The organism is Staphylococcus sp. GDY8P94P, from assembly GCF_017892255.1.
In the GTDB taxonomy this organism is placed as follows: Bacteria; Bacillota; Bacilli; order Staphylococcales; family Staphylococcaceae; genus Staphylococcus; species Staphylococcus cohnii.
The window spans coordinates 600,520-658,190 of the sequence record NZ_JAESKU010000001.1 but is presented as its reverse complement, the minus strand read 5'-3'; the positions used below and the strand labels follow the sequence as shown (position 1 = coordinate 658,190).

Annotated in this window: 56 protein-coding genes and 1 other annotated feature (2 of these 57 only partly in view); of the genes, 53 read left to right on the top strand and 3 right to left on the bottom strand. The window is 32.6% G+C overall.

The features are described 5' to 3' along the window. The 23 genes from KA926_RS03295 to tuf all read left to right on the top strand — a co-directional run. Window positions 1-668, top strand: the 3' portion of a protein-coding gene (locus KA926_RS03295) for a PIN/TRAM domain-containing protein (protein WP_119535529.1). 421 nt of this gene lie to the left of the window's left edge; only the last 668 of its 1,089 coding nucleotides appear in the window; its start codon lies beyond the left edge, outside the window; it ends in the stop codon at window positions 666-668. A gap of 409 nt (window positions 669-1,077) precedes the next feature. Next, on the top strand, window positions 1,078-2,532 hold the full coding sequence (gene gltX / locus KA926_RS03290) for a glutamate--tRNA ligase (protein ID WP_210143609.1): 1,455 nt from the start codon (window positions 1,078-1,080) through the stop codon (window positions 2,530-2,532). A 322-nt stretch (window positions 2,533-2,854) separates the two neighbouring features. Then, a complete protein-coding gene (gene cysE, locus KA926_RS03285; RefSeq protein WP_037539884.1) occupies window positions 2,855-3,496 on the top strand; it encodes a serine O-acetyltransferase in 642 nt (213 codons plus the stop codon). Beyond that, a complete protein-coding gene (gene cysS / locus KA926_RS03280) occupies window positions 3,480-4,880 on the top strand; it encodes a cysteine--tRNA ligase (RefSeq protein WP_210143608.1) in 1,401 nt (466 codons plus the stop codon). Before cysE ends, cysS begins: the two co-directional genes overlap by 17 nt. Window position 4,881: 1 nt before the next feature. After that, entirely contained in the window at window positions 4,882-5,268 is a 387-nt protein-coding gene (locus KA926_RS03275) for a Mini-ribonuclease 3 (protein WP_037539882.1), read from the top strand. 7 nt (window positions 5,269-5,275) lie between these two features. Further along, window positions 5,276-6,025, top strand: a complete 750-nt coding sequence (rlmB, locus tag KA926_RS03270; protein WP_210143607.1) for a 23S rRNA (guanosine(2251)-2'-O)-methyltransferase RlmB — start codon at window positions 5,276-5,278, stop codon at window positions 6,023-6,025. Further along, the gene (locus KA926_RS03265) at window positions 6,022-6,546 is read left to right on the top strand and encodes an NYN domain-containing protein (protein WP_019468577.1); all 525 of its coding nucleotides are present in this window, start codon (window positions 6,022-6,024) and stop codon (window positions 6,544-6,546) included. The genes rlmB and KA926_RS03265 overlap by 4 nt, the downstream gene beginning before the upstream one ends. A 72-nt stretch (window positions 6,547-6,618) precedes the next feature. Then, entirely contained in the window at window positions 6,619-7,200 is a 582-nt protein-coding gene (locus KA926_RS03260) for a sigma-70 family RNA polymerase sigma factor (RefSeq protein WP_210143606.1), read from the top strand. A gap of 122 nt (window positions 7,201-7,322) precedes the next feature. Next, entirely contained in the window at window positions 7,323-7,466 is a 144-nt protein-coding gene (rpmG, locus tag KA926_RS03255; protein ID WP_071560108.1) for a 50S ribosomal protein L33, read from the top strand. 127 nt (window positions 7,467-7,593) lie between these two features. Continuing rightward, window positions 7,594-7,773: a preprotein translocase subunit SecE gene (gene secE / locus KA926_RS03250; protein WP_019468575.1), complete on the top strand. Its 180-nt coding sequence runs from the start codon at window positions 7,594-7,596 to the stop codon at window positions 7,771-7,773. 14 nt (window positions 7,774-7,787) lie between these two features. Further along, on the top strand, window positions 7,788-8,336 hold the full coding sequence (gene nusG / locus KA926_RS03245) for a transcription termination/antitermination protein NusG (RefSeq protein WP_107384250.1): 549 nt from the start codon (window positions 7,788-7,790) through the stop codon (window positions 8,334-8,336). Window positions 8,337-8,726: 390 nt separating this feature from the next. Next, window positions 8,727-9,149, top strand: a complete 423-nt coding sequence (gene rplK / locus KA926_RS03240) for a 50S ribosomal protein L11 (RefSeq protein WP_019468573.1) — start codon at window positions 8,727-8,729, stop codon at window positions 9,147-9,149. A 227-nt stretch (window positions 9,150-9,376) separates the two neighbouring features. Continuing rightward, complete coding sequence (rplA, locus tag KA926_RS03235) at window positions 9,377-10,072, top strand: 50S ribosomal protein L1 (RefSeq protein ID WP_019468572.1); 696 nt, start codon at window positions 9,377-9,379, stop codon at window positions 10,070-10,072. A 90-nt stretch (window positions 10,073-10,162) separates the two neighbouring features. Then, window positions 10,163-10,310: a sequence feature (ribosomal protein L10 leader region), on the top strand. Window positions 10,311-10,386: 76 nt separating this feature from the next. Next, complete coding sequence (gene rplJ / locus KA926_RS03230; RefSeq protein WP_019468571.1) at window positions 10,387-10,896, top strand: 50S ribosomal protein L10; 510 nt, start codon at window positions 10,387-10,389, stop codon at window positions 10,894-10,896. A 43-nt stretch (window positions 10,897-10,939) separates the two neighbouring features. Further along, window positions 10,940-11,308: a 50S ribosomal protein L7/L12 gene (rplL, locus tag KA926_RS03225; RefSeq protein WP_046207683.1), complete on the top strand. Its 369-nt coding sequence runs from the start codon at window positions 10,940-10,942 to the stop codon at window positions 11,306-11,308. Between the two features lie 251 nt (window positions 11,309-11,559). Further along, window positions 11,560-12,168 (top strand): class I SAM-dependent methyltransferase, encoded by a 609-nt coding sequence (locus tag KA926_RS03220; protein ID WP_107384248.1) that lies wholly within the window; start codon window positions 11,560-11,562, stop codon window positions 12,166-12,168. A gap of 199 nt (window positions 12,169-12,367) precedes the next feature. Then, window positions 12,368-15,919: a DNA-directed RNA polymerase subunit beta gene (gene rpoB / locus KA926_RS03215; protein ID WP_119517576.1), complete on the top strand. Its 3,552-nt coding sequence runs from the start codon at window positions 12,368-12,370 to the stop codon at window positions 15,917-15,919. Window positions 15,920-16,089: 170 nt separating this feature from the next. Further along, complete coding sequence (gene rpoC / locus KA926_RS03210; RefSeq protein WP_210140452.1) at window positions 16,090-19,683, top strand: DNA-directed RNA polymerase subunit beta'; 3,594 nt, start codon at window positions 16,090-16,092, stop codon at window positions 19,681-19,683. Window positions 19,684-19,967: 284 nt separating this feature from the next. Beyond that, window positions 19,968-20,222 (top strand): ribosomal L7Ae/L30e/S12e/Gadd45 family protein, encoded by a 255-nt coding sequence (locus KA926_RS03205; protein ID WP_107384245.1) that lies wholly within the window; start codon window positions 19,968-19,970, stop codon window positions 20,220-20,222. 95 nt (window positions 20,223-20,317) lie between these two features. Further along, window positions 20,318-20,731: a 30S ribosomal protein S12 gene (gene rpsL / locus KA926_RS03200; RefSeq protein WP_019468565.1), complete on the top strand. Its 414-nt coding sequence runs from the start codon at window positions 20,318-20,320 to the stop codon at window positions 20,729-20,731. A 71-nt stretch (window positions 20,732-20,802) separates the two neighbouring features. After that, a complete protein-coding gene (rpsG, locus tag KA926_RS03195; RefSeq protein ID WP_019468564.1) occupies window positions 20,803-21,273 on the top strand; it encodes a 30S ribosomal protein S7 in 471 nt (156 codons plus the stop codon). Between the two features lie 117 nt (window positions 21,274-21,390). Continuing rightward, window positions 21,391-23,484: an elongation factor G gene (gene fusA / locus KA926_RS03190; protein ID WP_210143605.1), complete on the top strand. Its 2,094-nt coding sequence runs from the start codon at window positions 21,391-21,393 to the stop codon at window positions 23,482-23,484. A 215-nt stretch (window positions 23,485-23,699) separates the two neighbouring features. After that, on the top strand, window positions 23,700-24,887 hold the full coding sequence (gene tuf / locus KA926_RS03185) for an elongation factor Tu (protein ID WP_064264070.1): 1,188 nt from the start codon (window positions 23,700-23,702) through the stop codon (window positions 24,885-24,887). A gap of 158 nt (window positions 24,888-25,045) precedes the next feature. On the opposite strand, the gene KA926_RS03180 is transcribed toward tuf, so the two are convergent. After that, the gene (locus tag KA926_RS03180; protein WP_210143604.1) at window positions 25,046-26,218 is read right to left on the bottom strand and encodes a M20 family metallopeptidase; all 1,173 of its coding nucleotides are present in this window, start codon (window positions 26,216-26,218) and stop codon (window positions 25,046-25,048) included. Between the two features lie 190 nt (window positions 26,219-26,408). On the opposite strand from KA926_RS03180, the gene KA926_RS03175 reads away from it, so the two are divergent. The 28 genes from KA926_RS03175 to KA926_RS03045 all read left to right on the top strand — a co-directional run bounded on the left by KA926_RS03175 (window position 26,409) and on the right by KA926_RS03045 (window position 54,120). Beyond that, window positions 26,409-27,596 (top strand): glycine C-acetyltransferase, encoded by a 1,188-nt coding sequence (locus KA926_RS03175; protein WP_210143603.1) that lies wholly within the window; start codon window positions 26,409-26,411, stop codon window positions 27,594-27,596. Between the two features lie 236 nt (window positions 27,597-27,832). Further along, entirely contained in the window at window positions 27,833-28,147 is a 315-nt protein-coding gene (locus tag KA926_RS14105) for a P-loop NTPase family protein (protein WP_348634172.1), read from the top strand. Next, window positions 28,056-28,277, top strand: coding sequence for a P-loop NTPase family protein (locus KA926_RS14100; RefSeq protein WP_348634170.1), 222 nt, complete (start codon window positions 28,056-28,058; stop codon window positions 28,275-28,277). Before KA926_RS14105 ends, KA926_RS14100 begins: the two co-directional genes overlap by 92 nt. Before the next feature lie 108 nt (window positions 28,278-28,385). Next, a complete protein-coding gene (locus tag KA926_RS03165) occupies window positions 28,386-28,955 on the top strand; it encodes a GNAT family N-acetyltransferase (protein WP_210143602.1) in 570 nt (189 codons plus the stop codon). Window positions 28,956-28,979: 24 nt separating this feature from the next. Next, on the top strand, window positions 28,980-29,486 hold the full coding sequence (locus KA926_RS03160) for a GNAT family N-acetyltransferase (protein WP_210143601.1): 507 nt from the start codon (window positions 28,980-28,982) through the stop codon (window positions 29,484-29,486). 291 nt (window positions 29,487-29,777) lie between these two features. Then, the gene (locus KA926_RS03155) at window positions 29,778-30,443 is read left to right on the top strand and encodes a YveK family protein (protein ID WP_210143600.1); all 666 of its coding nucleotides are present in this window, start codon (window positions 29,778-29,780) and stop codon (window positions 30,441-30,443) included. A gap of 15 nt (window positions 30,444-30,458) precedes the next feature. After that, window positions 30,459-31,145, top strand: a complete 687-nt coding sequence (locus KA926_RS03150; RefSeq protein ID WP_210143599.1) for a polysaccharide biosynthesis tyrosine autokinase — start codon at window positions 30,459-30,461, stop codon at window positions 31,143-31,145. Between the two features lie 2 nt (window positions 31,146-31,147). Continuing rightward, the gene (locus KA926_RS03145) at window positions 31,148-31,915 is read left to right on the top strand and encodes a tyrosine-protein phosphatase (RefSeq protein WP_210143598.1); all 768 of its coding nucleotides are present in this window, start codon (window positions 31,148-31,150) and stop codon (window positions 31,913-31,915) included. 24 nt (window positions 31,916-31,939) lie between these two features. Continuing rightward, entirely contained in the window at window positions 31,940-33,739 is a 1,800-nt protein-coding gene (locus KA926_RS03140) for a polysaccharide biosynthesis protein (RefSeq protein WP_210143597.1), read from the top strand. A 5-nt stretch (window positions 33,740-33,744) separates the two neighbouring features. Continuing rightward, window positions 33,745-34,950, top strand: a complete 1,206-nt coding sequence (locus KA926_RS03135; protein WP_210143596.1) for an asparagine synthase-related protein — start codon at window positions 33,745-33,747, stop codon at window positions 34,948-34,950. Window positions 34,951-34,952: 2 nt separating this feature from the next. Continuing rightward, window positions 34,953-36,170 carry a lipopolysaccharide biosynthesis protein gene (locus tag KA926_RS03130; protein ID WP_210143595.1) on the top strand — a complete coding sequence of 406 codons (1,218 nt, stop codon included), beginning with the start codon at window positions 34,953-34,955 and terminating at the stop codon, window positions 36,168-36,170. A 15-nt stretch (window positions 36,171-36,185) separates the two neighbouring features. Next, window positions 36,186-37,526: an O-antigen polymerase gene (locus KA926_RS03125; RefSeq protein ID WP_210143594.1), complete on the top strand. Its 1,341-nt coding sequence runs from the start codon at window positions 36,186-36,188 to the stop codon at window positions 37,524-37,526. Between the two features lie 4 nt (window positions 37,527-37,530). Continuing rightward, window positions 37,531-38,631: a glycosyltransferase family 4 protein gene (locus tag KA926_RS03120; protein WP_210143593.1), complete on the top strand. Its 1,101-nt coding sequence runs from the start codon at window positions 37,531-37,533 to the stop codon at window positions 38,629-38,631. Beyond that, window positions 38,609-39,208: an acyltransferase gene (locus KA926_RS14095; protein ID WP_245335817.1), complete on the top strand. Its 600-nt coding sequence runs from the start codon at window positions 38,609-38,611 to the stop codon at window positions 39,206-39,208. Before KA926_RS03120 ends, KA926_RS14095 begins: the two co-directional genes overlap by 23 nt. 16 nt (window positions 39,209-39,224) lie before the next feature. Next, window positions 39,225-40,241: an NAD-dependent epimerase gene (locus KA926_RS03110; protein ID WP_210143592.1), complete on the top strand. Its 1,017-nt coding sequence runs from the start codon at window positions 39,225-39,227 to the stop codon at window positions 40,239-40,241. Next, entirely contained in the window at window positions 40,238-41,386 is a 1,149-nt protein-coding gene (locus KA926_RS03105) for a glycosyltransferase (protein ID WP_210143591.1), read from the top strand. The genes KA926_RS03110 and KA926_RS03105 overlap by 4 nt, the downstream gene beginning before the upstream one ends. Continuing rightward, window positions 41,379-42,653, top strand: a complete 1,275-nt coding sequence (locus KA926_RS03100) for a nucleotide sugar dehydrogenase (RefSeq protein WP_210143590.1) — start codon at window positions 41,379-41,381, stop codon at window positions 42,651-42,653. Before KA926_RS03105 ends, KA926_RS03100 begins: the two co-directional genes overlap by 8 nt. After that, window positions 42,653-43,804 (top strand): glycosyltransferase family 4 protein, encoded by a 1,152-nt coding sequence (locus tag KA926_RS03095; protein ID WP_210143589.1) that lies wholly within the window; start codon window positions 42,653-42,655, stop codon window positions 43,802-43,804. The genes KA926_RS03100 and KA926_RS03095 overlap by 1 nt, the downstream gene beginning before the upstream one ends. A 20-nt stretch (window positions 43,805-43,824) precedes the next feature. Further along, the gene (locus KA926_RS03090; RefSeq protein ID WP_210143588.1) at window positions 43,825-44,418 is read left to right on the top strand and encodes a sugar transferase; all 594 of its coding nucleotides are present in this window, start codon (window positions 43,825-43,827) and stop codon (window positions 44,416-44,418) included. After that, window positions 44,418-45,035 (top strand): acetyltransferase, encoded by a 618-nt coding sequence (locus tag KA926_RS03085; protein ID WP_210143587.1) that lies wholly within the window; start codon window positions 44,418-44,420, stop codon window positions 45,033-45,035. The genes KA926_RS03090 and KA926_RS03085 overlap by 1 nt, the downstream gene beginning before the upstream one ends. Before the next feature lie 6 nt (window positions 45,036-45,041). Continuing rightward, complete coding sequence (locus KA926_RS03080) at window positions 45,042-46,172, top strand: aminotransferase class I/II-fold pyridoxal phosphate-dependent enzyme (protein WP_280953908.1); 1,131 nt, start codon at window positions 45,042-45,044, stop codon at window positions 46,170-46,172. A gap of 24 nt (window positions 46,173-46,196) precedes the next feature. Continuing rightward, window positions 46,197-47,135 carry an LCP family protein gene (locus KA926_RS03075; RefSeq protein ID WP_210143586.1) on the top strand — a complete coding sequence of 313 codons (939 nt, stop codon included), beginning with the start codon at window positions 46,197-46,199 and terminating at the stop codon, window positions 47,133-47,135. A gap of 164 nt (window positions 47,136-47,299) precedes the next feature. Further along, window positions 47,300-47,995, top strand: coding sequence for a CoA transferase subunit A (locus tag KA926_RS03070; RefSeq protein WP_107385851.1), 696 nt, complete (start codon window positions 47,300-47,302; stop codon window positions 47,993-47,995). Between the two features lies 1 nt (window position 47,996). Continuing rightward, a complete protein-coding gene (locus KA926_RS03065; RefSeq protein ID WP_210143585.1) occupies window positions 47,997-48,647 on the top strand; it encodes a 3-oxoacid CoA-transferase subunit B in 651 nt (216 codons plus the stop codon). A 146-nt stretch (window positions 48,648-48,793) separates the two neighbouring features. Beyond that, on the top strand, window positions 48,794-49,204 hold the full coding sequence (locus KA926_RS03060) for a hypothetical protein (protein WP_210143584.1): 411 nt from the start codon (window positions 48,794-48,796) through the stop codon (window positions 49,202-49,204). 9 nt (window positions 49,205-49,213) lie between these two features. After that, entirely contained in the window at window positions 49,214-50,179 is a 966-nt protein-coding gene (locus tag KA926_RS03055) for an ornithine cyclodeaminase family protein (RefSeq protein ID WP_210143583.1), read from the top strand. Window positions 50,180-50,650: 471 nt separating this feature from the next. Next, on the top strand, window positions 50,651-51,592 hold the full coding sequence (locus tag KA926_RS03050) for an NAD-dependent epimerase/dehydratase family protein (RefSeq protein ID WP_210143582.1): 942 nt from the start codon (window positions 50,651-50,653) through the stop codon (window positions 51,590-51,592). An 11-nt stretch (window positions 51,593-51,603) separates the two neighbouring features. Further along, window positions 51,604-54,120: a glycosyltransferase gene (locus KA926_RS03045; protein ID WP_210143581.1), complete on the top strand. Its 2,517-nt coding sequence runs from the start codon at window positions 51,604-51,606 to the stop codon at window positions 54,118-54,120. A 156-nt stretch (window positions 54,121-54,276) separates the two neighbouring features. On the opposite strand, the gene KA926_RS03040 is transcribed toward KA926_RS03045, so the two are convergent. Further along, complete coding sequence (locus KA926_RS03040; RefSeq protein ID WP_210143580.1) at window positions 54,277-55,344, bottom strand: acyltransferase family protein; 1,068 nt, start codon at window positions 55,342-55,344, stop codon at window positions 54,277-54,279. A 203-nt stretch (window positions 55,345-55,547) separates the two neighbouring features. On the opposite strand from KA926_RS03040, the gene KA926_RS03035 reads away from it, so the two are divergent. Continuing rightward, window positions 55,548-56,387, top strand: coding sequence for a sialate O-acetylesterase (locus tag KA926_RS03035; protein WP_210143579.1), 840 nt, complete (start codon window positions 55,548-55,550; stop codon window positions 56,385-56,387). 132 nt (window positions 56,388-56,519) lie between these two features. Here KA926_RS03035 and KA926_RS03030 read toward each other — a convergent pair whose 3' ends face one another. Next, window positions 56,520-56,825 (bottom strand): monooxygenase, encoded by a 306-nt coding sequence (locus KA926_RS03030; RefSeq protein WP_154409580.1) that lies wholly within the window; start codon window positions 56,823-56,825, stop codon window positions 56,520-56,522. A gap of 271 nt (window positions 56,826-57,096) precedes the next feature. On the opposite strand from KA926_RS03030, the gene isaB reads away from it, so the two are divergent. Beyond that, on the top strand, window positions 57,097-57,671 hold the 5' portion of the coding sequence (gene isaB / locus KA926_RS03025) for an immunodominant staphylococcal antigen IsaB family protein (RefSeq protein ID WP_210143578.1). It continues 13 nt past the right edge of the window; 575 of the gene's 588 nt are visible here — the first part of the coding sequence; its start codon is at window positions 57,097-57,099; its stop codon lies beyond the right edge, outside the window.

The following is a 57,671-nucleotide window of genomic DNA, read 5'->3' as shown; positions in this document are numbered from 1 at the left end:
TGTTTTTGCCAGAAAACATGACGCGTTCTATGGCTATGAACACACGTAATGCGATGCCAAAAGTGATTGATACGAGTGCAATTATAGATGGACGTATTCTAGATGTTTTAGAATGTGGTTTTGTAGATGGAGAAATCCTAATTCCGCAAGGTGTGATTAATGAACTGCAAGTCATTGCAGATGCGAACGATAGTGTGAAGAGAGAAAAAGGGCAAAGAGGCTTAGACATGCTAAATGCATTACATGATGCACAACACCCTACACGTATCATACAACCTACAAAATCACACAGTGATATAGATGCAATGTTAATTAAACTAGCGCTCCATTATAGAGCTCAAATTATAACTACAGATTTTAATTTAAATAAAGTTTGTCATATACAGGGGATTCAAGTACTAAATGTCAATGATTTATCAGAAGCCATTAAGCCAACGGTTCATCAAGGTGATCGACTTAACTTATTGTTAACTAAGATGGGCAAAGAAGCCGGACAAGCAGTGGGTTACTTAGAGGATGGTACAATGGTTGTCGTAGATAATGCTAAAAAACATATTGGTGAACACGTTGATTTAGAAGTTGTCAGTTTATTACAAACATCTTCTGGACGCATTATTTTTGCGAAAAAATATATTGAAATTGAAGTGAAGGTTTCATTTGAAATGTAGCAACAACAGTTACAGTTTCACATGAAACCTTTTTTAGCGTAAAACACTAAATAGAGAAGATGTAAAAGAATTCTTATATAAACAGTTAAATTTAAGCGCGGTAATATCATAATCAGCTTTAAAGTGCTACAATAGATAGCGAAATTGTATTACTATATTTAGAATTATACTGTTGAATTTAAAAACAAAGAAATGTTTGATTTTAATATAGTAATGCTTTAAAAAATGATGAGCTATGATATTATAAGTAAGCGAACAAGCAATATACTTTAAATGCTGAAACATTATTTTTTAATATGAACTTCATTGGAGTCGTGTTGACATAAGCGTTGTGTATTTTATGGGTAAACACAGTTAAGATGAAAAAAATAAAATTAAATCGTAAAAATTTTAAACAGGAGTGAACATAATGAGTAATCGTGTAAGAGTTAGATATGCACCAAGTCCAACAGGTTATTTGCATATTGGTAATGCAAGAACTGCATTATTTAACTATTTATTTGCTAAACATTATGATGGAGATTTTGTAATACGTATAGAAGATACGGATAGCAAACGTAATTTAGAAGACGGAGAATCATCACAATTCGATAACCTAAAATGGTTAGGCATTGATTGGGACGAATCAGTAGATAAGGATAAAGGCTATGGTCCTTACCGTCAGTCAGAACGCGCTGAAATATATAATCCACTTATCCAACAATTATTAGATGAAGATAAAGCATATAAATGTTATATGACAGAAGAAGAGTTAGAAACAGAACGTGAACAACAAATTGCGCGTGGTGAAATGCCACGTTATGGCGGTAAACATGCACATTTAACTGAAGAAGAACGCCAACAATTTGAAGCGGAAGGACGTAAACCATCTATTCGTTTTCGTGTTCCAAAAGATACAACTTATAAATTCGATGATATGGTTAAAGGTGAAATTTCATTTGACTCAAACAATATGGGAGATTGGGTGATTGTTAAAAAAGACGGTATACCAACATATAACTTTGCCGTAGCTGTTGATGATCATTACATGGAAATTTCAGACGTTATACGTGGTGACGACCATATCTCTAATACACCAAAACAATTAATGATTTATGACACATTTGGTTGGGAACCACCAAGATTTGCACATATGTCACTGATTGTAAATGAAGAACGCAAAAAATTAAGTAAACGTGATGGCCAAATACTTCAATTTATTGAACAGTATAGAGATTTAGGCTACTTACCCGAGGCATTATTTAACTTTATTACGTTGTTAGGTTGGTCTCCTGAAGGTGAAGATGAAATCTATTCTAAAGAAGAGTTCATCAAAATCTTCGACGAAAAACGTTTATCTAAATCACCTGCATTTTTTGATAAACAAAAATTAGCTTGGATTAACAACCAATATATGAAGCAAAAAGATACTGAAACAGTATTTGAACTTGCTTTCCCACATTTAGTTAAAGCGGAATTATTACCTGAAAACCCTTCTGAAGAAGATAAAGCATGGGGTCGTAAACTTATTGCACTTTATCAGAAAGAAATGAGTTATGCTGGCGAAATTGTTCCGTTATCTGAAATTTTCTTCAGAGATGAACAAACATTAGGTGTAGATGAACAAGAAGTTATTGATGGTGAACAAGTTCCTGAACTCATGAACCATTTATATGGCAAATTAGAAGCTTTAGAACCTTTTGAAGCTGCTGAAATTAAAAAAACAATTAAAGAAGTTCAAAAAGAAACAGGCATCAAAGGTAAACAATTGTTTATGCCAATACGTGTAGCTGTAACTGGACAAATGCATGGACCAGAGCTACCAAATACAATTGAAGTTTTAGGTAAAGACAAAGTGTTGAACCGCTTAAAAAAATACGTTTAATGCATAGTGTGAATAAAAAGGCTTAAAGGTATAACACTTGAAAAATTACAATTTACCAACTATTATAATATGTGAATTGGCTAAAGGATTAGTATGCAATGGTATGTGTCAAGAGAGTGTGCGGTCGCTGTGAGCACAACACAAACATTGTTGAATGCACCTTTAGTTTGAAGAATTAAATAATGTAAATGAGTCAATATAAGTTGTATTACTACGTGATTGAGGAATCAGCTTATTAAAAAGAGTGGAACCGTGCAAAGCACCTCTAACAATATGATGTTGGAGGTGCTTTTTTAATAAGGAGGTCGCAACCTTGTTTGAAATTTTGAAAAGAATCAAAGATGATGTAAATATGGTGTTTGAGCAAGACCCAGCAGCACGTACGACATTAGAAGTGGTTACATCTTATGCCGGAGTACATGCAGTGTGGAGTCATTTAATTGCACATGCTTTATATAAAAAGAAAAAATATGTATTAGCAAGATTGATTTCTCAAATTACACGCTTCTTTACAGGGATAGAAATACATCCAGGCGCTCAAATTGGCAAGCGTTTATTTATTGATCACGGTATGGGCGTAGTGATAGGTGAAACATGTAGGATTGGTGATAATGTCACAATTTATCAAGGCGTTACTTTAGGTGGAACAGGTAAAGAAAAAGGAAAGCGTCATCCTGATATTGGAGACAATGTACTAATTGCAGCTGGAGCAAAAGTACTTGGTAATATTAAAATTAATTCAAACGTTAATATTGGCGCGAATTCCGTAGTGTTGAACTCGGTACCTAGCTATTCTACAGTAGTCGGCATACCAGGACATATCGTAAAACAAGACGGAAGAAGAATCGGTAAAACATTTGATCATCGTAATTTACCTGACCCTATTTATGAGCAATTAAAACAATTAGAGAAACAACTTGAGAAAACAAGAAATGGAGAGATTCAAGATGATTACATTATATAATACACTTACACGTCAAAAAGAAACGTTTAAGTCAATAGAACCAGGTAAGGTTAAGATGTATGTTTGTGGACCAACTGTATATAATTACATTCATATTGGGAACGCAAGACCTGCAATTAACTATGATGTTGTTAGAAGATATCTTGAGTACCAAGGCTATGAAGTGATTTATGTTTCAAATTTTACAGACGTAGATGATAAATTAATAAAACGCTCCAAAGAATTAAATGAGCCAGTAAATACAATAGCTAACCGCTATATCGATGCATTTTATGAAGATGTGGGCGCATTAAATGTCAAAAAAGCGACTTCAAATCCAAGAGTCATGAATCATATGGACGATATTATTAAGTTTATAGAAGAACTTATAGAAGAAGGATACGCTTATGAAAGTGGTGGCGACGTTTATTTCAGAACACGTAAATTTGAAGATTATGGTAAATTAAGCCATCAATCGCTGAATGATTTAAAAGTAGGTGCACGTATTGAGCAAGGGGAACAAAAAGAAGATGCACTCGATTTTACATTATGGAAACAGGCGAAACCAGATGAAATTAGTTGGGATAGTCCATTTGGCAAAGGTAGACCAGGCTGGCATATTGAATGTTCAGTGATGGCTTATCACGAGCTAGGTGCAACAATTGATATTCATGCGGGTGGTACAGACTTACAATTTCCACACCATGAAAATGAAATTGCTCAATCAGAAGCACATAACCATGCGCCATTCGCAAATTATTGGATGCATAATGGTTTCATCAACATTGATAATGAAAAAATGAGTAAGTCATTGGGCAATTTTGTCTTAGTGCATGACATTATTAAAGAAATCGATCCAGATGTCTTACGCTTTTTCATGATTAGTGTACATTATAGAAGCCCGATTAACTATAACATGGAGCTTGTTGGGGCAGCTAAAAGTGGATTAGAACGTATTCGTAATAGTTATCAATCCCTTGAAGAGCGAGAAGCAATTGCAACTAATATTGAAGCGCAAGACCAATATATTGATGAAATCAATCAAATATTAGATCAGTTTGAAACAGTCATGAATGATGATTTCAATACTGCTAATGCCATCACAGCTTGGTATGATTTATCAAAACTAGCGAATAAATATGTCTTGGAAAATACGACATCTACCAAAGTGATTGCACGCTTTAAAGAAGTTTATCAAATATTCAGTGATGTTTTAGGTGTTCCTTTAAAAGCATCAAACAGTGATGAATTATTAGACGAAGATATCGAAGCGCTCATTGAAGAACGAAATCATGCGCGAAAAAATAAAGATTTCGCACGTGCAGACGAAATTCGTGACCAGTTAAAAGAACAAAATATTATTTTAGAAGATACGCCACAAGGTGTGAGATTCAAACGTGGGTAACATGAATAATAAGTTATTAAATCCATTAACTTTAGCATATATGGGTGACGCCGTTTTAGATCAATTTGTAAGAGAATACATTATATTGAAGTTAAAAGCGAAACCCAATCGTCTACATCAAGAGGCTAAGCGTTATGTTTCTGCAAAAAGTCAGGCACAATCACTTGAGTACTTATTTGAAAATAACTGGTTTACAGATGAAGAATTAGATATCGTGCGTCGAGGCAGAAATGCTAAGAGTTATACTAAGGCCAAAAACACAGATATTCAAACCTATCGAAAAAGTTCAGGTTTAGAAGCAATCCTAGGGTTTTTATATCTAGAAAAAAATCAAGAACGACTCACCTCGTTACTTGAATGCATTGTAAAAAATGTAGATGAAAGGTAGTGAGACTTTGGAAGAGATTGTAATCGTAGGTCGTCATGCCGTAAAAGAAGCGATTGTTTCTGGGCATACAATTAATAAGGTTTTAATTCAGGATACAGTAAAAAAAGGACAAATCAATGATATTTTAAAAAAGGCAAATAGTAACAAAATCATTGTACAAGCAGTGCCAAAATCGAAATTAGATGGTTTGTCTGATGCGCCTCACCAAGGTGTCGCTGCATACATTGCACCATACGAATATGCAGATTTTGATGCGTTTTTAGCACAACAAAAAGATAACGAAAAATTATCTACTGTTCTAATTTTGGATGGCTTAGAAGATCCTCATAATTTAGGATCGATTTTAAGAACTGCGGACGCTTCAGGTGTGGATGGCATCATTATTCCTAAAAGGCGGTCGGTTGCACTCACACAGACAGTTGCAAAAGCATCTACAGGTGCGATTGAACATGTACCTGTCATGCGTGTTACAAACTTAGCGAATACTATTGAAGCATTAAAAGATCATGGTTACTGGGTAGTTGGTACTGAAGCGGAAAATTCAACGGATTATCGTGAAATGGATGCCGGTATGCCATTAGCAATCGTTATCGGAAGTGAAGGGCAAGGTATGAGCCGACTTACAAAAGATAAATGCGACTTTTATATAAATATTCCGATGGTAGGGCATGTAAATAGTTTGAATGCCTCTGTTGCGGCAAGTTTAATGATGTATGAAGTCTACCGTAAACGTAATCAGATTGGAGAAAAACCATGAAGGATCGTTTCTTGATTATTGACGGTTATAATATGATTGGTCAATCACAAGATTTAAGTCAAATAGCCCAAGAAAATTTGGAAGAAGCACGTGATCAGCTACTAACTGCGATTGCAAATTATAATGCAGTCATAGCTGATGAGGTGGTTTGTGTGTTTGACGCTTACGAACAATCGGGCATGTCGTCAGAATATATGTATCATGGTGTGAAGATTGTATTTACTAAAGAAAAAGAAACAGCAGATAGTTTTATAGAAAAATATGTGTATGATTTATATGACAAACATACAAGACACATCACAGTGGTAACAAGTGATATGAGTGAACAACATGCCATATTTGGTGCGGGTGCTTATCGTATCTCTTCAAGAGAGATGTGGAGAGACTTGAGAGAAAATGAAGTTTCGGTTTCAAAAAAGCTTGAAGGGTTCAATGAGCAGAAGCCACGGACGCGTATAGAGCTGTCCAATGAAATTTTGGAAGAATTTGAAAAAATCAGAAGGGGTAACAATCATAAATAAGAAGATTGTCCCCTTGCTTTTTTTACAGAGTACTTTGTATGCTAACTTTAACCTAATGAAAGGATTTAAAGTATGCTACAAAGAACAAACCATCAAGAACCAACATCAGTCTCAAAAAGCAAATGGCAAGATATTCATTTCTTAATCGATTTACTAGAGAAATTACAACCACATATATTGAAATGTTTGAATCATTTTTCAATACATCCAGATGACAAAGAAGATCTACAACAAGAAATACTTTTTAAATTATTCAAAGCGTTAAGACAATTTGATTTTTCTAAAGAAATCCCATTGGTACATTATGTAAATCGCACTATCAAAAATGCCAAAAATGATTATATAAGAAAAAAATTAGCAGATTTAAGACGGCAAAGATTGTTAGAAAACGAAATGTTAATTTGTGTCCAAATGTTAAGGCAAGCCCGACAAACGGATGAAATTATTTTAAGAAAAGAAACACTGACGATGCTGCATCAAAGAATTGAAAAATTAACAGAGTTAGAGCAAGGCATTATAAATTATATTTTAAAAGACTATAAACCATCTGAAATTGCCTGCATTTTAAATCTAAATGTTAAAATAGTTTACAATACGATACATAGATGTAAACTTAAATTGAAGCGTGCATTTAACCCAAAGCGTCCGAATTAAAATCAGTGATTGATAGGTATTAATTGATTTTTGGGTTAATAGAAAGCAATGGTGGAAGATTGACAATTGACAGAGATGTTATGTATAGTAGATTGGTATTATAATGAGTAAGGTGAAGTAAAATGAAAAAAGTGCCATTAAGCTGTGAAACGTGTGGAAATAGAAATTATAATGTTCCTAAGCAAAGTAACCTTACATCAAGATTGACATTGAAGAAGTATTGTCCAAGATGTAACGCACATACAGTTCATAAAGAAGCAAAATAATGTCGGTATATTAGATTAAGTAATTGAGTAAATATAACCTTCCAATTTAGTTGTGAGTATTGTATTTGCTTAATTTGTCGTATGTATAAGCAAATGAGAAAATCGAATTAATACGGAGGTATTGCTAATGGCTAAAAAAGAAAATTTCTTTCAAGGCGTAAAGTCAGAAATGGAAAAGACAAGTTGGCCAACGAAAGAAGAATTATTTAAATATACTGTAATCGTTGTGGCAACGGTAGTATTTTTCTTAGCCTTCTTCTATGTCTTAGATTTAGGTATTGGTAGAGTTATAGAGTTAATTAAATAGATAGGAGTGACGACATGTCTGAGGAAGTTGGCGCAAAGCGTTGGTATGCTGTGCATACTTATTCTGGTTATGAGAACAAAGTTAAAAAGAATTTAGAAAAACGTGTGGAATCTATGAATATGACTGAACTGATATTCAGAGTGGTTATACCTGAAGAGGAAGAAACACAAGTTAAAGATGGCAAAGCTAAAACATTAACTAAAAAAACATTTCCTGGCTATGTATTAGTTGAATTAATCATGACTGATGAATCATGGTATATTGTCAGAAACACACCAGGTGTTACAGGATTTGTTGGTTCAGCAGGTGCTGGATCAAAACCGAATCCATTATTACCTGAAGAAGCACGTTTCATCTTGAAACAAATGGGCATGAAAGAAAAAACAATTGATGTTGAATTAGATTTAGGTGAGCAAGTTAAAATCAAATCAGGTCCATTTGCTAATCAAGTTGGTGAAGTTCAAGAAATTGAAGCGGATAAATTTAAATTGACAGTTCTTGTAGACATGTTTGGTAGAGAAACACCTGTTGAAGTAGAATTCGATCAAATAGAAAAATTATAATCATATGATACAGGTTGGATGGTCTATGTGTCATAGACCATTGGGACTGAATGAATGATTTAGTTTGAGGATTATTTGAGTGAATGCAAGTGCACAGGCACTTGCATAAGCAAGAAGTGTTACTTTATATGCATTAAACTCCCTAATCACTAAAGTGATTTAAATTAAAGAGTACCTGAGCTAAAGCTCATGCATTAAGAACCCCTAATCACTAAAGTGATAAGGGGTTCTATAAAAAAAGTTACACTTTACTCTTGCTTTATGATTTAAATAGATGTTATAATACTGTGGTCGCGCTCATAGAGCGTTCATTTCGTCACGAAATGTAGAAGAGTGGGAGGACAAAACTGAGTCCTGTGACCACATCACGATATCAAGGAGGTGCACATCGTGGCTAAAAAAGTAGAAAAAGTTGTTAAATTACAAATTCCTGCAGGTAAAGCAAACCCAGCACCACCAGTTGGTCCAGCATTAGGTCAAGCAGGTGTGAATATTATGGGATTCTGTAAGGAATTCAACGCACGTACACAAGAAGATGCAGGTTTAATTATTCCGGTAGAAATCAGTGTTTATGAAGATCGTTCATTTACATTCATTACAAAAACTCCACCGGCTCCAGTATTACTTAAAAAAGCAGCTGGCGTTGAAAAAGGTTCTGGCGAACCTAATAAAAACAAAGTTGCTACAGTAACTAAAGATCAAGTACGTGAAATTGCAAACCAAAAAATGCAAGATTTAAACGCTGCAGACGAAGAAGCAGCTATGCGTATTATCGAAGGTACTGCACGTAGTATGGGTATCACTGTTCAATAATATTAAAATTAACTGAAAACATAGATTGACGATAAAGCAGATGACAGAAATGACAAACAGGATCAAAGCGTTCAATATTGTCGTAATAAGAGGGAAATTGTCATTTATTTAGGAAGTGTTTCCTGAGATGCAATACGATTAAAACCTCTCTGTTATCTGCTCTTAACTTGCAAAGGCGAGTAAATGTGGGAGGAAATTCCGCTAAAACCACTAAAGGAGGACATGAAATGGCTAAGAAAAGTAAAAGATTTCAAGAAGTAGCTAATAAAATTGATCGCCAAAAACACTATAGTGTTGAAGAAGCAGTTGAATTAGCTAAAGAAACAAGTATCGCTAACTTTGACGCATCAGTTGAAGTAGCATTCCGTTTAGGAATTGATACACGTAAAAATGATCAACAAATCCGTGGTGCAGTTGTACTTCCAAATGGTACAGGTAAATCACAACGTGTATTGGTATTCGCAAAAGGAGACAAAGCAGCTGAAGCAGAAGCAGCAGGTGCTGATTTCGTTGGTGAAAGTGAATATGTTCAACAAATCCAACAAGGTTGGTTTGACTTTGACGTAGTAGTAGCTACACCAGACATGATGGGCGAAGTTGGTAAACTTGGTCGTGTATTAGGACCTAAAGGTTTAATGCCAAACCCTAAAACTGGTACTGTAACAATGGATGTTACAAAAGCAGTTGAAGAAATCAAAGCAGGTAAAGTAGAATATCGTGCTGAAAAAGCTGGTATTGTACATGCTTCAATTGGTAAAGTATCATTCGATACTGACAAACTTGTTGAAAACTTCAAAGCTTTACAAGATGTGTTAACTAAAGCGAAACCATCTTCAGCTAAAGGTACTTACTTCAAATCTGTTGCTGTTACAACAACAATGGGCCCTGGAGTAAAAGTCGATACTTCTAGCTTCAAACTTTAATCTTAAATATAAATGACGATAAGACTGGATGGATTGATTCAGTCTTATCTTTAAAAATATATTGACATACTGCATTTAACCAGTTATATTGGTTAATGTATTATTTTACCTAAGACAGTAGGAGTTAGTGATAACTTAAAAATAATCCTACCGAGGCTAAAATTGACTTGAACGTGAAGATTTTTAGATCTTTCAAGCACTTTTTGCCGCGGGTAGAAAGTGCTTTTTTTATTGAGATAAAGTTGTTAATTCATGTAATTAGCAGTTGTAATCAAGATTAAAAGCACCAAATAAAAAACTATGGAGGTGTCTAAATGTCTGCTATCATCGAAGCTAAAAAACAACAAGTTGATGTAATTGCTGAATCATTGAAAAATTCAGTATCTACTGTAATTGTTGACTATCGTGGTCTAACTGTTTCAGAAGTAACTGAATTACGTTCACAATTACGTGAAGCTGGCGTTGAATTCAAAGTATTAAAAAATACAATGGTTCGTCGTGCTGCTGATCAAGTTGGTTTAGAAGGTTTAAATGAACATTTAGTAGGTCCTACTGCAGTTGCTACTTCAACAGAAGATGTTGTTGCTCCAGCAAAAGTATTAGCAGGATTTGCTAAAGAACATAAAGCTTTAGAAATTAAAGTAGGTGTTATGGAAGGCAGTGTTATCTCTGCTGAAGAAGTTAACACAGTTGGTACATTACCATCACACGACGGTCTTGTTTCTATGCTTTTATCAGTATTACAAGCTCCAGTACGCAATTTCGCTTATGCAGTTAAAGCTGTTGGAGAAGATAAAGAACAAAACGAAGAAAGCGCTGAATAATTGCGCATAATAAACTAATAAAAATTAATGGAGGAATATTAAAATGGCTAATCAAGAACAAATCATTGAAGCAATTAAAGAAATGTCAGTTTTAGAATTAAACGACTTAGTAAAAGCAATTGAAGAAGAATTTGGTGTAACTGCAGCAGCTCCAGTAGCAGCAGCAGGTGCAGCAGGTGGCGGAGACGCTGCTGAAGAAAAAACAGAATTTGATGTTGAATTAACATCAGCTGGATCATCTAAAATCAAAGTCGTTAAAGCTGTTAAAGAAGCTACTGGCTTAGGATTAAAAGATGCTAAAGAATTAGTTGACGGAGCTCCTAAAGTAATCAAAGAAGCTTTACCAACTGAAGAAGCTGAAAAACTTAAAGAAGCATTAGAAGAAGTTGGCGCTACAGTAGAATTAAAATAATTCTAGCTGGCTAACAGTTCATAATTATATATTGAAGGTTGTCCAAGCAGCTTAACACATTAGCTATTTCGATACGCTAATCTTAAATGTAATATGGATTGCCTGAAATCTTTGAGAAATGAAAACCCCGTTATCGATATAACGGGGTTTTATCTTATTTGACCTATCCTGAACGAATTATTTGTTACTACAAAATTTCGTTGAGGGTATAGTATTAATCTAAGACGAATTAGATTAAAAGAGGTGTAGTCATGAGTCATTACTATGATGAAAATCCTGAAGTAGAAAGCGATGAACTTCCCTTTACGTATTCCTACAAAAGCTATGATTTAAAATTAGTTACTGATTCAGGTGTGTTTTCTAAAGGGAAAATAGACTTTGGTTCAGATTTATTAATCAATACATTTTTAAACGAAAATCCCCCGGGTCCTACTAAAAAAATTATAGATGTTGGTTGTGGTTATGGTCCGATTGGTTTGATGATTGCAAAAGTGTCTCCACACCATGAAATTACAATGGTTGATGTAAATCAGCGTGCGCTTTCTTTATCGATTAAAAATAAAAAGAAAAACCATCTAGAGAACGTCGACATCAAGGAAAGTGACGGGTTATCACAAGTAGAGAATGATGCTTTTGATTTTGTGCTAACTAATCCACCGATTAGAGCAGGAAAAAAGGTAGTTCACAGCATCTTAGCTGATGCGTATCATAAATTAAAAGTGAATGGCGCCCTTTATGTTGTGATTCAAAAAAAACAAGGTATGCCATCCGCGAAGAAAAAAATGGAAGAAACATTTGGTAACGTAGAAGTATTAGAAAAGCGCAAAGGCTATTATATATTAAGAAGTGTTAAAGGTTGATTAAAAACCACTGTTCTGATATAGTAATAGAATGTAAAAAATTATGTTCAATAAGTGTGTACTTTTACGTATAAATTAACAAAGTATATAAGGGGAAATAGAAAATGGTGTCATGAGTTATGCTACCGTTTTCTTTTTGTCTAATTATATTTGCTGATTTAGTAAAAGTAAACACGCAATTTTTGAGGGGTGAATCTGTTTGGCAGGTCAATTTGTCCAATATGGAAGACATCGTAAACGTAGAAACTATGCGAGAATTTCAGAGGTATTAGAATTACCGAATTTAATTGAGATTCAAACTAAGTCTTACGAGTGGTTCTTAGAAGAAGGTTTATATGAAATGTTTAGAGACATTTCACCGATTGAAGATTTCACAGGTAATCTGTCTTTAGAGTTTGTTGATTACAGACTTGGAGAATCAAAATATGATTTAGAAGAATCGAAAAACCGTGATACGACGTATTCTGCACCTCTACGTGTAAAAGTACGTCTAATCATTAAAGAAACAGGCGAAGTGAAAGAGCAAGAAGTGTTTATGGGTGATTTCCCATTAATGACAGATACAGGTACATTTGTGATTAATGGTGCTGAACGTGTTATCGTATCACAATTAGTTCGTTCACCATCCGTTTACTTTAATGAAAAATTAGATAAAAATGGTCGCACAAACTATGATGCAACAATTATTCCTAACCGTGGTGCATGGTTAGAGTATGAAACTGATGCTAAAGATGTAGTTTATGTACGTATTGATAGAACAAGAAAATTACCACTAACAGTATTATTAAGAGCTTTAGGCTTCTCAACAGATCAAGAAATTATTGATCTTTTAGGAGATAATGAGTACTTACGTAATACGTTAGAAAAAGATGGTACAGAAAATACTGATCAAGCATTATTAGAAATTTATGAGCGTTTACGCCCAGGTGAACCTCCTACAGTAGAAAATGCGAAAAGCTTATTATACTCTCGTTTCTTTGATCCGAAACGTTATGACTTAGCGAGTGTGGGTCGTTATAAAGCGAATAAAAAACTTCATTTAAAACACCGTTTATTCAATCAAAAATTAGCAGAACCAATTGTTAATGCTGAAACAGGTGAAATTGTAGCTGAAGAAGGTACTGTCTTAGATCGTCGTAATTTAGATGAAATCATGGATGTATTAGAATCTAATGCTAACAGTGAAGTCTTTGAACTTGAAGGTACTGTGATTGATGAACCAGTAGAAATTCAATCTATTAAAGTATATGTTCCTAATGATGAAGAAGGACGCACAACGACAGTTATTGGTAATGCGTTCCCTGATTCAGAAGTGAAATGTATTACACCAGCTGACATCATCGCATCAATGTCATATTTCTTTAATTTACTAAGTGGTATTGGATTCACAGATGATATTGACCATTTAGGTAATCGTCGTCTACGTTCAGTAGGGGAGTTACTACAAAACCAATTCCGTATTGGTTTATCAAGAATGGAACGTGTGGTACGTGAAAGAATGTCTATCCAAGATACAGATTCTATTACACCACAACAATTAATCAATATTCGTCCAGTCATTGCGTCAATTAAAGAATTCTTTGGTAGTTCTCAATTGTCACAATTCATGGACCAAGCCAATCCATTAGCAGAATTGACACATAAACGTCGTCTATCAGCATTAGGACCTGGTGGTTTAACACGTGAACGTGCTCAAATGGAAGTGCGTGACGTTCACTACTCTCACTATGGTCGTATGTGTCCAATCGAAACACCAGAGGGACCAAACATTGGTTTGATTAACTCATTATCAAGTTATGCACGTGTAAATGAATTTGGTTTCATTGAAACGCCATATCGTAAAGTAGATCTTGAAACAAATAGTATCACAGAACAAATTGATTATTTAACAGCTGACGAAGAAGATAGCTATGTTGTAGCACAAGCGAATTCTAAGTTAGATGAAAATGGTCGCTTCTTAGATGATGAAGTTGTTTGTCGTTTCCGTGGTAATAACACAGTTATGGCAAAAGAAAAAATGGACTACATGGATGTATCTCCTAAACAGGTTGTTTCTGCAGCAACAGCATGTATTCCATTCTTAGAAAACGATGACTCTAACCGTGCATTAATGGGTGCGAACATGCAACGTCAAGCAGTTCCATTGATGAATCCAGAATCACCTTTCGTAGGTACTGGTATGGAACACGTAGCAGCTCGTGACTCTGGTGCAGCAATTGTTGCTAAACATAAAGGCCGTGTTGAACACGTTGAATCTAATGAAATCCTTGTACGCCAACTTATCGAAGAAGATGGACAAGAATACGAAGGCGAAATCGATCGCTATCCATTAGCTAAATTCAAACGTTCAAACACAGGTACTTGTTATAACCAAAGACCAATCGTTGCTACAGGTGATGTCGTAACGAAAGGTGAAATTTTAGCCGATGGTCCTTCAATGGAACTTGGTGAAATGGCGTTAGGTAGAAACGTAGTTGTCGGTTTCATGACATGGGACGGTTACAACTATGAAGATGCTGTAATTATGAGCGAACGCCTAGTGAAAGATGACGTATATACTTCTATTCATATTGAGGAATATGAATCAGAAGCACGTGATACAAAACTAGGACCTGAAGAAATTACACGTGATATTCCTAACGTTTCAGATAGTGCGCTTAAAAACTTAGATGACCGTGGTATTGTATACGTAGGTGCTGAAGTTAATGATGGAGACATTTTAGTAGGTAAAGTAACGCCTAAAGGTGTAACAGAATTAACAGCAGAAGAACGCTTATTACATGCAATATTCGGTGAAAAAGCACGTGAAGTACGTGATACATCATTACGTGTTCCTCATGGTGCAGGCGGTATTGTTCTAGACGTTAAAGTCTTCAACCGTGAAGAAGGAGATGACACATTATCTCCAGGTGTAAACCAATTAGTACGTGTTTATATCGTTCAAAAACGTAAAATACATGTTGGTGACAAAATGTGTGGTCGTCACGGTAACAAAGGTGTTATTTCTAAGTTAGTTCCTGAAGAAGATATGCCTTATTTACCAGACGGTACACCAATTGACATCATGTTGAACCCATTAGGTGTTCCATCACGTATGAATATCGGACAAGTATTAGAGTTACATTTAGGTATGGCTGCTAAAAACTTAGGTATTCATGTTGCATCACCAGTATTTGATGGTGCGAGTGATGAAGATGTATGGTCAACGATTGAAGAAGCAGGTATGGCACGTGATGGTAAGACAGTATTATATGATGGACGTACGGGTGAACCATTCGATAACAGAATCTCAGTCGGCGTTATGTATATGCTGAAACTTGCACACATGGTTGACGATAAATTACATGCGCGTTCAACTGGACCATACTCACTTGTTACGCAACAACCACTAGGTGGTAAAGCACAATTTGGTGGACAACGTTTCGGTGAGATGGAGGTATGGGCACTTGAAGCTTATGGTGCTGCCTACACACTTCAAGAGATCTTAACTTATAAATCTGATGACACAGTAGGTCGTGTTAAAACATACGAATCTATTGTCAAAGGTGAAAATATCACTAAACCTGGCGTTCCTGAATCATTCAGAGTATTGATGAAAGAACTTCAAAGTTTAGGATTAGATGTTAAGATTATGGATGAGCATGACAATGAAATTGACATGCAAGATAACGAAGATGAAGATGCAGTAGAACGTAAAGTGGACCTTCAACAAAAAGAAGCGCCACAATCACAAAAAGAAATTACTGACTAATACAGATCGCATTTAAGTTTATAAAGAGATATACCATATTGAGGTGAAGTCGTCGTACTTGCCTCATTATGGGTTTATCTAATATTGATAAAGAGCAATCAATCAATTTGCACAGCTAATCTAAATTGAAGGAGGTAGGCTCCTTGATTGATGTAAATAATTTCCATTATATGAAAATAGGACTTGCTTCACCTGAAAAAATCCGTTCATGGTCTTTTGGTGAGGTTAAAAAGCCAGAAACAATTAACTATCGTACTTTAAAACCAGAAAAAGATGGTCTATTCTGTGAGAGAATTTTCGGACCTACAAAAGACTGGGAATGTAGTTGTGGTAAATACAAACGTGTACGCTATAAAGGTATGGTTTGTGATAGATGTGGAGTAGAAGTAACTAAATCTAAAGTGCGCCGTGAAAGAATGGGACACATTGAATTAGCTGCGCCAGTTTCACATATTTGGTACTTCAAAGGTATTCCAAGCCGCATGGGACTATTATTAGACATGTCACCAAGAGCATTAGAAGAAGTGATTTACTTTGCTTCTTATGTTGTTGTAAATCCAGGACCAACTGGTTTAGAGAAAAAGACATTACTATCTGAAGCAGAATTCAGAGAGTACTATGATAAATTCCCTGGTCAATTTACAGCTAAAATGGGTGCTGAAGGTATCAAAGAATTATTAGATGAAATTGATTTGGATACAGAATTAAAAGAATTACGTGATGAGTTAGAGTCTGCAACAGGACAAAGACTTACACGTGCGATTAAACGTTTAGAAGTAGTTGAATCATTCAGACATTCTGGTAACAATCCAGCTTGGATGGTATTAGACGTACTTCCAATTATTCCACCAGAAATCAGACCAATGGTTCAATTAGACGGTGGACGTTTTGCAACAAGTGATTTAAACGACTTATATCGTCGTGTTATCAACCGTAACAACCGTTTAAAACGTTTATTAGATTTAGGTGCGCCTGGCATCATCGTACAAAACGAAAAACGTATGCTACAAGAAGCAGTTGATGCACTCATCGATAATGGTCGTCGTGGTCGTCCAGTAACTGGACCGGGTAACCGCCCATTAAAATCACTTTCACATATGCTTAAAGGTAAACAAGGTCGTTTCCGTCAAAACTTATTAGGTAAACGTGTTGACTATTCAGGTCGTTCAGTTATCGCTGTTGGACCTAGCTTGAAGATGTATCAATGTGGCTTACCTAAAGAAATGGCTTTAGAACTATTTAAACCATTCATCATGAAAGAATTAGTTCAACGTGAAATTGCGACAAACATTAAAAATGCTAAAAGCAAGATTGAACGTATGGATGATGAAGTATGGGATGTATTAGAAGACGTAATTAAAGAACATCCAGTTCTTTTAAACCGTGCACCAACGCTGCATAGATTAGGTATTCAAGCATTTGAACCTACACTTGTAGAAGGCCGTGCCATTCGTCTACACCCACTTGCTACAACAGCTTATAACGCTGACTTTGATGGTGACCAAATGGCTGTTCACGTACCATTATCTAAAGAAGCACAAGCAGAAGCACGCATGCTTATGCTTGCAGCACAAAACATCTTAAACCCTAAAGATGGTAAACCTGTTGTTACACCATCACAAGATATGGTATTAGGTAACTATTACCTTACTTTAGAACGTAAAGATGCTGTAAATACTGGTACAATTTATAATGATACAAACGAAGTGTTAAAAGCATACGCAAATGGTTATGTACATTTACACACACGTATAGGTGTGCATGCAAGTTCATTCAATAACCCAACATTTACAGAAGAACAAAATCAAAAAATCTTAACAACATCTGTTGGTAAAGTTATCTTTAATGAAATCATTCCTGATTCATTTGCATACATTAACGAACCAACAAAATATAACCTTGAAAACAGTACGCCAGACAAATACTTTGTTTCTGCTACTGAATTAGGTGAGGGTGGATTAAAAGCATATTTTGATGAGCAACCACTTAGCGAGCCATTCAACAAGAATTTCTTAGGAAATATCATTGCAGAAGTCTTCAATCGATTCAGCATCACAGATACATCTATGATGTTAGATAGAATGAAAGACTTAGGCTTCAAATTCTCTTCTAAAGCTGGTATCACTGTTGGTGTATCTGACATTGTGGTTTTACCAGATAAACAACAAATTTTAGATGAACATGAAAAACTAGTTGATAAAGTACAAAAACAATTCAACCGTGGTTTAATTACAGAATTTGAACGTTACAATGCAGTTGTTGAAATTTGGACTGATGCTAAAGACCAAATTCAAAACGAATTAATGGGTTCACTTGAAAAAACAAACCCAATCTTTATGATGAGTGACTCTGGTGCCCGTGGTAACGCATCTAACTTTACACAGTTAGCTGGTATGCGTGGACTTATGGCTGCACCATCAGGTAAGATCATTGAATTACCAATCACTTCATCATTCCGTGAAGGTTTAACAGTGTTAGAATACTTTATCTCTACACATGGTGCGCGTAAAGGTCTTGCCGATACAGCACTTAAAACAGCGGACTCTGGTTATCTTACTCGTCGTCTGGTTGATGTGGCACAAGATGTTATCGTTCGTGAAGAAGACTGTGGTACTGACCGTGGTTTACTAGTATCTGATATTAAAGAAGGTACTGAAATGATCGAACCATTTAGCGAACGTATTGAAGGTCGTTATTCTAAAGAAACGATTCGTCATCCAGAAACAGATGAAGTTATCGTTCGTCCAGATGAGTTAGTAACAGCAGAAATTGCTAAGAAAATCACAGACGCTGGTATAGAAGAAATGTATATCCGTTCAGCATTTACATGTAACACACGTCATGGTGTATGTGAAAAATGTTATGGTAAAAACCTTGCTACTGGTGAAAAAGTTGAAGTTGGTGAAGCAGTTGGTACAATTGCTGCCCAATCAATCGGTGAACCAGGTACACAGCTTACAATGCGTACATTCCACACAGGTGGTGTAGCAGGTAGTGATATCACGCAAGGTCTTCCACGTATCCAAGAGATTTTCGAGGCGCGTAACCCTAAAGGTCAAGCAGTCGTTACCGAAATTGAAGGTGTCGTAGATGACATTAGTGTTGCCAAAGACCGTCAACAAGAAATCGTCATCAAAGGTGCAAATGAAACGAAATCTTACTTGGCTTCAGGTACTTCAAGATTAAAAGTTGAAGTTGGCCAAAGTGTTGAACGTGGTGAAGCACTTACAGAAGGTTCTATTGAACCTAAGAACTTCTTATCTATATCTGGTTTAAATGCTACAGAAAGCTATTTATTAAAAGAAGTTCAAAAAGTTTACCGTATGCAAGGTGTTGAAATTGATGATAAACACGTTGAAGTTATGGTAAGACAAATGTTACGTAAAGTACGTATCATTGAAGCAGGAGATACGAAATTACTTCCAGGTGCACTTGTAGATATTCATAACTTTACAGATGCTAACCGTGAAGCGTTCAAAGAACGTAAACGTCCAGCAACATCTAAACCTGTATTACTAGGTATAACAAAAGCTTCCCTTGAAACAGAAAGCTTCTTATCAGCAGCATCATTCCAAGAAACAACACGTGTTCTTACAGATGCAGCTATCAAAGGTAAACGTGATAACTTACTTGGACTTAAAGAGAATGTTATTATCGGTAAGCTTATCCCAGCTGGTACAGGTATGAGACGTTACAGTGATGTACAGTATGATAAAGCGACACCTGAAGAAGTCGTTGAAGAGATTCAACCAACTGAAATCTAGTATAGCTTTTGAAATGTAAAATGGTTTATCATTCATTTGAAGTTGTATAAATATAGAGACATGTGTTGAGGTTGTAAGGCCCCATCACATGTCATATGTTTTAAGCGACTGACCATTTGATCTCGGGCGAAATAAAAGATTTGATGGAAACATTTAATCTTTATTTCGCTCTCTTATTTTTTTGTATATTTTCTGCAAAAAATGTTAATTAAAGTTGACTCCGCAGTAATTTTGATGTTATTATTATTAAGGTTGATGCAAGCAGAACTTTGGAGGATATTTAGATGTCTAATGAAAAAGTTGCACGCTTTAACAAACAACACTATGTTATTGGTCTTAAACAAACGCTGAAAGCTTTGAATAAAGATCAAGTGACATCATTGATTATCGCTAAAGACGTTGAAGTTCATCTGATGACTCGCGTGTTAAGTCAAATCAATCACAAAAACATATCTATCTCATTTTTCGAGAGCAAACAAGCTTTAGGAAAGTATGTAGGTATAAACGTTAATGCGACTGTTGTTGCATTATTGAAATGAGATTAGTAAGATTTTTTCTTACTAAATTTTATTTACCTTTAAAATGAACCACCTGGATGTGTGGGATTATAAAAGAAGAGAGGAGGACATATTTCATGCCAACTATTAATCAATTAGTACGTAAACCAAGACAAAGCAAATCAAAAAACTATGATTCACCAGCATTGAACAGAAACTACAACAGTAAAAAGAAAAAGTACACTAGCTTAAACTCACCACAAAAACGTGGTGTTTGTACACGTGTAGGTACAATGACACCTAAAAAACCTAACTCTGCGTTACGTAAATATGCTCGTGTGCGTTTGTCTAACAACATCGAAATCAACGCTTATATTCCTGGTATCGGACACAACTTACAAGAACACAGTGTTGTACTTGTACGTGGTGGACGTGTAAAAGACTTACCTGGTGTGCGTTACCACATCGTACGTGGTGCACTTGATACTTCAGGTGTTGACGGTCGTAGACAAGGTCGTTCATTATACGGAACTAAAAAACCTAAAAAATAAGGTTAAGATTGCGTAAATTTTCGTTATAAATAATGGAAATATATTATAATTAGGAAGGGAGGATTTATATTATGCCTCGTAAAGGATCAGTACCAAAAAGAGACGTATTACCAGATCCAATTCATAACTCAAAATTAGTTACTAAATTGATTAACAAAATTATGTTAGATGGTAAACGTGGAACAGCTCAAAAAATTCTTTATTCTGCATTTGAATTAGTTCAAGAACGCAGTGGTCGTGAAGCTATCGAAGTTTTCGAAGAAGCTATCGACAACATCATGCCAGTATTAGAAGTTAAAGCTCGTCGTGTAGGTGGCTCTAACTATCAAGTACCTGTAGAAGTTCGTCCAGAACGTCGTACTACTTTAGGCCTTCGTTGGTTAGTTAACTATTCACGTCTTCGTGGTGAAAAAACGATGGAAGAACGTTTAGCTAACGAAATTTTAGATGCTGCAAACAACACTGGTGGTGCAGTTAAGAAACGTGAAGACGTTCATAAAATGGCTGAAGCTAACAAAGCCTTCGCTCACTATCGTTGGTAGGATAGTAGGTTTTCCCTGAGCATGTTCCACACTGATAGTTTACTATCTAGGTGCATGCTTAGGGCATCGCCATATTTATAGTATTTATTCGCAGTTATACTGGAAGGAGAAAAATACATGGCTAGAGATTTTAGTTTAGAAAGAACTCGTAATATCGGTATCATGGCTCATATCGATGCTGGTAAAACAACTACGACTGAACGTATTCTTTACTATACTGGACGTATCCATAAAATTGGTGAAACTCATGAAGGAGCTTCACAAATGGACTGGATGGAACAGGAGCAAGACCGCGGTATCACAATCACATCAGCTGCAACAACAGCTTCATGGGATGATCACCGTGTAAACATCATTGATACACCAGGACACGTAGACTTCACTGTTGAAGTTGAACGTTCATTACGTGTACTTGATGGTGCGGTAACAGTACTTGATGCGCAATCAGGTGTTGAACCTCAAACTGAAACAGTTTGGCGTCAAGCAACAACTTATAGCGTTCCTCGTATTGTTTTCGTAAACAAAATGGACAAATTAGGTGCTAACTTTGAATATGCTGTAAGCACAATTCATGATCGCCTACAAGCGAATGCACAACCAATCCAATTACCAATTGGTGCGGAAGATGAATTTGAAGCAATCATCGACTTAGTTGAAATGAAATGTTTCAAATACAACAATGACTTAGGAACTGAAATTGAAGAAATTGAAATTCCTGAAGATCAAAAAGAAAGAGCTGAAGAAGCTCGCGCAACACTTATTGAAGCAGTAGCTGAAACAAGTGATGAATTAATGGAAAAATATCTTGGTGACGAAGAAATTACTGTAGCTGAATTAAAAGACGCTATCCGTGAAGCAACTAATAATATTGAATTCTACCCAGTTCTTGTTGGTACTGCCTTCAAAAACAAAGGTGTTCAATTAATGCTTAACGCAGTAATTGATTATTTACCATCACCATTAGATGTTAAACCAATCGTCGGCCACCGTGCTGATGATCCAGAAGAAGAAGTTATCGCAAAAGCAGATGACAGTGCTGAGTTCGCTGCGTTAGCGTTCAAAGTAATGACTGACCCTTATGTTGGTAAGTTAACATTCTTCCGTGTGTACTCAGGTACATTAACATCAGGTTCTTATGTTAAAAACTCTACGAAGAATAAACGTGAACGTGTAGGTCGTTTACTACAAATGCACGCTAACTCTCGTCAAGAGCTTAACACAGTTTACTCAGGAGATATCGCTGCTGCGGTTGGTCTAAAAGAAACTGGTACTGGTGATACTTTATGTGGTGAGAAAAATGACATTATCTTGGAATCAATGGACTTCCCAGAACCTGTTATTCACCTATCAGTTGAACCAAAATCTAAAGCTGACCAAGACAAAATGACTACAGCTTTAGTTAAGTTACAAGAAGAAGACCCAACGTTCCATGCACACACTGACGAAGAAACTGGACAAGTTATCATCGGTGGTATGGGTGAGCTTCACTTAGACATCTTAGTTGACCGTATGAAAAAAGAATTTAACGTTGAATGTAATGTTGGTGCGCCAATGGTTTCATACCGTGAAACATTTAAGCAATCAGCACAAGTTCAAGGTAAATTCGCGCGTCAATCTGGTGGTCGTGGACAATACGGTGACGTTAAAATTGAATTCGAACCAAACGAAACAGGTGGCGGTTTCGAATTCGAAAACGCTATCGTTGGTGGTGTAGTTCCTCGTGAATACATTCCATCAGTTGAAGCTGGACTTAAAGATGCTATGGAAAACGGTGTATTAGCTGGTTATCCATTAATTGATGTTAAAGCTAAATTATTTGATGGTTCATACCATGATGTCGATTCATCAGAAATGGCCTTCAAAATTGCTGCATCATTAGCGCTTAAAGAAGCTGCTAAAAAATGTGAACCTGTTATCTTAGAACCAATGATGAAAGTAACAATTGAAATGCCTGAAGAATACATGGGTGACATCATGGGTGACGTAACATCTCGTCGTGGACGTGTTGATGGTATGGAACCTCGTGGTAATGCACAAGTTGTAAATGCCTTTGTACCACTTTCAGAAATGTTCGGTTATGCAACATCATTACGTTCTAATACACAAGGTCGTGGAACATACACTATGTACTTCGATCACTATGCAGAAGTTCCAAAATCAATTTCTGAAGATATTATCAAGAAAAACACTGGTAATAAATCAGCTGAATAATTAAACTTGTATTGTGCAGTGACAGTCTGTACAATACATGTAAAGCATAATTATATGGCTTACAGTTTTATTGATTGATTTTTTAGGGAAAATGCATTATAAAGGTACTGTATGGTACTTTTAACCTAAATAAATCATCTTCTCATGATGGTGAGAAACTGTCATGAGAGATAAATTTAACAATTAATTTTCTAACGAATAGGAGAGATTTTATAATGGCTAAAGAAAAATTCGATCGCTCAAAAGAACATGCCAATATTGGTACAATCGGACACGTTGACCATGGTAAAACTACTTTAACAGCTGCTATCGCAACTGTTTTAGCAAAAAATGGTGACTCTGTTGCACAATCATACGACATGATTGATAACGCTCCAGAAGAAAAAGAACGTGGTATCACAATCAATACTTCACACATCGAGTATACAACTGAAAAACGTCACTATGCTCACGTTGACTGCCCAGGACACGCTGACTATGTTAAAAACATGATCACTGGTGCTGCTCAAATGGACGGAGCTATCTTAGTAGTATCTGCTGCTGATGGCCCAATGCCACAAACTCGTGAACATATCCTTTTATCACGTAACGTTGGTGTTCCAGCATTAGTTGTATTCTTAAACAAAGTTGACATGGTTGACGATGAAGAATTATTAGAATTAGTAGAAATGGAAGTTCGTGACTTATTAAGCGAATATGACTTCCCAGGTGACGATGTACCTGTAATCTCTGGTTCAGCATTAAAAGCACTTGAAGGCGACGCTGACTATGAGCAAAAAATCTTAGACTTAATGCAAGCTGTTGATGACTTCATTCCAACACCAGAACGTGATTCTGACAAACCATTCATGATGCCAGTTGAGGACGTATTCTCAATAACTGGTCGTGGTACTGTTGCTACAGGCCGTGTTGAACGTGGTCAAATCAAAGTCGGTGAAGAAGTTGAAATCATCGGTATGCAAGAAGATTCAAGCAAAACAACTGTTACTGGTGTAGAAATGTTCCGTAAATTATTAGACTACGCTGAAGCTGGTGACAACATTGGTGCGTTATTACGTGGTGTTGCACGTGAAGACATCCAACGTGGTCAAGTTTTAGCTGCTCCTGGTTCAATTACACCACATACAAACTTTAAAGCGGAAGTTTACGTTTTATCAAAAGATGAAGGTGGCCGTCATACGCCATTCTTCAGTAACTACCGCCCACAATTCTATTTCCGTACTACTGACGTAACAGGTGTTGTTACTTTACCAGAAGGTACTGAAATGGTTATGCCTGGCGACAACGTAGAAATGGAAGTTGAACTAATTTCTCCAATCGCTATCGAAGACGGTACACGTTTCTCTATCCGTGAAGGTGGACGTACTGTTGGATCAGGCGTTGTAACTGAAATCTACAAATAAGATATTTTATCTTGATATAGATTTGAAGAGTCTCCAATTTTTGGAGACTCTTTTTTATATTCGTGTTAAATCTTTTTTAACGATATATCAGTAAAAATGAGCTTAAAATTCAAAAATTGAAATCTTTGGGTATAGAAAACGCCTTAGGCATCAATAGCCTAAGGCGTTATTACATTTTCTAACTCTAATATTTTTAAAAACTGGCTGGCACTATATTTTAATGCTTTTTCATCTAGATTAAAATACGGACTATGATGTGGGTGTGTGGTACCTTTTTCAGGATTACCGCAACCTGTTAAAAAGAATGCGCCAGGACGTACTTTTTGATAATGTGAAAAGTCTTCGCCAATCATCATTAATTCTGATTCGTTAAATCTTAAATTCATATCATTTGTAGCTTGTTTAACAATATCAAAACATTTTGGATTATTATGGACAGGTAAATAGCCTTTGATATAATCAAAATCATAAGTGATGTCGTTCGCAACAGCTAAGCCTTGTAAGAGCTTATCCATTTTGTGCATCACATGTGCTTGTACTTCCGTATCGAAAGTACGCACTGTGCCTTTACAAAATGCTGCATCTGGAATGACATTATCTGCTGAACCAGACTGTACCATACCGAAGCTAATAACTGCTTGTTTTACAGGGTCAATTGTTCTAGAAACAATCTTTTGTGCACTGATGATAAATTCAGCCATAATAACCACTGGATCGATTGTTTCGTGTGGTTTTGCACCATGTCCACCTTGACCATGAATTGTTATATTGAATTCATCGGGAGAAGCCATCATTGCACCAGGACGAGAATAAATTGTGCCTGTAGGATAGCCACTCCACAAATGGTTTCCATATACTCTATCTACATTTTGTAAGCAACCATCATCAATCATTTCTTGTGAGCCACCGGGCATAATTTCCTCACCATATTGGAAAATCAGTACGACATCACCATTTAATTTGTTTTTATGTGCTTCAATTATTTCAGCAACCGCTAATAATGTTGCTGTATGGCCATCATGTCCACATGCATGCATCGCACCAGGATTTTTAGACTTGTAATCCACTTCTGTTAATTCATTGATCGGTAAAGCATCAAAATCAGCACGCAATGCAATCGTTGGACCGTCTCCTTGTTTGCTAAATGTTGCGACGATGCCATTTCGTCCGACGGGTGAACGTACTTCACATGATAGTTGGCTGAGTTGATTTAGGATGTAGTCACGTGTGTGATACTCCTCAAATGATATTTCAGGATATTGATGCAAATAGCGACGTATTTGAATCATTCTGTTTTCCTTTTCTCTTGCTAGTTGAAACCAATCAAACAACTTCAACCCTTCTTCCTTAAAATGATTATTCTATTATATCATTTTAAATGACTTTACTGTAGAGACAATTATTATGACTTTGATTAAATTGTAGAAAACGCTTTAACGATTCGTGGGATTCTACTTTCCTGATACAAGAAAATGGGTTATGATAAGATTAAATAGTAGATAACTCAAAGGGGGATTTTCAGTGGTACAGTCATTACATGGCTTTTTAGATGAAAATATTCAGTATTTGAAAGATAATGGACTTTATAACGAAATTGATACAATTGAAGGTGCGAATGGACCAGAGATTAAGATTAACGGGAAAAATTACGTCAATTTATCTTCAAATAACTATTTAGGACTTGCAACAGATGAAGATTTAAAACAAGCTGCTAAGGATGCTATTGATACACATGGTGTAGGTGCAGGTGCGGTAAGATCTATTAATGGTACATTAGACCTTCATGATGAATTGGAAGAAACGCTTGCGAAATTTAAAGGTACAGAAGCTGCAATTGCATACCAATCAGGTTTTAATTGTAATATGGCAGCAATTTCAGCTGTTATGAATAAAAATGATGCTATCCTATCAGACGAATTAAACCATGCATCAATTATTGATGGATGTCGCTTATCTAAAGCGAAAATCATTCGTGTCAATCATTCAGATATGGATGATTTACGTGCTAAGGCAAAAGAAGCTGTTGAATCTGGACAATACAATAAAGTAATGTATATTACTGACGGTGTATTTAGTATGGATGGCGATGTTGCCAAATTACCAGAAATCGTAGAAATTGCAGAAGAGTTCGGTTTAATCACATATGTTGATGACGCACATGGCTCTGGTGTCATGGGTAAAGGTGCAGGTACAGTGAAACATTTTGGCCTTCAAGACAAAATTGATTTCCAAATCGGTACATTATCTAAAGCGATTGGTGTTGTAGGTGGTTATGTAGCTGGTACACAATCATTAATCGATTGGTTGAAAGCACAATCAAGACCATTCTTATTCTCAACATCACTAGCGCCTGGTGATACAAAAGCTATCACGGAAGCTGTTAAGAAATTAATGGCATCAACAGAATTACACGATAAACTTTGGGAAAATGGTAATTACTTAAAAGATGGACTGAAAAAATTAGGTTTTGACATTGGTAATTCTGAATCACCAATTACACCAGTAATCATAGGTGACGAAAAAGAAACACAAGCATTTAGTAGTCGCTTAAAAGATGAAGGTATATATGTGAAATCTATCGTCTTTCCAACAGTGCCAAAAGGTACAGGTCGTGTTCGTAATATGCCTACAGCTGCACATACAAAAGAAATGCTTGATCAAGCATTAGCGGCATATGAAAAGGTAGGTAAAGAACTAGGTACAATTTAACGCTAACTAGCAAGATATTAAACGAATATAAATGAAGCAACAAACTGCTAGACTGCTTATGTCCTATTTGTATGGGCATGGGTTGTCTAGATTTTTTGATTTTAATCATTTTAATAGGGTATAGGTTTAACACTTATGACAGCATATACATAAATTACAATTTTTCTTGGATCTAGGGTGATACAATGACAAAACTGATATAATTAAGGGGAAACTCTGTCAGTGGTAAAACGACCATTGCCCTTAAATTACAAAACACGTTAGGCAATGGTGTCATGCTCGTGGGTCAAGATGAAATAAGACGCCATATGTTAAAAGTTTCTGATAGACCTGGGAATTTGTCAATTGAGCTAATAAAACAGATTACTGCATATGGTATAGCGCATTGTGAATATGTTATTTTAGAAGGTATTTTCAACAAAGAAAAATATGGTAATATGTTACAGAGCATTATTTCAAGTGCTCATATTAAAAGTTATATTTATTATTTTGACTTACCTTTATGCAGAAACTGTGAGAAGACATCACTCAAAATCATACACCGATTTTAGTGCAGAAAAACTTGCAAGTTGGTTTGTTGAAAAAGATACATTAAATGTAAAAAATGAGAAATTGATTCCTGAAACGATGACACAAAATGATATACTCACGATGATCTTGAATGACCTACATGACGAGTGAAATTTGTCATTAGAATCAGTTCATATTTTTAATAAATTAAAAGGTTGATTTTATACCAAATGATGTTATAGTTTTGGGTGCTGACGCCTTATGTTAAGGGGTTTTTGAATGAAAAATAATTTAGGGTTGCAATTCACTACACAACGGCTTATCATTAGACCGTTAGAAGAAAATGATTATGAATCATGGTTGTCAGGATTTGTTAATCGTCATCCTGCGCAATACAAGTATGATAAAGGCCAAGTTGATATGTCAGATGCCACAGAACCATGGTTTGCAGCAATGGTTTCAAAGCATCAACAAGCTATTAAAGATGATGATTTGTATATATTCAGCATCTTTGATAAAACAGGACGTCATCTTGGCATGCTTAACATTAAAAATTTAAGCCGAGACCAATTTCAATGGGCTGAAATCGGTTATTTTATCCATAATCAATACTGGCATCAAGGGTATGCTTATGAAGCTCTAACAGAACTTGTGAAACAAACGGAAGAAACATTAAAGTTTCATAGAATAGAAGCACATATCAATTTGGATAATCAACCTTCTATTCAGTTAATTGAAAAATTAGGTTTTGAGTTTGAATGTATTCGAAAAGGATTTATTTTCGAACAAGGACAATGGACTGACAACTACGTGTATTATCTCAATACACATGACGAACCAATGGGATAGTAAATAAAAGGAAGGAGTGTCAACATGGTTGAATTTAGAGAATTAACAATGGCTGACGAAACATTATATTGTGATTATATGAAAGAATGGATAGATCACGATGAAAAGGTAGTGCCTGAGATTACGAATATTACCAAGTATAATAATTTTGAAGAAATTGTTCATGCATTAGCAGACAACAAATCTAATGATGAAACAGTAGATAATACGACATTGTTTTTAATTGACGATGATAAGATTATTGGTGCTGCCAATATTCGCCATAATTTGAATGAAAAGCTAAAAATCATTGGCGGCCATGTTGGCTACGGTATTCGTAAGAGCTACCGAGGTAAAGGCTTTGGTAACAAAATTTTGAAAAAGTCATTAGATTATTTATCACGCATTGGTGTACAAGAAGCGTTGATCACCTGTAAAAAAGATAATGAAGCCTCTGCAGCTGCCATCTTACACAATGGCGGAGAAGAAATAGAATCTTCAACATTAGATGATGGCACAATTGTCCGTCGCTTCCAGATAGAAATCGCATAAAAGAGCAAATATTTTACTATATTACACAAACTGCCGACAAATTATTCACTTTGTCGGTAGTTTTTTTATATAGTAATGAATATTTAAATGCATGGAATATTACATAATATTTCATTTTAATGGGGAAATATTTAAATAATGAAATCAATATTAAGTTTTATTAAATTAATTGTAAAAGAAAGTTAATTTTAACAATAAATTCATAATTATTTTAGAATATTTTTTAAAAGGTATTGAAATGCATAATAAAAGTTCTATATAATAAGTTAAAATGGAAAAATGGAGGTTTATATGGAAAATACATTAGATTTAACAAAAATTTTAAGAATATTAAAAAATTATTTAAAACTACTTATTATTTTGCCGCTTGTTTGTTTATTAATAAGTGCGATTATTACTATGTTTTTTTTAGATGAAGAATTTCAATCATCGACACAAGTATTAGTGAATCAAAAAGAAAGTGATTCGGAAATGATGGCACAAGAGGTTCAAAGTAATATTCAACTTGTCAATACATACTCTGAAATTGTAAAGAGTCCACGTATATTGGACAAAGCATCAAAAGAATTAGATCGCAAATATTCTACTTCAGAATTATCGAGCATGATCACGGTTACGAATCAAGCTGAATCACAATTATTAAATATTGATGTGGTAAGTAAAAGCGGTAAAGATTCAGAAGTGGTTGCCAACAAAATAGCAGAAGTATTTAGTGAGGAAGTTCCTGATATCATGAATGTGGATAATGTGTCTATTCTTTCTACTGCGGATGATACAACAAAACAAGTTGAACCAAAAGCAATGATCAATTTAGTTTTAGGATTAATCATTGGATTGGTATTAGCTTTAATTATTATTTTTATTAAAGAAATAATTGACAAACGTATTAAGTCAGAAGCAGATGTTGAATATGAATTAGAGATACCAGTATTGGGTTCTATACAAAAATTTAACTAAGGAGGTATTGGAATCATGGCAAAGAAAAAAAGAGCTATTTCACCTTTGTACGTTCATGACAAACCGAAGTCTACAGTCAGTGAAAAATTTAGAGGAATACGTTCAAACATTATGTTTTCTAGTGCAGAAAAAGAAATACAAAGTTTGTTAATCACTTCAGAAAAGCCAAAGTCTGGTAAAAGCACTGTTTCAGCGAATATTGCAGTGACCTATGCGCAAGCAGGTTATAAAACACTGATTATTGATGGGGATTTGAGGAAACCAACACAACACTATATCTTTGACTTATCTAATAATAGCGGTTTGTCAAATTTAATTATAAATAAAGCTACGTATGAAGATTCAATAAAAGAAACCAAAGTAGAGAATTTATCAATATTAACTGCTGGGCCGACACCACCGAATCCATCAGAATTAATAGCTTCTGCCCAATTTAATGAAATATACAACGAATTATTAAATGAATATGATTTTATTGTTGTTGATACGCCCCCTATAAATACAGTTACGGATGCACAAATTTATGCTCAAACCATCCAAAATTGTGCGCTTGTGATTGATGCAGAAAAAAATAATAAAAATGAAGTGAAAAAAGCGAAAGATTTAATTAATAAAGCTGGTGGGAGATTACTGGGAGCTATACTGAACAAAACTGCGATTGATAAATCTTCTAGTTATTATTACTACTATGGAGATGAGTAAAAATGATTGATATACACAATCATATATTGGTGGATATCGATGATGGACCACAAAGTATAACTGCTATGAATGATTTACTTAATCAAGCAAAAAATGAAGGCATCACTGACATAGTAGTAACACCACACCATCTGCACCCCAAATATAACAATTACATACAGAGTATAAAAGATGGGATAAAAGATCTAAATGAAAACCAAGATGTTCAAAAATTAAATATCAATTTTTATGCTGGGCAAGAAATTAGAGTGACAGATAGAGTTATTGATGACATTAATAATGGGAATATTGAAGGTATCAATAATTCAAATTATTTATTATTAGAATTTCCTAGTAATGAAGTACCACATTATACCCAACGGTTATTTTATGAACTACAAACCATGGGTTATATTCCAATTATTGCGCATCCAGAACGTAATAAAGCGATTGTTCAAAATTTAGATTTATTATATGAACTCATCAATGGCGGTGCATTAAGCCAGCTTACGACTTCATCATTATTGGGAGAATTTGGAAGTAATGTAAAACGATCATCTTTGAAAATAATCGATAATAACCTGGCACATTTTATTGCATCAGATGCACATAGCGCGACAACAAGACCATTCGCAATGAAACAGTTATTTAAAGAAAGAAAATTAAAAGCTTATTATGAAGAATTTGAAAACTATTTAGAAAACGGGAAGTTAATGATAAATAATGAAAGGATTTCCAAACAAATACCAACGCAAGATTACAAGCAGAAAAAATGGTTTGGCCTTTTTTAGAAAACATGAATGAGGGGATTAAGAGTGACAAAGATTTCTGCGAAATTGCGATTTTTAATATTAATCATTATAGATTCACTGATTGTTACATTTTCAATATTTTTAGGATATTCTATATTAGAACCATATTTTAGAGGCTATTCAATTGATTTATTGGTATTATCTTCAATTACCTTGTTAATTTCGCATCATATCTTTGCATATGTGTTTAATTTATATCATCGTGCATGGGAGTATGCGAGTGTAAGTGAATTAATGTCAATTGTAAAAGCGGTTACAAGTTCTATAGTTCTTACCATCATATTAGTTGCTTTAATCACAAAAGATAGCCCGTTTTTACGTTTATATTTTATTACATGGATGATGCACTTATTACTAATTGGTGGATCAAGACTATTTTGGAGAGTTTATAGAAAATATTATATAGGGAATTCAATTGAAAAAAAACCAACATTGGTTGTAGGTGCAGGGCAAGGTGGATCAATGCTGATACGTCAAATGTTACGTAGCCATGATATGCGCATGCAACCTGTACTAGCAGTAGATGATGATAAAGAAAAGCAAAAAATGACGATAACTGAAAGAGTGAAAGTTCAAGGTTATATTAAAGATATTCCTGAATTAGTAAAAAGATATAATATAAAAAAGATTATTATAGCAATACCAACTTTAAGCAAAAAACGGTTAAATGAAATTAATGAAATATGTAATATTGAAGGCGTAGAGTTATTTAAAATGCCTAATATTGAAAATGTAATGTCAGGGGAAATAGAAGTAAATCAACTGAAAAGAGTTGATGTTGAAGATTTACTTGGTAGGGATCCTGTAGAACTTGATATGGCGTCAATAGCTAAAGAATTAACGCATAAAACAGTACTAGTTACTGGTGCTGGTGGTTCTATTGGTTCAGAGATATGTAGGCAAGTATGTAAATTTAAACCAGACCGTATTGTTTTATTAGGCCATGGTGAGAATAGTATCTATTTAATTCATCAAGAGTTAAATAAAACATTTGGTGAAAGTATTGAATTCATCCCAGTGATTGCAGATGTGCAAAACAAAGCACGCATATTAGAAATTATGAAAAAATACAAACCGTATGCTGTGTATCATGCAGCAGCACATAAACATGTGCCATTAATGGAATACAACCCAATTGAAGCAGTTCGTAATAATATACTAGGAACAAAAAATACGGCTGAATCAGCAAAGGAAGCAGAAGTTAATAAATTTGTGATGATCTCTACGGATAAAGCAGTGAATCCGCCAAATGTAATGGGAGCAACTAAGCGTGTAGCAGAAATGATAATTCAAAGTATGAATGATACAGATTGCAAAACTAGTTTTGTAGCAGTAAGATTTGGTAATGTCTTAGGATCTCGAGGTTCAGTTATTCCATTATTTAAAAAGCAAATTGAAAAAGGCGGTCCAGTTACAGTAACTCATCCAGAAATGACTAGATATTTCATGACTATACCAGAAGCTTCTAGATTAGTTTTACAAGCTGGTGCTTTAGCACGTGGTGGAGAAGTGTTTGTGTTAGATATGGGAGAACCAGTAAGAATTGTAGATTTAGCCAAGAATTTAATAAGATTAAGTGGTAAAAGAGAAGAAGATATTGGTATAGAATTCACTGGAATAAGACCAGGTGAAAAATTATTTGAGGAATTACTTAATAAAAATGAAATACATCCAAATCAAATATTTGAAAAAATATATATAGGCAAAACAGTTGCAGTTGATTATAAAGAAATAGAAGAGTTCTTACAACAAATTAACAAAAATTTTGAAAAAGAAAAATTAATAAAATTTGTTAGGAAGTGAAAAACTTGGAAAATTATCATGAGTTTTTACAATTAGGTTATTTATCTCAAAAGAGTAAAGTAAAAAATATTGAATTTAATTTTTATGAGAGTATAAATAAAACAGAAAAAGAAGATTTATTAAATATAGGATTTGAATTGTTAAATAACAATGTTAATGAAATTATAAATAACAAAAATGTGGTGGTACCAATAAGCGGTGGACTAGACAGCAGGTTATTACTATCTTCAGTGTTAGAAAATAAAAATGCAAAAGATGTAAATACTTTGACTTTTGGAACACCAGGAAGTTTAGATTATGAAATAGGAAATAAAATCGCGAAGAAAATAGGTACAAAACACTTAGCTATTAATATAGAAAAGTTGAATTTTAATATTGAAGAGCTATATTTATATGGTAGTCAAATAACTAATCCTGTTGTTATGTTTCATAATTTACCTGCTCGTTCATTTAATTTAGGTAATGAAAGTGTTGTACTTAGTGGATACCTAGGAGATGTTATTAGTGGGAAACGTTTGAATGAAGATTCAGAAAATGATTGGCAAACTGAAAAATTAAATTATTTTACATGGATGACAAATAGACATTCTTTTAATGTAGATAATAAAAAATTATTAAATGAATTAACTGAGAATAGTTTTTTCCAAAGTGAGAACAACTTAACCAAAAAAGAAGTGATTTTTATGAAAGAACATAATGAGAAATTAAATAGGCATCAAGTATTAGGTAATATTAATAATGTAAAAACACCATTTTTTAATAATGAATTCATGAACTTCTTAATATCGCTACCAAAAGAACTTAGACTAGATCAAAATTTTTATAAGGAATTAATATTCAAAAAATATAATTCTTCATTAAACGATATAGCAGTAAAGAATTTTTATGGAAGTAAATTTAATTCAACAAAAGTAACTAAACTTTTTAATAGGAATAAAAATGCAGTATTTAACAGATTAAGTAAAAAAGTGAATTTTATATCTAATCCGTATGTAAATTATGTAGATTTTAAATTAAAATTATATACTGATGAAAAATTCAAGAAATTAATATTAAATTTATTGAATAGTTTAAAAGAAAGAGATATAGGAGAGTATAAAAAGGAATGTGAAAGAGTGATTTATGAAATAAATAAAAATAAAGTTGCTAACCCATATGATTTTTTATTGTTATCTTCACTGGAAATATATATAAGAACAGAGAGAATATAATTATGAAAATTTTTTTTAAAAATGTAGCAACTATGATGAGTGGTACTTTAATTGGTCAATTAATTATAATAATTACATTGCCAATTATTTCTCGAATATATACACCACTTCAATTCGGTGAATACTCAAATATAGTAGCAATTATTGGAATATTAAGTGTGTTAACTACTCTTAGATATGACACTGGAATTGCCGTAACAAAAAATAAAATAGATAGAAATGTACTCATTAGCTTTACCTTTATAATTAATATAATTATATCTATATTTATTTTAATGGTTTTACTAATTTTGAATTTATTTTACGAGTTGCTGAGTATTAAATTAATATTCTATATATTTACAACTATATTTCTTATAGGTAATGTGCAAATATTAACCAATATTGCTACATCAAATGGTAAATTTAAAAAAATTTCATTGACAAAATTCACGCAATCACTTTCTCAGGTGCTATTACAACTACTAGGACAAATCTTTTATAAGCAAACTTTCTTTTTATATTTAGGCTATTTAATAGGAAAAAGTAATGGAGTTTATATTTTATATAAATCAAATTCATTAAAGATACAAAACTTAAAGTTTAGTTTGAAGGATTTCAAAAAAATAATGGTAAAGTTCAAAGATTATCCTATGTATGGATTGCCATCTTCGTTATTAAACTCATTTTCTACAAATATAATTATTATTTTAGTTCTTTACTTTTTTGGTGGTTATTATGCAGGAATTTATGGGTTAATATCAAGAATTATGAGTGGACCACTACAACTTATTAGTAAAAGTTTTAATAGCGTTTTGTTTAAATACACTAAAGATAACAGTACAAATAAAGTGAAAAAAATATATATTATGACAAATATTATTATAGGTTCTTTATTTTTTATTGTGATTTTTATTTTTTGTATAATAAAAATTAATTTATTTCACATTATTTTTGGTCAAGAATGGAGCTATGCAAATAAAGTTTTTTTACCGTTACTAATAATGATGGGCTTTCAATTTACTATAATTCCATTTATTGAATTATTTACTGTATATGGTAAACAAAGATTAAGATTGCTCTTAGATATATCACGAATAATATTATTATTGTTTATATTTATTTCTAAATTCATATATGATTTTGGATTTAGCACGTTTATTAATTTATATAGTATAAGCATGTGTGTGTTCTATTTGTTTATGCATATCTCTATTTTGAAATTACTAAAGTCACAATAATTAAAAGGAGATTATATGTTTTTATTAGAGACTAATGAAAAATTAGTACTATTGTTAATCATTTTCGGAAGTCTTATTTTGAACTTTATATATTTTTTGTTCACTATAAACAATCAAAAGAAAATTAATTATTTACATCCAGGTTGGTTGATTATAGCAGTACTTTTTTTATATGGGCAAGTAACCCCAATATACGTACTTTTCGTACAAGTTGAAGATATTAATAATCACTTATTCATCAGATTATTTAATTTTGATTATTTTATTGAAATTTATTTAATGTACGTTTTGACGACTCTATTATTTTTCATAGTGGATCTTATATTTTATTCCAGTATAAATAATAAGAATAAGATTATTGAATTTAGTAATTTTGAAAAAAGTAAAGAAAGATCGGTTTTTCTAACTGGTGTACTATTATATGTAATTGGTATTATAATCTTTATTTATAATTTTAAAACAATCAATAGTCTTGATACACAGTACATTTATGATAAAACTAGTCGATTGAATGGTGATGAAATTAACTTGGGTATTAGCCATACAAGTTTTTATATGGTTTCATTTTTCTTTTTATTCAATTCATTTTACATAACAAACAAAAAAGCAATAAAAACAGTCATCATATTAATGTTTATAACTTTTAGTTTTTTCATTTTTTATTTAGGAACAACATTGCAAGTATTTTTAATGGTTATAGCATTTTTCTATATAACATTTAAATATAGTGCTAATAAATTTAAAAAACTTCTAATTTATAGTGTTATAATAATACCTGTTTTTTATTTTTGTGTTCAATTTTCTGAAGCATATAGACTTTATAAATTAAAATTAACAAATAAAATCGATTTAGTTAACTTATTTGATTTTAGTACATTTGAAAGTATAACTGGGTATATTTCGGGATTGATTTTTTTAAATACTACTAATTTAAAAGAAAAATATAATTTTGCTGATTTAATTTTGGGATTTTTACCAGGTAGTGTTGAAAATAAAATAGGGGATCAAAGAATAACAATTACAGAAATTATAAATCAATCTCCTTTTCTAACAAGTAATGGACTATATGTTCCAACTCTTCCAATAAGCATGCTATTTAATGTAGTATTGTCGATTATTATTTTAATAATTGTGTATTTTAGTATTTCTTATATATTATATTTTTTGAACAGAGGAAGTATATCGAAGTTTTTAGTATCAATACTGATTTATATAGAAATATTTTATTTATTAAGGATTAATATGGAGGCCTGGTTAGGTAAATTAAGATTAGATTTAGTTATTTTATTGGTTGGTATAATACTGTATAAATTTTTAAATTCATATTTTTATAAAATAAATAAAAAGGGAGAATAATGATTTGAAATTAATTTATTTGAGTAGTTCTACTTTATTTTCGAAATCAGCTAATTCACTTCATGTTATGAAAATGGCTAATAGTTTTTCAAAAATAGTAAAAAAGGTTGAACTTGTAGTAAGAGATGTTAATGAACAAAGAAATCCATATGAATTTTATCAAGTGGAACAAAATTTCATAATAAAAAACAGAAAAGTAAATAAATTTAAAGCTTTTAGCAGTATTTTATATACAATAAAAAATATTAATGATTTTAAACAAGATTTAAAAAATAAAGAGACAGTGTTTTATGGTAGAGATATAATGACTTTGTTTCTTATAGCATTTTTTTCTAATAATGTTTATATTGAGCTTCATTCAATACCATCATCAGTAATTAAAAAATTAATTTTAAAGATAATGTTTAAAAATAAACTTGTAAATAGAATCTTTGTTATATCTGATGCATTAAAAAAGGACGTATGTAATGTTTTTAATGCGGAAGAAAAAGATGTTGTAGTAGTACATGATGGTGCAGACATACATGACTTTTCTAATAATGAAGATAATAAAAAAATTGGTTATGTAGGTAGTATTAATAAAGGTAGAGGAATAGAACTGATTTTAAAATTAGCACATATACATCAAGAATTAGAATTTAATATTATAGGTGGAGATTTTAGTGATTTAAAAGAAAAGTTAGAAATAAAAGATGTACCTAGTAATGTTAAATTATTAGGGTACCTTTCACAAAAGGAGATAGAAGTATTTATTAAAGACTTTTATATTTTGCTAGCCCCATATCAAGAGAAAGTTGGTGTGGATAAAATAAATAGTGATACTTCACGTTGGATGTCGCCGATCAAACTTTTTGAATATATGTCTTTTGGAAAAGCAATTATAGTATCAGATATAAATGTTCTAAGAGAGGTTATCATTAACAATTATAATGGAGTTTTTGCAAAACCTAATGATGTTAATGACTGGAGTAGAAAAATAGAATTATTACTTGAAAATAAAGACTTCCATCATCAGTTAAAGTCAAATTCATTTGATACTTTAAAAGATTATTATACTTGGGATAAAAGAGCTTATAACATCAGTGAAAAAATTAAAATTAGGTAAGGTGAATCTTATGACTGGGAAAGAAACGATAAAAAAATATAAAATTTTCATTAATATTTGTGAGTTTTTTTTTAATATACTACCTTATTTCGTCCTTTCATTTATATATGATGTTTCTTCAAGTTATGAAAATAAATTAGCGATATTATTTAGATATCTTTATGTGAAAAGATTTTCAAAAAATAGTGGTGAAAATATATTTATTGGAAGTAGAGTGATTTTGAAAAATTTACCAAACATGACTTTTGGTAACAATATAAGTATTCATTCAGGGAGTTATATCGATGCTGCAGGTGAAATACAAATAGATAGTAATGTTTCTATAGCTTCACAAGTATGTATATATTCTTTTAATCATACTTGGAACGATACTTCCTTGCCAATTAAATATAACCCTACAAAATTAGATAAAATTTTTATTAAGGAAGATGTTTGGATAGGGACCAAAGCAGTAATACTTGCAGGAGTAAATATTGAATCTAGAACAGTAATTGCTGCTGGTTCTGTAGTGAATAAAAATATAACTAATAATACGTTAGTTGCTGGAGTTCCAGCTAAAATTATAAAAAAAATTTAAGGAGTTAATGTTAATCATGAAAATACTAATCACAGGTACTGCAGGATTTATTGGATCGCATCTTGCGAAAAAGTTAATTAAACAAGGTCATCATGTTATAGGCGTAGATAGCATAAATGATTATTATTCAGTTTCTTTGAAAGAAGATAGACTAGAATCCATAGGAAAAGAGAATTTTACTTTTTACAAATTAAAATTAGAAAATTACGAAGATTTAGTGAAAATATTTAAAGATGAAAAACCAGAAGTGGTTGTTAATTTAGCAGCTCAAGCGGGTGTTAGATACAGCATCGATAATCCAAAAGCGTATATAGATGCTAATATTGTTGGTTTCGCGAATATACTTGAATGTTGCAGACATTTTGATATACAAAATTTAATTTATGCATCATCAAGTTCTGTATATGGCGCAAATACTTCCAAACCATTTAGCACTTCGGATAACATAGATCATCCGTTAAGTTTATATGCTGCAACTAAAAAATCTAATGAATTAATGGCACATACGTATAGTCATTTATACAATTTGCCAACTACCGGTTTAAGATTTTTCACAGTATACGGACCATGGGGAAGACCAGATATGGCACTATTTAAATTCACAAAAGCGATTGTAAATGATGAGGTTATAGATGTTTATAATCACGGGAATATGATGAGAGATTTTACTTATGTGGATGATATTGTAGAAGCAATAAGTAGATTAGTGAAAAAACCTGCATCGCCAAATAAAGAATGGTCAGGTGCAAATCCAGATCCTAGTTCTTCTTATGCACCTTATAAAATATATAACATAGGAAATAACAGTCCAGTCAGATTAATGGAGTTTGTAGAAGCAATTGAAAATAAATTAGGAAAAGAAGCTAAGAAAAACTACATGGATTTACAACCAGGAGATGTACCTGAAACTTATGCAAATGTAGATGACTTGTTTAGAGATATTGATTTTAAACCAGAAACTACAATTCAAGATGGTGTAAATAAATTTGTTGATTGGTATTTGGAATATTACGAAAATGAGGTAGATAAATGAGATTAACATTTATACATGATCATAAATTTATCGAAATTAATAATGAATTTTATTCAACAGGTAAATTTAATCAGAAAATTTTAAACAGATATAAAGTTGGTGAAATAGATAATATACAAATAATTGCTAGGTTGCAGGATAATGAATATTCAGTTGAATCACTTTCTAAGATTTCTAGTGATTCAATAAATGTAAAACCAATAAGGTTTTTAAAAAATAAATATGATTTCTTCTTTAAAAAAAAGAAAATTGAAAATTTTTTAAAAAATAATTTGGATGTCAGTGATGCAATTATAGTTAGATTACCTAGTGAGATAGGGTACATTGCTTTAAAATATTTGAATAAAGAAAAATTTAACTATGGAATTGAAATGGTTGGAGATCCATGGGATGCATTATGGTATCATAATTCACCAATAGGAAAAATTATGGCCATTATAAATCGAAATAAAACTAAAAGTTTTTTAAAGAAATCTCCAACTAACATATATGTTACTAAATATTATTTACAAAACAAGTATCCAAGTAAAGGGAATAATTATAATGCATCTAATGTATTTATTGATGAAGTGAATGATGATTATAGAGTGAAAGAAGATGAAGTTTTTAGAATCGGTATGATAGCAAGTTTAGATACAAAATATAAAGGTATTGATACTGCTTTAAAAAGCCTAAAAAGATTGAAAAATAAGAATATTAATTTAGAAATTGTAGGAAACGGACCAAAAGAAAAATGGGAAGAAAAAATTGAAAAGTTAAACTTAAAAGAGAATGTAAGTTTAAAAGGTACATTAAAAGGTGGTTATTCAGTATATAAATGGATGCAGAGCCTTGATTTATATATACAACCAAGTTATACAGAAGGATTGCCGAGAGCTCTTATTGAAGCAATGTCAAACGGTGTACCCGTTCTAGCTTCAAACGTAGGAGGCATACCAGAACTTTTATCGGATAAATATATGCATAATGCAAAAGATTATAAGACTTTTGCCAAACAAATATTTAAAGTATATGAAGATACTGAACTTAGGAGAGAAATGTCAAAAGAAAATATTGAAATTTCTAAAAATTATTTAAAACAAAATATAGACGAACAAAGAATTTTATTTATTAAATCAATATATGGGAGTTTTAAAAATGAATAAAAATATAGCTGTTGTAGGTTTAGGTTATGTGGGATTACCAGTAGCTGTGACTTTTGGAAATAAACATAAAGTGATTGGATTTGATATTAATGAGTCAAGGATTCAAGAACTAAAAAATAATTACGATAGAACAAATGAAGTGACTGAAGATAGATTAAAACAAACAAATATTGATTTTACTTCAAATGCAAATGATCTAAAGCAGGCAGATTTTATTATTGTAGCAGTACCTACGCCGATAGATAAACATAACAAACCAGATTTAACTCCATTATTAAAAGCTAGTGAAACGGTGGGGAAAGTGATTACGCCTGACACAATTGTAGTTTACGAGTCAACAGTATATCCTGGTGCAACAGAGGAAGACTGTGTACCTGTGTTAGAAAAACATTCAGGACTAGTTTGTGGTAAAGACTTTTTCGTTGGCTATTCGCCAGAAAGAATAAATCCTGGTGATAAAGTGCATACTTTTGAAACAATTACTAAAGTAGTATCAGGTCAAACACCTGAAGTGTTAGAAGTAGTTGCAGCCGTATACAGCTCAGTAGTTACAGCAGGAGTTCATAAAGCATCCTCAATTAAAGTGGCAGAAGCAGCAAAAGTAATTGAAAATACACAACGTGATGTGAACATTGCATTAATGAATGAACTTGCAATCATTTTTGATAAATTAAACATAGACACTAATGAAGTACTTAAAGCATCAGGAACAAAATGGAACTTCTTGAATTTTAAACCAGGGTTAGTAGGTGGCCATTGTATTGGTGTTGACCCATATTATTTAACACATAAAGCTCAGGAAGTTGGTCACCATCCTGAAGTTATCCTAGCAGGTAGAAGAATAAATGATAATATGGCTAAACATATTGCTTCTAATGTAATTAAAGAATTATTAAAGCAAGGATTAGAAGTTCAAGGTGCATCAGTGAATGTATTAGGTCTTACATTTAAAGAAAATTGTCCAGATTTAAGAAATACAAAGGTTATTCATATTATTGAAGAACTTAAAGAATACGGATTAAAAGTAACAGTGAATGATGTAGAAGCAGATAAAAACGAAGCAGAGAAATTGTTCAATCTTAATTTAAGAGATAAAAGTGAATTAAGAAAAGCTGATGTAGTATTATTTGCAGTTCCTCATAGTGAATATTTAAATGAATGTGATGATTATATTAATTTGGCAAAAGAAAACGGAATTATCATTGATATTAAAGGCAATATTAGCCATGAAGATGTTCAATCTAATCAAAAGCTTTGGAGGCTATAATGTTAAAAATTGTGCAAATTGCTGCAATTGAAATGACGCATATAAAACTTTTGAAAACTTTGAATGAAACGAGTGTTGCAAGTGGTATAGAAGTCCATTGTGTAAGTACTTTTGGTTCACAACAAAATGAAGTAAAACAGCAAGGTGTTCACTATCATAATATAAATATTGATAGAAATATCAATCCAATTAGCAATATGAATTCTATTTTGAAAATGGTAAAGTTATTTAAACAAATCAAACCAGATATTGTTCATGTTCATACTCCTATCGCTGCAGTTTTAGGCAGAATTGCTGCTAAGTTAGCAGGTGTGCCGACAATAATATATACAGCACACGGATTTTATTTCCATGAAGGTATGTCATTAAAGGCGTATAAATTTTATTTTAATATTGAGAAATTTATTGGGAAATACTTTACTGATTATATATTCACTCAAAGTGAGGAAGACTATCACACAGCTGTAAAAAATAACTTTTTAAAAAAATCTAAACAAAATAATTATCTTCATATTAGCAATGGTATAGACATAGATAACCAATTTAATTTTGAATTAATAAATAAAGATAACCTGACTAATTTAAAAAAAGAATTAAAAATCGAAGCTGACGATATTGTTGTAACTTTTATTGGAAGACTAGTTAAAGAAAAAGGAATATTAGATCTTTTAGATTCCTATAATAAACTGTCTTCGAATAATATTAAGTATATAATTATAGGTGATTTACCTGAAGGCGAAAGGGATAATGAAGCACAAGAAATGCTGAAAAAATATAAAAAAGAAAAAAATATTATTTTCGCAGGACAAATTTCTAATATTAATGAATATTTAGCTTTAAGTGATATATATTGTTTACCGTCTTATAGAGAAGGTATGCCTAGATCAATCATTGAAGCTATGGCAATGAAAAATGCAATTATTGCCACAAATATAAGGGGTTCGAGAGAAGAAGTAATTGATAATGAGAATGGTTTTTTAGTACCTTTAAAGGCAAGTATGTATATTGCAAATAAAATAGAAGAATTAGCAAATGATAAAAATAAATTAAAAAAATTTAAAGAAGCAAGTTTTATGAGAGCAAAAAACAATTATAATGAAGCGGATGTTGTCAAAAAGCAACTTGAAATATTTAGTCAAGTTGATAAGTAAGAAAGTGAGGGATCGAACTAATGTTAAAGAGAATGTTTGATTTGATAATTAGTATAAGTTTATTAGTTATTACTTCACCAATTTTAATAGTTTCATATCTATTGATTTCAAAGAAACTTGGAAAACCAGTATTGTTCAAACAAACTCGACCAGGGAAAAATGAAAAGCCTTTCGACATTTACAAATTCAGAACTATGACAACAGAGGTTGATGATAAAGGTGATCTATTACCAGATGATCAACGTATGACAAAACTAGGTTCTCAAATTAGAAATTCGAGTATAGATGAATTGCCACAATTAATTAACGTTTTAAAAGGTGATTTAAGCCTGGTAGGACCAAGACCATTACTAATGGAATACTTGCCTTTATATAATGAAGAACAAAGAAAGCGTCATAATGTTAAACCTGGCATTACAGGTTGGGCACAAATAAATGGTAGAAATGCAATAACATGGGAACAAAAATTTAAACTTGATGTATGGTATGCTGAAAACCAATCATTTAAACTGGATATGTATATTTTATATAAAACGTTTGAAAATGTATTGAAGAAAAAAGATATTAGTTCTGAAACTCATGTTACTGCAGAAAAATTTAGAGGTAATTTTTAATGAAGCATATAATCTTAATAGGTAATGGTGGCCACTCGAAAGTTATTAAAGATATTATTGATGCATCGCCAGACTATACAGTTGCAGGTTTTTTGGATAATAAGTTCTCTTCATATGAAGAGAATGAGGAATTTTTTTATGATAATTTAGATAATATCAATATATATAAGGAAGGTTACTATTTCTGTATTGCTATTGGTCATAATTTTATAAGAAATAAACTTTTTAAAGAAATGCAACTTGATAAAAAACAATTTCCATCACTGATACATCCGACTTCTAGTATAAGCCCAAGTGCTCAAATTGGATTTGGTACAGTTGTTATGCCTAATACTGTTATTAATGCAGATACACGAGTAGGAAATCATGCAATAATTAATTCAGGTGCAGTTATTGAACATGACAATATAATAGAAGATTATGTTCACATTTCTCCAAATGCAACACTAGCAGGAAGTGTTGAAATAGGAGCACGTTCACATATCGCTATTGGCGCATCAGTATTACCACAAATAAAAATTGGTAGTGATTGTATCGTAGGAGCAGGTGCGACCGTTATTAATAATGTTAATGACAAACAAATTGTTGTTGGTACACCAGCAAAACCCAAGGAGTGAGAGCAATTGACAAATGAACGAGTATATTTATCTAGACCACATATGGGTGGGAATGAACAATCTTATATATCGAAAGCATTCGAACAAAATTGGATAGCACCATTAGGAGAGAATGTTACAGAATTTGAAAATAGTATAAAATCTTATATCAATATAGATGAAGCATTGGCTGTTAGTAGTGGTACTGCAGCAATACACTTAGCACTTATAGAGAGTGGTGTAACAGAAAATGATTATGTATTTTGTACATCTTTAACTTTCTGCGCGACTTCTAATCCGATTTTATATCAAAATGCTATCCCTGTATTCATTGATTCTGAATTAGATTCTTGGAATATGTCGCCAGTCGCGTTGGAAAAAGCGTTTAAAGAATTTGAAAAAAAATCAATTAAACCAAAAGCTGTTATAGCAGTTAACTTGTATGGACAATCTGCAAAATTAGATGAAATCAAATCAATTTGTGATACATATAATGTAACTTTAATAGAAGATGCAGCTGAATCATTGGGCGCTGAATTCCAAGGTAAAATGAGCGGTAGTTTTGGTGATTTTGGTATCTTTTCATTCAATGGTAATAAAATTATTACAACAAGTGGCGGCGGCATGCTAGTAACAAAAAACAAAGAATCCAAAGAACACGCACTTTTTTTAGCAACACAAGCAAGAGATAAAGCAATACATTATCAACATAGTGAATTAGGTTATAATTACAGATTAAGTAATATCTCAGCTGGTATTGGCCGAGGACAAATGGAAGTATTAGAGCAACGTGTTCAAAAAAGAAGAGCAATTTTTGATAAGTATTATCAAGAGTTGTCAGATATTGAAGGTATTGAATTTCAACCGGAATTACCTAACTCCAAGTCAAACAGATGGCTAACTGCATTAACAATTGATGAGAAAAAGGCTGGATTTTCGGCAAATGATGTAATTACTGCACTTAGCAAAGAAAATATAGAAGCGCGACCTGTTTGGAAACCAATGCATTTACAACCATTATATGAACAATATGAATTTATTTATGATGGTGTAGATAATGCTAAATACTTGTTTGAACATGGGATTTGTTTACCTTCAGGTTCAGATATGGATACAAAGGTTCAAGAAAAAATTATTCAAATAATAAAAAAATTATAAATTAAATAAAAAGAAGGTGGATACATGGAAAGAAGAAAAAAGAAAAAATCCACGGTAAAAAAGGTTGTTCTCACTGTATTAATCATTTTAGCACTGCTAATTATTATAGCTGCAGCATTTATATTCTATAAACTTACGTCATTAAATAGTTCAATTAATGATCCACTTGATAGAAAACATTCTGAACTTAGAGATGGGCCAATAAAAAAAGGAGAGCCAATTTCAATAGCGCTTTTTGGTATAGACTCTGATGAAGTCAGGAATTCAGAACACGGTGGGCAAAGATCAGATTCAATCGTACTTCTGTCAATTAATCCAAAAGATAAAAAAACAGAAATGATTAGTGTGCCGCGTGATACACATGCTGAAATTGTTGGTAAAGATACAGAAGAAAAAATTAATCATGCCTATGCCTATGGTGGTCCAGATATGGCAGTGAAATCTGTAGAAAAGCTAATGGATGTACCTATTGATCATTATGCAGCCATAAATATGGATGGTGTTTCTACACTTATAGATGAAGTTAATGGTGTAGATGTTGTTAGTAATGCAACTTTCAATGTTAGAGACTATACCTTTGAAAAAGGTAAGAAATATCACATGGATGGTAAAGAAGCATTAGCGTTTATGCGGAGTAGGAAAGAAGCAGGTGCTGGTGGAGATGAAGGAAGACAAGCGCGACAACAACTTGTTATCGAAGCAGTAGCTAAGAAATCAATGAATCCAAGTTCAATACCGAAAATCAATTCAATATTTAACGCGGTAGAGGATAACGTCAAAACTGATTTGAGTTTAACTGATTTAAACGGTATTCGATCTGATTATAAGAGTGCACAAAAAAATGTGAATCGTCATACTTTAAATGGTGAAAATACATTAGGTGATGATGGATTATACTATTTTTATCCAAGTAATAATGACCAAATAGTTAAAGATTATAAAGATAATTTGAATTTAAAATAACTAATACTTAAAACCGTCAACACTAAAAAAGTAGTTGGCGGTTTTATTATATGAATATTTATTTATGAAAACGCCAACATGAAATAAAAGACTTCGCAAAAAATTTCAAGTATAATTGTTTTTAATACTAGGTATTAATTTTAAAAAAGAAGTGAGGTTATAACATGTCAAAGGTCATTCAAGATATACATACAGCGTTTGAGCATTTAGATGATGGCATGACAGTGCTCGCCGGTGGTTTTGGACTATGCGGGATACCAGAGCATGCCATTGAAGCAATTCGGACAAAAGGTACAAAAGGATTAACCGTAGTGAGTAATAACTGTGGTGTTGATGATTTTGGACTAGGTCGCTTACTAGAGAAAAAACAAATAGATAAAATGGTCAGCTCATATGTTGGTGAAAACAAAATATTTGAACAACAGCTGATTAATGGTGAGTTAGATGTAGCACTAACACCTCAAGGTACGTTAGCTGAAAAACTACGTGCAGGAGGTGCGGGTATTCCAGCATTTTACACAAAAACAGGTGTGGGTACTTTAATTGCTGAAGGTAAAGAAACACGTGAATTTGACGGTGAAACGTACATTATGGAACGTGCCATTACAGGTGATTTTGGTATTGTGAAAGCTCAAAAAGCGGATACATTTGGTAATTTAGTATTTGAAAAAACAGCGCGTAATTTTAATCCTTTATGTGCCATGGCAGCTAAAACTACTGTCGTTGAAGTAGAAGAAATTGTTGAATTAGGTGAAATTGATCCAGATGATGTACATCTATCAGGTGTATATGTGGATTATATCTATCTAGGCAAGCATTTTGAAAAACGTATAGAAAAACGTACAGTGAAGGAGGCATAACATGGATAAACAAACACAGCGTAAGAAGATTATTCAACGTGCAGCACAAGAAATTCAAAGTGATATGGTGATTAATTTAGGTATTGGTATGCCAACGCTTGTAGCAAATGAGCTCAATGATCATGTGAAAAATGTTTTTTTTCAATCTGAAAATGGTTTGCTTGGTATTGGTCCATATCCTACTGAAGATGAGGTTGATCCTGACTTAATAAATGCAGGTAAAGAAACGGTTACTGCTGCTAAAGGTGCATCCTATTTTGACAACGCAGAATCATTTGCCATGATACGCGGGGGGCATATTGATTTAGCAATTCTTGGAGGCATGGAAGTTTCGGAAACAGGAGATTTAGCGAACTATATGATACCAGGCAAGCTTGTAAAAGGTATGGGCGGCGCTATGGATTTAGTGGTTGGTGCTCAGAAAGTAGTCGTTATCATGGATCATATGAATAAGCACGGTGAATCTAAAATAAAAGCAAAATGTGACTTGCCATTAACTGGCGCAAGTGTTGTTAATACGTTAATCACAGATTTAGCTGTTTTTAAATTTGAAGATAAAGTTATGAAATTGGTTGAACTTCAAGAAGGTGCCACACTTGAACAAGTACAAAAGTATACAGCTGCTTATTTTGAAAATTGTTTGAATCGTTAGGTGTTTTTCGAGATGTCATACGATCTATTCCTAGATAAGCCATTTGTTATATTAAAAAATTAATCTTTAGCCAAGCTTAAAATTCGGTTTAAGTATGTTATTGTAACATTATAGCTTGAATTGATTACAAAGGTGCGAAGATTGATATGAGGCAAAATGCAGAACTGAAAAGTATTGTTATTGCTATTATATTTGCAGCGGCTGCAGATGTGGTTCCTGATGGAATATTTCATAAAATATTGTTGCTAATAGGTATTTTAGCATTTATTTATATGTTGATTACACATTTAAAGTTTACGTTATATCATATTAAAATAGAAGATAATCAGCAACAAACATGGTTTAGTGTGAAAATGGATTATTGGTTGCTGTTTATTAAAAATATGATGGCCATAACGCTATTATTAGCGATATATTGTGTGTCTGTGTATGTCAATAATCATATGGCTTGGATTATCATTCCTTTACTTATCGTTGGATTTATAGGATTAATCCTATTTGAAAATAAAATGGAAAAGAAGAGTAACATTTTAGAGTCAGAAAATGTAGAAGAATAGAGGTGGCTTATGCAATTTATTGATGCACATGAACAAGCAGAATTATTAAACATGGAAGAAGTCGTTGAAGCGGTTGCAGAATCTTTACAGGCCTATTCTGAAGGGAAGACGGATACCCCTTTACGTTATGTACTTCCTTTTAATGAAGATAATCGTTATCTGGTTATGCCGGCCCTATCTGATGAATTGAAAGTTGTGGGTCTCAAAACAGTAACAGTTTCACCTAACAATACAAAGATAGGTAAAAATACAATCGTCGGATCTGTTATATTATCAGATTATGAAACCGGTGAAACATTAGCTGTATTAGAAGGTTCATACTTAACCAAGATTCGTACAGGTGCAATTTCTGGCGTAGCTACAAAATATCTTGCCCGTGAAAATGCAGAAACATTATGTGTCATAGGCACAGGTGACCAAGCACAGGGATTAATTGAAGCTGTACTAGCTGTTAGAGATATCAAGCGTATTCAACTTTATAACAGAACATATCGTAAAGCTGTGACATTTGCAGAAACAGTACAACAGCAATATCAATCCGTAGATGTGACAGTGATGGAAAATGTTGATGATGCTATATCTAATGCCGATGTTATTGTCACAGCAACCAACGCCACACAACCTGTTTTTAATAAACCATTAGATGCTGGGGTGCATGTGAATGCTGTGGGCTCTTTTAAACCAGACATGCAGGAGTTACCTTCACACGCTATAGCCAATGCCGATAAAGTAGTTGTAGAAGCATCGGAAGCGGCGTTAGAAGAAACTGGGGATTTAATTACCCCTATGGATGAAGGTTTATTTGGAGAAAAAGATTTATATGGAGAATTAGGCGAAATCGTTGGTTCTAATTTAGCTGGACGCGAAAGTGATGATGAAATTACTGTTTTTAAATCTGTAGGTGTAGCCATTGTAGATATTATTGTTGCTAATTATTTTTATCAAAAAACACAAGAAAACAATGATGCACTTTAAGTTATATAAGGTCGACAGAGTAAAATTTTGATAGTTTATAGTAAATTCTTAAGCGTTTCGCCATATCGCTTTATAGTATAATGTAGGTATTATTTTATCCTTTAAAGGAAACTTATGGTGGAACGCTTTTTATGATACTTTTCTAAGCTAATCTTTTTAAACACCACTTACACTAATAGTAGAACATATTATAACTCATTTCATTTATTGGGGAACCAAAAGAATTTTTGCAAAGGGCATGGTGTTATTATTCAATTATTATTAAGTTTTTACCTCAATTTCTTTTGATTTGTTCGTCAAAATTGTTAAACTTGTATTAATATATAGAAAATGTTAATTAACTAAAATTATAATTTTATTTGTAATACTATTGCGTTTTTTATAATAAAAGTTAGTTGTATGAAGTAACATATTTTATTAAAAGCATTGACGATAAATATCTTATGACTTGAATATATAGGAGGAGAAAAAATGAAAATACTAATTACAGGTGGTGCTGGATTTATTGGCTCACATTTAGCAGAACATTTTAATAATGATAATGAGGTGTTTATATTAGACAATTTAAGCACAGGCCATCGTTCGAATGTTAAATTTATAGATGATGCACATTTCATTGAAAATGATGTGGTTAATACATCTTTTGTGACATCATTAGTAGAGCAAGAACAATTTGATATTGTTATTCATTTAGCAGCAGTAGTTAGCGTTGTAGAAACAATAAATGATCCTATAAAGTCTCAATCTGTCAATATAAATGGTACATTGAATCTCTTAGAAGCCAATCGTCAATATAACCATAATTTGAAGAAGTTTATTTTTGCTTCATCAGCAGCTGTATATGGCAATACTGAGGGGTTGCCAAAACAAGTTGAAACATTTATCGATCCGGAATCACCTTATGCTGTCGAAAAATATGCTGGGGAACAATATACAAAAATTTACAATACGCTATACAACCTACCAACAACTGCTTTAAGATTCTTTAATATATATGGACCGAGACAAGATCCTCATTCACCATACTCTGGTGTGTTATCCATTATAGATAAAAAATTTAAAAATAATGAAACATTCACATTTTTTGGGGATGGAGAACAAACAAGAGATTTTGTATACGTAAAAGACTTAGTGCAAGCGGTTTCAATCATGATGGATAACGCAACAACGAATGGCCAAATATATAATTTAGCTACTGGTAAACAAATATCACTATTAGAAATTTTCGATAAATTCAAACTGGTTTATAATAAATCTATAGACTATCAGTTTGCTGAATCAAGAAGTGGGGACATCAAACATTCTTGTGCTGATATCAAAGGTTTGGAAGCGCTAGGATTTAAGCCACAATATGATATTGTGTCAGGTTTAACAGAATATATTAAATACTCGAATACAGATAAGATAAACTAAGAGGTGGAAGAATGATTGGTAAAACGAAAAAGTTTGTATTAAATCAAACGAAAAGAAAATTAAAATTCATTTCTGAACCATTGAAATTACAACTAAGAAGTAAGTACACAAAAAATATTATGCATTATGCAAATCTTTATAAAACGATTGAAGTAGATAACAAACATATTTTGTATCAAGTTAGAGACGGACAAAGCATGACAGATAGTCCTTATGCGATATTTAAATATTTAATGAACCATCCTGATTATCAAAAATATATACATATTTGGGTCGTGGCATCTAAAAAAATGCAAAAAGCATTTTCTAAAAAATATAGTAAATATAAAAATGTAAAATTTATTGTAAAAGAAAGTGAAGACTATTTACATTATTTAACAAAGAGTAAATATCTTATTAATAATGCTACATTTCCAACGTATTTTACGAAAAAGCCAAATCAGATATATGTAAACACTTGGCATGGTACGCCATTAAAGGCAATGGGTTTAGATATCAATCATAATTTATTAGAATCACAAAATACAATTCGCAATTTTTTAAGTTCTGATTATATCATTTCACCTAACCAACACACGACAGATATTTTTAAAAAAGCATTTAAATTAGACGGTTTAAACGATGAAGCAATTTTAGAAATTGGTTATCCTAGAATAGATGCTACGTTAAATGCACAGTCAAAAGAAGTTATACAAAAATTAAAAAAACAAGGCATTAAATTAACAGATGCACCGATTTTACTCTTTTCACCAACGTGGCGTGGCCAAACGGTGAGTTCACCAGAAGATAATATTGAAGAAATTGAAGCGCTGATTGAAGCATTAAATAAACAAACACGTTACCAAGTATTATTAAAAGTGCATCCGTTTATTTATAAAAAAGCAGTAGGTAATAAAAAATTAAAGAAATACTTAGTAGAGGATACGTTTGATACAAATGAATTACTCAGTATTGTTGATTTGCTCGTAACTGATTATTCAAGTATCTTTTTTGATTATTTAGTTACAGATAAACCTATAATTTTTTATACACCTGATTATAAAGCCTATGAAGAAGATAGAGGATTTTATCTTTCTGTGGATAGTCTCCCAGGACCAAGTGTACACTCAATTGAAGCATTGGTAGCTACTGTCAAAGAATCACAAAATATGTTAGCGCAATATCAGGGAAACTATCAAAAATATAAACAAAAATTTGTGAATTATGATGATGGTCAAGTCACGGAAAGAGTCGTCAACCAAGTGTTTCATCACGACGCACCCCGAAAAGGTGATCAAAATAATAGAAAAGAACGTATTTTAATATATCCAGGTGGTATGAAACCTAATGGCATAACAACATCGATTCTAAATTTATTAGAAAATGTTGATTATGATAGATATGATATTACAGTTTACCTTGGATTTAATAGAAATAAAGATGTCATAGATAATCTATATAGCTTAAATAACAATGTGAGAGTTATTTTGAGAAGAGGCCCATTGTTAGCCAACACTTCAGAATACTATCGTAATCTATTGGTTCGCAATAGAGGCATCAAATCGAAAATTGAAGAAAAAATTTATCCTGAAGCAATGTATCAACGCGAATTTAGAAAAGTGTTTGGTAATTCAGAATTTGATGTAGTTATGGATTTTAGTGGCTATGCGATGTTTTGGTCTGAAATCTTGTTAGCAAGTAATGCTAAAAGAAAATTAATCTACTTACACAGTGATATGAAAATGGATATGGAGCGTAAAGTGAACGGTGTGAGACCACATTATGCCAATTTAAAAGGTGTAATGTCCTTGTATCCTTATTATGATAAGCTCGTAAGTGTTTCTGAAGTGACCAAGCAAGAAAATGTTAAAAAAATAGCAAATAGAAAAACAAAAGAAAAATTTAAATCATCGATGAATACAATTAATTTAGATAGAATTTATAATTTGGTGGATGAAGATAATGATATCTTTATGAAAAATGGTGAGCGTGTCATCGTTAGAGAACAGGATAAGCAAATTACAAGCGTGCCATTCCAAAAAGCTGATTTTAAAGTGATGACTATGGGAAGATTATCACCTGAAAAAGGATTTGATAATTTAATTCAAGCGTTTAGCGGTGTCGTGGAAGCAAATCCTAATGCGAAATTATATATTTTAGGAGATGGTCCACTCAAAAACCAATTAAGTAAGTTAATTGACTCATTAGATTTATCAGAACATGTATTTTTAATGGGGCAAAAAAGAAACCCATTTAATATTATGAGAGACTGTGATTTATTTGTTTTACCATCTTATTATGAAGGACAATCAATGGTCTTATTAGAAGCGTTAACCGTAGGCATAGATATTTTGGCATCAGATATACCAGCCAATCAATATGTCCTTGACTATGGTAAATACGGTATGTTGAGTTTTAACGATGCTGAATCATTACAAACAAGCATACAACAGTTTATTAATAAGGAAACACCTGCTTATGCTAAATTTGATCCGGAGTTATATAATAAAGAAGCAATTGAACAATTTTATCATTTATTAGATGATTAAAATATCAAATAACTAAGGGATGAGCAATAATACTCAATCCCAAAATAAAGGACGCATCCATATGAAGAGGATGCGTCCTTTTTATATTTAAAATCTTTCGATTTATACTGTGCTTGTTTATTTGAAATGCTTTGTTTATACAACAACCTTTGCACATTAACTATGATGTTTATAGTTATTAATGACCATAGGATGTAGCGTATTTCTTCCTACTATAATTCTTACATATGGAATAAAAGATAGTATTATTGCTAACCCAATACAAAATCCAAGGGTGAAAATAGTACTTAGGATTAAAAATAGTGTTGGGAACGTAACAAATGATGCCAACGATCTAGAAATAAAGTCTACAATAATCTGATGTGCTAAATAAATGAAAAATGATATTTCACTAATTAAAAACACAAACACTAAGTTAAATCGAGTTAAAAATTTCGATATATAGACGATAAATACAAAACTGATTGCAGAAAATAAGACTAAGTCAAATCGATTAGATTCATTTAAATGTACATCTAAATAAGAAAAGTTAAATGCCATATAACATAAAGCCAATAGCCATATCAATAGCAGCCAAACTAAATGACGTTTTAAAAATTGAATAACAGAGTCATAATATTTACCGAAATAGAAACCGACAACAAAGTAAAATAACCAATATAAAATAATCGTTCTACTAAATAAAGGATAAAAATCCCAGAATGCAAGATAATCATTACTGTAATACATTAAATAAGAATGTCCAAAACTAATAATAAAAGTAATGACAAGTACAACTATAGGATTGGCTTTACTCAATAATTTATAAAATAAGCGATGTAGTATGTAAAACTGAAAAATAACGAGTACAAACCAACCGAAAAATTTACCTTCTAAGACGATATTTAAAAAGATTTCCCAAAATGATTTATCTGAACTATCACCAAGAAATAGCCTGAAAGTGACAAATAAACCAAATAAAGCATAAGGAATTAAAATAAATTTCATACGTTTAAGTAAAAAGTTTTGCGGAATTTTATTTGAATACCGCATGCCTAATAACGTTTCCGACAAAATAATAAAACACGGTGTTGCAAATAATAAAATAACTTGTAAAAAACTAAAAAATGATTTTTCAAATTGTGAAATATGATAATCGTTTACTAAACCGGTTAAACAATGGACGATGACTATTGCGATACAAAATATCGCCCTAGCATAGGTGAGTTCCATTTTCCTTTCCAAAATCAAAACTCCTCTCAAAATCCATTCCATAATATGATAATTAGTATTAAAAGTAAAGTTTATATGAATTTAGTTTTATAATCATTTTATATAAAGCGTGGCAACTCATAATATAGTAATTGAGTAAGATTAATAAAGAATGATATGATTACATATATTTAAAATAATCATTTAAAACCTTAAATAGTGAAAGGAATCGGTTTATGAAATCAATTTTACTTATTGGTCAATCAAATATGGCAGGACGAGGTTTTTTAGATGGTGTAAAGCCAATCATTGATGAACGTATTTTTATGCTTAGAAATGGTAGATGGCAAATGATGGAAGAACCAATACATAGTGATCGTTCTGTAGCAGGTATTGGACCAGCAGCATCGTTTGCAAAGCGATGGTTAGATGATCATCCAGATGAAACAATTGGGTTAATTCCATGTGCTGATGGGGGTACTTCCATTGAAGAATGGTCGGATAAAAGCATGTTGACACGGCATGCTTTAAGTGAAGCTAGATTTGCCATGGAAACTTCTGAATTGATAGGTGTTTTATGGCATCAAGGTGAAAGTGATAGTCAAAATAATAAATATCAAACATATGAAGCAAAATTATCACATTTAATTCAATTTTTTAGGACAGAACTGGGATTACCTAAACTTCCCTTTGTCATTGGATTGTTAGGAACGTTTTTAGGAAAAGAAGGATTTGGCGCTAGTGCTATAGAGTATCAAGAAATTAATAAAATAATAAAAAATGTAGCGCAGAAAGAGTCACATTGCTACTTTGTTACAGCAGAAGGCTTAACAGCAAATCCAGATGGTATTCATATAGATAGTTTCTCTCAACGATTGTTTGGAATTAGATATTATGAAGCATTTTCAAGCGCAAAGAACGTCGTAAATCGTTTAGAGAATGAGAGCGAAATTGAAAAAGATTTATATAAAAGTGAATTCACAAAAAATGAACAAATATATATGCTTGTTGCTAGGTTATCTAAAAATAAAATAACGTATCAAGATTTTATCAATGAAATGTCTCAACTGAACTAGTAATCACCTGAGAAGTCATCATTTTTAAAGTATTCATTTTATTCGCTTCATTAACGCCTAAAAAAGCCTTTCAAAACGCACTTCTTTTGTGTGGATTTGAAAGACTAGTTGTATTTTATCGTTCAAGTTCGGCTATGTTAATCTTCCATGTGTGATTTTAGTAAGTGTGTCATTCGTAGCAAATATTTTAGCATTTACATTGGGTACACCCATGGATTTAAGGCGTTCACTATGCATATTTAAATAGTTTTCAGCATTTTCGTAGCTATCAAATGCATAAATGCCACCCGCTTCTTTTTCATCAGCATTTTCTGTCCATATCTTCCATAAAAAACCTGGTTCCTCATTTATAGATTTCGCTAAATCAGCGAATTGTGTGGACATTTCTTGGCCAAAAGGACCATCGATTGGAAAATCAACTTGTAAAATATAAATCATGATAAACCATCCCTTTTAAATTATTTATTACGCTTACTATACCAATTTATGTTAAATCGCATAAATTTTTGGCTCAAATCGTTTACTGATAGGTATTATCACAACTTTTTGAATGATCTTATTGGTATATCAATAAAGCATTTTCATATATAATTTCCATTATTTTGTAAATAAAGTGTAAATTTACTTGCAAATAAAATAGAGAGGTGTATGATGAGAGTGAATAATTACACTTTGCATATAGGAGACTACAAATAAGGAGTGATTTATTATGCGTAAAGTCGGAAAGTTAATTTCAGCAACTGTCGTAGTATCTACACTGGTCGTTGGTACTTCAGCAGCATATATCTCAACGAGTAGTCCAACAGCGCAAGCAGCAGAACAAGTCCAAAAATGGGGACACGGTGAAGGTGGCGCAAGCGGTGCAAATAGTGAAAATGGTGTTCGTTCTCAAGCACAAACAACACCTTGGTATAATTACGAAGGTTATACAACATATGACCCGTCATTTACACAAGATTATAACTTCGTACGCGCTTTGAAATATGATAATGTCACGATCGATGGTTATAAAGTTGACACTGATGCCAAAAAAGAATTTGATCATTCTAAGAAAGTTTATGATACAAGCGTAGAATTTAACAGTGACAATGAAGTAGTACAACTCACTTTCTTCACGAAACCTGATTCTGTATCTAAAGCAACGTTTAAGAAAGCACATGCTTCAAATGAAATCATAGAAGATGGAAAATTAGGCAATGGAGATGGCACTTATGTAAAATACGCGACAAATAATGGTTTTTATACTGCATTCTTTGATCAAAATGATAATTTGGTAGAAATAAC

Excerpts from the sequence above, each read along its gene's own strand:
- KA926_RS03055 (WP_210143583.1), top strand. The coding sequence starts at position 49,214 with ATGCAATTTATTGATGCACATGAACAAGCAGAATTATTAAACATGGAA.
- KA926_RS03165 (WP_210143602.1), top strand. The coding sequence starts at position 28,386 with ATGAAAAATAATTTAGGGTTGCAATTCACTACACAACGGCTTATCATT.
- KA926_RS03150 (WP_210143599.1), top strand. The coding sequence starts at position 30,459 with ATGGCAAAGAAAAAAAGAGCTATTTCACCTTTGTACGTTCATGACAAA.
- KA926_RS03075 (WP_210143586.1), top strand. The coding sequence starts at position 46,197 with ATGGAAAGAAGAAAAAAGAAAAAATCCACGGTAAAAAAGGTTGTTCTC.
- KA926_RS03070 (WP_107385851.1), top strand. The coding sequence starts at position 47,300 with ATGTCAAAGGTCATTCAAGATATACATACAGCGTTTGAGCATTTAGAT.
- gltX (WP_210143609.1), top strand. The coding sequence starts at position 1,078 with ATGAGTAATCGTGTAAGAGTTAGATATGCACCAAGTCCAACAGGTTAT.
- KA926_RS03065 (WP_210143585.1), top strand. The coding sequence starts at position 47,997 with ATGGATAAACAAACACAGCGTAAGAAGATTATTCAACGTGCAGCACAA.
- KA926_RS03125 (WP_210143594.1), top strand. The coding sequence starts at position 36,186 with ATGTTTTTATTAGAGACTAATGAAAAATTAGTACTATTGTTAATCATT.
- KA926_RS03145 (WP_210143598.1), top strand. The coding sequence starts at position 31,148 with ATGATTGATATACACAATCATATATTGGTGGATATCGATGATGGACCA.
- KA926_RS03035 (WP_210143579.1), top strand. The coding sequence starts at position 55,548 with ATGAAATCAATTTTACTTATTGGTCAATCAAATATGGCAGGACGAGGT.
- KA926_RS03220 (WP_107384248.1), top strand. The coding sequence starts at position 11,560 with ATGAGTCATTACTATGATGAAAATCCTGAAGTAGAAAGCGATGAACTT.
- KA926_RS03160 (WP_210143601.1), top strand. The coding sequence starts at position 28,980 with ATGGTTGAATTTAGAGAATTAACAATGGCTGACGAAACATTATATTGT.
- KA926_RS03130 (WP_210143595.1), top strand. The coding sequence starts at position 34,953 with ATGAAAATTTTTTTTAAAAATGTAGCAACTATGATGAGTGGTACTTTA.
- KA926_RS03260 (WP_210143606.1), top strand. The coding sequence starts at position 6,619 with ATGCTACAAAGAACAAACCATCAAGAACCAACATCAGTCTCAAAAAGC.
- rpmG (WP_071560108.1), top strand. The coding sequence starts at position 7,323 with ATGAAAAAAGTGCCATTAAGCTGTGAAACGTGTGGAAATAGAAATTAT.
- KA926_RS03030 (WP_154409580.1), bottom strand. The coding sequence starts at position 56,825 with ATGATTTATATTTTACAAGTTGATTTTCCAATCGATGGTCCTTTTGGC.
- rpsG (WP_019468564.1), top strand. The coding sequence starts at position 20,803 with ATGCCTCGTAAAGGATCAGTACCAAAAAGAGACGTATTACCAGATCCA.
- KA926_RS03155 (WP_210143600.1), top strand. The coding sequence starts at position 29,778 with ATGGAAAATACATTAGATTTAACAAAAATTTTAAGAATATTAAAAAAT.
- rpoC (WP_210140452.1), top strand. The coding sequence starts at position 16,090 with ATGAAAATAGGACTTGCTTCACCTGAAAAAATCCGTTCATGGTCTTTT.
- KA926_RS03060 (WP_210143584.1), top strand. The coding sequence starts at position 48,794 with ATGAGGCAAAATGCAGAACTGAAAAGTATTGTTATTGCTATTATATTT.
- rpsL (WP_019468565.1), top strand. The coding sequence starts at position 20,318 with ATGCCAACTATTAATCAATTAGTACGTAAACCAAGACAAAGCAAATCA.
- nusG (WP_107384250.1), top strand. The coding sequence starts at position 7,788 with ATGTCTGAGGAAGTTGGCGCAAAGCGTTGGTATGCTGTGCATACTTAT.
- cysS (WP_210143608.1), top strand. The coding sequence starts at position 3,480 with ATGATTACATTATATAATACACTTACACGTCAAAAAGAAACGTTTAAG.
- secE (WP_019468575.1), top strand. The coding sequence starts at position 7,594 with ATGGCTAAAAAAGAAAATTTCTTTCAAGGCGTAAAGTCAGAAATGGAA.
- KA926_RS03090 (WP_210143588.1), top strand. The coding sequence starts at position 43,825 with ATGTTAAAGAGAATGTTTGATTTGATAATTAGTATAAGTTTATTAGTT.
- KA926_RS03275 (WP_037539882.1), top strand. The coding sequence starts at position 4,882 with ATGAATAATAAGTTATTAAATCCATTAACTTTAGCATATATGGGTGAC.
- KA926_RS03205 (WP_107384245.1), top strand. The coding sequence starts at position 19,968 with ATGTCTAATGAAAAAGTTGCACGCTTTAACAAACAACACTATGTTATT.
- KA926_RS03050 (WP_210143582.1), top strand. The coding sequence starts at position 50,651 with ATGAAAATACTAATTACAGGTGGTGCTGGATTTATTGGCTCACATTTA.
- KA926_RS03265 (WP_019468577.1), top strand. The coding sequence starts at position 6,022 with ATGAAGGATCGTTTCTTGATTATTGACGGTTATAATATGATTGGTCAA.
- KA926_RS03045 (WP_210143581.1), top strand. The coding sequence starts at position 51,604 with ATGATTGGTAAAACGAAAAAGTTTGTATTAAATCAAACGAAAAGAAAA.
- tuf (WP_064264070.1), top strand. The coding sequence starts at position 23,700 with ATGGCTAAAGAAAAATTCGATCGCTCAAAAGAACATGCCAATATTGGT.
- KA926_RS03085 (WP_210143587.1), top strand. The coding sequence starts at position 44,418 with ATGAAGCATATAATCTTAATAGGTAATGGTGGCCACTCGAAAGTTATT.
- KA926_RS03110 (WP_210143592.1), top strand. The coding sequence starts at position 39,225 with ATGAAAATACTAATCACAGGTACTGCAGGATTTATTGGATCGCATCTT.
- rplL (WP_046207683.1), top strand. The coding sequence starts at position 10,940 with ATGGCTAATCAAGAACAAATCATTGAAGCAATTAAAGAAATGTCAGTT.
- rplJ (WP_019468571.1), top strand. The coding sequence starts at position 10,387 with ATGTCTGCTATCATCGAAGCTAAAAAACAACAAGTTGATGTAATTGCT.
- fusA (WP_210143605.1), top strand. The coding sequence starts at position 21,391 with ATGGCTAGAGATTTTAGTTTAGAAAGAACTCGTAATATCGGTATCATG.
- rplA (WP_019468572.1), top strand. The coding sequence starts at position 9,377 with ATGGCTAAGAAAAGTAAAAGATTTCAAGAAGTAGCTAATAAAATTGAT.
- KA926_RS03100 (WP_210143590.1), top strand. The coding sequence starts at position 41,379 with ATGAATAAAAATATAGCTGTTGTAGGTTTAGGTTATGTGGGATTACCA.
- KA926_RS03105 (WP_210143591.1), top strand. The coding sequence starts at position 40,238 with ATGAGATTAACATTTATACATGATCATAAATTTATCGAAATTAATAAT.
- KA926_RS03095 (WP_210143589.1), top strand. The coding sequence starts at position 42,653 with ATGTTAAAAATTGTGCAAATTGCTGCAATTGAAATGACGCATATAAAA.